Genomic DNA, 56,052 nt, shown 5'->3' with positions numbered 1-56,052 from the left:
CACAACCTGGGGCTGCTGCTGAAGCTGGCCAACGTGCGGCGGGCGCAGGAGCGTTGGCCCGCGGCGCGCTCGGTCCTGACATGGAACGCCAGCGAAAACCAGCATATGCTGGCGATAAATGGCGCGCTTGGATTCAAGCCTGCAGGCTATGAAGGCGAGTGGCAGAAACGGCTGGGGTGATGCGCCAATGGCACACGACGTGAAGATCGAACAGCTGTGGATTCCCGATTCACTGGACGCACCTGACGCGGCGGACTTCCTTGCTGCCGTTGAGGTGGGCCGCAAGGTGCGGATGCAGACGTGGGGCAGCGACGACCTCGCCTACGGGCCGCTGGAGAAGCTGCTGGAGTTCGAGGACCCGTATGAGCGGCAGCTGATCCTGGTGGCCAAGGTGGACGGCAAAATCGTCGGGACCGTGGACATCGCCCTGCCGCTCACGGACAACCTTGACCTGGCGGAGTTCACGCTGGACATCCTGCCGGAATTCCAGCGCCAGGGGGTGGGCCGGCGGCTGCTGTTGGCCGCAGAGCAACTGGCACGCGGTGAGGGCCGCAGCATGATCCTGGTGGACACAAACCATCCCGGCGCCTCGCTGCACGAGTTTGAGCAGGCCCAGCTGGTTCCCGGCTCGGGCCAGGGGTTTGTGCCGCTGGACAGTCGCGAGGTCGAATTCGCCCAGAAGACCGGCTACACCCTCCAGCACATCGAGCAGTTCAGTTCCTGCGCGCTGCCGCTGGACACAAAACTCGTCGCGGACCTGCAGGCCGAGGCGGACGCCGCCAACAACGGCCGGTACCGGCTGCACCACTGGACGGACCGTTGCCCTGACCGCTGGTTGGAGGCCGTGGCCACCCTCGAAAACCAGGCGGGCGCCGACGTCGACCCTGCCCTGGAAGCGCCTGTCGAGCAGGACATGGTGTTCGACGGCGGCATCCTCCGTGAAGCCGAAGGGGTCGCCATCGCGCAGGGCCGGCGGACGGTGGTCACCGCCGTCGAGGACCTCGCCACCGGGGCCCTGGTGGGCCTGACCACCATCACGGTACTGGCCCACCGGGCTGACGTGGTGTTCCAGGACGACACCCTGGTGCTGCAGGAACACCGTGGCAACAAACTCGGCCTGCTGATCAAGGTGGCCAACATGGAGCGCCTCACGGAACAGTTTCCCGACGCCAGGGTCATTTACACCTGGAACGCCCCGGAGAACCGCTACCTCCTGACGGTGAACCAGCAGCTGGGCTTCCGCACCGCGGGGGTCACCGGGATCTGGCAGAAGGAACTCCCGAAGTCGCATACCAGCACCAGCTGATCCGGCCGATTTGGTGGACGGGTCAAGCGTCCCGTAAGCTGGGAGGACCAAAGACCGTCGGTTGTTGGAAATCCACTCTCCCGGGCATCGCTCACTTCTGCAGTTGTGTGCGGGGGATCCAAGTAGGTTTCCGGACGAAGGCCCCTCACGCAGGGCGGCCGGCGCAGGTGAACGAAGCAAAAGTTCCGCGGATTGATCCGCGTTGAGCCAAGCCCCGTGCATCTGCGCGGGGCGTTTTTTTGTTTCAGCGATCCTGAGGGGACCGTCGAATACCGGCACTATCCCCGGAAGGAGGGTTATGGCAACGCCTACAAAGGTTTCAGCAGTAGCTGAGATCACTAACGATTTCAAGGAATCGAACGCCGCTGTCCTGACCGAATACCGTGGGCTCACCGTTGCACAGCTCAAGCAGCTGCGTGTTTCTCTCGGCCAGGACACCAAGTTCGCGGTCGTCAAGAACACCCTGACCGCCATTGCAGCCAAGGAAGCAGGCGTCGCAGCATTCGACGGCCAGCTCGCCGGCCCCACTGCAATCGCGTTCATCAAGGGTGACGCAGTTGCCGCTGCCAAGAGCCTGACGGATTTTGCCAAGACCAACAAGCAGCTCGTTATCAAGACGGGTTACTTCGAGGGCAAGGCACTGAACGCCACCGAGGTCGCCGCACTGGCTGCCCTCGAATCCCGTGAGCTGCAGCTCGCAAAGGTTGCAGGCATCCTCAAGGCTCCTGCCGCTGCTGCTGCCCGCATCATCGATGCGCTGCGCCTCAAGCTTGAAGAAGAGAACGGTGCACCGGCAGCTGCCGAGGCCCCTGCCGCTGAAGAAGCCCCCGCCGCTGAAGCTGAAGCCCCGGCTGAAGCTCCCGCAGCCGAAGAGAACTGATTCTCTTCACCCCACCAGACTCCGGTGGTTCGGGCCCAGCGCCCGGTAACCACCACAACAGGAAGGACGCCTCCCATGGCGAAGCTCACCAACGAAGAGCTCATTGAAGCTTTCAAGGAACTGACCATCATCGAGCTCTCCGAGTTCGTCAAGCTCTTCGAAGAGACCTTCGAAGTAACCGCTGCCGCTGTTGCCGTTGCCGGCCCCGCTGCTGCTGCTGAAGAAGCCGAAGAGAAGACCGACTTCGATGTCGTCCTCGAATCCGCTGGCGAAAAGAAGATCGCAGTGATCAAGGAAGTACGTGCCATCACTTCCCTGGGTCTGAAGGAAGCCAAGGACCTGGTCGACAGCGCTCCCAAGGCCGTCCTCGAAGGCGCCACCAAGGAAGCTGCCGAGAAGGCAAAGGAGCAGCTCGAGGCTGCCGGCGCAACCGTTACCCTCAAGTAACAGCGTCTTTTCCCGGAAAACCCCGTCCACTGTTGTGGACGGGGTTTTCTATTTAACCCAACTGACTGGCAGTTGTTGTCGTTATGGGGCTCCAAAACGACAACAACTGCGACCTAGTTGGGATCGGAGATGTCCGCCACCACCGCGCGCAGGGCTGCCGTGAGCGCGTCGGCGTCCACGAATGCGCTGTAGCCGTGTGCCCCGGCGCCCATGGAGATCCGTTTTCCCGTGATGGCTGCATCGGCGTACACAGGCCACGGATGCGTGCTGCCCAGCGGAGTGATGGTGCCGCGCTCGTAGCCGGTGGCGTCCAGGGCCACGTCTGCCGGTGGCAGGGACAACTTGTTGACGCCCACCAGTGCCCTGAGCTTGGGCCAGGAGATCTGCCGGTCGCCGGGGATCAGGGCGAACAGGAATGTGCCGTCCTTGTGCTTGACCACCAGCGATTTAACGATGTCCGCCGGGCTGATGCCCAGCAGTGACGCTGCCTCGGCCAGGCTGCCGGCGGCGGCCCGGGCCACCACGTCCACTTGGAGGCCCACTTCCGCCGCGCCGGCCAGGAACCTTTCCCGGCCCGGCGCCGGTCCGGTCCCCATCAGTCGCGGTACAGCAGGAGCGCTTCGCCCTGCCCGCCGCCGCCGCACAGTGATACGGCTGCCTTGCCAGTACCCCGCCGCCGGAGTTCGTGGGCAGCGTGAACGGCAAGCCGGGCCCCGGAGGCCCCGATCGGGTGTCCCAAGGCAATCGCTCCGCCGTGGATGTTGCACCGGTCCAGCGGATAGTCCAGGTCCTTCAGGGACTGGACCGCCACGGACCCGAAGGCCTCGTTGATCTCGATGAAGTCAAGGTCGGCGGTGGTCCAACCGGCCCGCTGCAGCGCATCCAGGATGGCGTTTGACGGTTGGGAATGCAGCGAGTTGTCCGGCCCGGCCACCTGCCCGGGCTTGCCCACCACTGCCAGGTAGGCCAGGCCGTGGGCTTCCGCGTACCCCCTGCTGGACAGGACCAGCGCTGCCGCCCCATCGGACAGCGGCGAGGAGTTTCCGGCCGTGATGGTGCCGTCGGTGGCGAACGCAGCCCGCAGTCCCGCCAGGGACTCCACCGTGGTGGCGGGCCGGATGCCCTCATCGGCGTTGACCTGCAACGGGTCGCCTTTTCGCTGCTTGACGCTCAACGGCACCAGTTCGTCGTCGAAAATGCCGTTCTTTGCGGCAAGCGCGGCCCGCTGATGCGATTGCGCCGCCACGTTGTCCTGGGACTGCCGGTCAATGCCCAGGGCCAGGTTCCGCGTTTCCGTGGACAGGCCCATCGACTGGCCGTCAAAGGCGTCGGTCAGCCCGTCATGCGCTGCCGCGTCCAGGGCCGCGATGTTGCCGTAGGTCCAGCCCTGCCGGGACCCGGGGAGCAGGTGCGGCGCCCGGGTCATGGACTCCTGGCCGCCGGCAACCACCACGGTGGCATCGCCGGCCCGGATCAGCCGGGCGGCATCGATGACCGCCGTCAGGCCGGACAGGCACACCTTGTTGATAGTGACGGCCGGAACATTCCAGCCGATGCCTGCGCCAACACTGCTTTGCCGGGCCGGATTCTGGCCGGCCCCGGCCTGCAGCACCTGGCCCATGATGACGGCGTCCACGTCTGCCGCGTCCACGCCACCGGCGTCCAGCGCGGCCCTGATGGCACGGGCGCCCAGGTCCACGGCGGTGAAGCCCGCCAGCTGGCCGTTGATCCGGCCCTGCGGGGTCCGCACTGCTGCGAGGATGACAACGTCAGTGTTGTCCTGGGAATCGCCCATGGTTATCTCTTCCGATCGGATCCGGTGTAAGCCACCAAGGCTATCGTGACCCCTGTCACGCTGCTATTCAAACACCCGCACGCAAGGCACCGTCCGGAACGGCAGGGGAGAGGTCCCCATGCCTGGGACGTGCACGACGCCGGGAGCTTGCGTAGGGTTGAACGCGGAAACTTGCGGCGGGTCACCAAAGCCCGCACCATTCGGAACAAAGGTGCAGACGTGAAAAAGATCCTCTCCCTGGCGGCCATCGCCGCGCTGGCAGGCCTTACCGCGTGCTCCGTGCAGGCGCCCGAGCCCGCGCCGGCGGCCTCCGGATCCGCGCAGGGCCAGGACTCCGCCGGCAGCACCCCCGGCAACACCGCACCGGGACCCGCGTCATCGGCGCCGGCAGCGCCGGCAGCGCCGGCCGCCGGCGGGGCCAAGGAGGCCTGCGGGCTGTTCAACTCGCTCTACGCGGAGTACGCCGCGGTCCCGGCGGACGACGCCAACGGCTTCGAGGAGATCTACCTGAAAGCCCAGGACGCCCAGGCCGGTGCCGCCGGCGACCTCGAAGGGCTCTTCGCAGCGCTTGCCCTGCTCTCGATCGACCGTTCAGTCAAGGCGGAGACCGGTGGCCAGGCGGACCAGGAATCCAAGGACGCCGTCCGCGACGCGGTATTCGCCAATTCCGGCACCTGCACGGCGGAAGGCGTGACGCTCCGGCTGTGAAGACAGGGGAGCGGTGCCGGTCAAAATCCGGTGCTTGCAATCCGGCCGGATGTGGGGTAGACAGGTAGGCTGTTTTGCCGTATCGTAGATATTTGCGTCTTCCCTGTTTACCTTCAGCCTTCATATAGCGGTGGGCTTTGCCTGGCAGCTGACATTCAACGTGCCGTCGACAACGTCACGAAATGCCCAGCCCCGGCCCCGGGTCATATAGCGGAACCGGATGGTAGCACTGTGGATTCTATCTGCAGATGCACAGCGGGGGAGATCTGAAAACGCCTGAAGGTCTGTGGAAGGATCCCTCTTGGTCGCCTCGAGCACCTCTAATAACGAAACCGCTAACACCGCCGACAGCACTGATGGTGCCACTCGCCGGCTCTCATTCGCAAAGATTCACGAACCCCTTGATGTTCCGAATCTGCTTGCCCTGCAGACGGACAGCTTTGACTGGCTGGTCGGCAACGAGCGCTGGCAGGCACGCGTGGCAAAGGCTGTCGAAGAAAACGACCTCAGCGTCGCCACCACGTCCGGCCTGTCGGACATCTTCGAAGAAATCTCCCCGATCGAGGACTTCCAGGGCACCATGTCCCTGAGCTTCTCCGATCCGGAGTTCGCTGATCCCAAGTACACGATGGCCGAATGCAAGGACCGGGACGCCACGTACTCGGCTCCGCTGTACGTCAAGGCCGAGTTCATGAACAACAACACGGGCGAAATCAAGCAGCAGACCGTGTTCATGGGCGACTTCCCGCTGATGACCGAGAAGGGCACCTTCGTCGTCAACGGCACCGAGCGTGTTGTGGTCTCCCAGCTGGTCCGTTCCCCGGGCGCCTACTTCGAGCGTGCCGCTGACAAGACCAGCGACAAGGACATCTTCACCGCCAAGATCATCCCGTCCCGCGGTGCATGGTTCGAGCTGGAGATCGACAAGCGCGACCAGGTCGGCGTCCGCCTCGACCGGAAGCGCAAGCAGTCCGTCACGGTGCTGCTGAAGGCCCTCGGCTGGACTGAAGGCCAGATCCTTGAGGAATTCGGGCAGTACGACTCCATGCGGGCAACCCTGGAGAAGGACGCCACCGAAACCCGCGAAGACGCGTTGCTGGACATCTACCGGAAGCTGCGACCGGGCGAGCCGCCCACAGTCGAGGCTGCCCAGTCCCTGCTGGACAACCTGTACTTCAACTCCAAGCGCTACGATCTGGCCAAGGTTGGCCGCTACAAGATCAACCGCAAGCTTGGCATCGACCGCTCCCTTGGTGACAAGGAAGCTTCGGTCCTGCACGTTGAAGACATCGTCGCCATGATCAAGTTCCTCGTTGCGCTGCATGCCGGCGAGAAAACCCTCACGGGCAAGCGCGATGGCCAGGACCACGACCTCCGCGTCGAGATCGATGACATCGACCACTTCGGCAACCGCCGCATTCGCGCCGTCGGCGAGCTCATCGAGAACCAGGTCCGCACCGGCCTGTCCCGCATGGAGCGCGTTGTCCGCGAGCGTATGACCACGCAGGACGTCGAAGCCATCACGCCGCAGACGCTGATCAACATCCGCCCGGTTGTTGCAGCCATCAAGGAGTTCTTCGGAACGTCCCAGCTGTCGCAGTTCATGGACCAGAACAACCCGCTCTCCGGCCTGACCCACAAGCGCCGCCTGTCGGCGCTGGGCCCCGGCGGTCTGTCCCGTGACCGTGCCGGCATGGAAGTCCGTGACGTGCACCCGTCCCACTACGGCCGCATGTGCCCCATCGAAACCCCTGAAGGCCCGAACATTGGCCTGATCGGTTCGCTGGCTTCCTACGGCCGGATCAACCCGTTCGGTTTCATCGAGACCCCGTACCGCCTGGTCAAGGATGGCGTTGTTTCCGACGACGTCCAGTACCTGACGGCTGACGACGAGGCAGAGGTCCTGATCGCACAGGCCAACGCCCCGCTCGATGCAAACAAGAAGTTCTCCGAGGACACTGTCCTGGTCCGCGCCCGTGGTGGTGGAGGCGAGCCTGTCCTCGTTCCCGCCGGCGAGGTCGAGTTCATGGACGTTTCCCCGCGCCAGATGGTGTCCGTGGCAACGGCCCTGATTCCGTTCCTCGAGCATGACGATGCCAACCGTGCACTCATGGGTGCCAACATGCAGCGCCAGGCTGTGCCGCTGGTCCGTTCCGAGGCCCCGTTTGTGGGTACCGGCATGGAGCGCGCCGCCGCAGTCGACGCCGGTGACGTCACCATCGCCAAGAAGGCCGGTGTGGTCACCGAGGTTTCCGCCGAGCTCGTCATCATGCTTAACGACGACGGCACCGAAACCAACTACCGCATCAACAAGTTCGCACGCTCCAACCAGGGCAACTGCTACAACAACCGCGTCCTGGTAAGCGAAGGCCAGCGCCTCGAAGTCGGCGGCATCATCGCCGACGGTCCGGCAACGGACCAGGGCGAACTGGCACTGGGCAAGAACCTGCTCGTGGCATTCATGTCCTGGGAAGGCCACAACTTCGAGGACGCCATCATCCTCTCGCAGCGCATCGTTGCCGAGGACGTCCTTTCCTCCATCCACATCGAGGAGCACGAGATCGATGCCCGCGACACCAAGCTTGGTGCCGAGGAAATCACCCGTGACATCCCCAACGTGTCCGAGGAAGTCCTGGCAGGCCTGGACGAGCGCGGCATCATCCACATCGGTGCCGAGGTTGAAGCCGGCGACATCCTGGTAGGCAAGGTCACCCCCAAGGGCGAGACCGAGCTGACCCCGGAAGAGCGCCTGCTCCGTGCCATCTTCGGTGAGAAGTCCCGCGAAGTGCGCGACACCTCCCTGAAGGTTCCCCACGGCGAGTCCGGCACCGTCATCGGTGTCCGCGTCTTCGACCGCGACAACGACGATGAGCTGCCCCCGGGCGTCAACCAGCTGGTCCGTGTATACGTCGCTGCCAAGCGCAAGATCACCGACGGCGACAAGCTCGCCGGCCGCCACGGCAACAAGGGCGTTATCTCCAAGATCCTCCCGATCGAGGACATGCCCTTCCTGGCCGACGGCACCCCCGTTGATATCGTCCTGAACCCGCTGGGTGTTCCGGGCCGCATGAACGTGGGCCAGGTCCTGGAAACCCACCTCGGTTGGGTTGCCAAGACCGGTTGGAAGATCGAAGGCGAGCCCGAGTGGGTCAAGCAGCTGCCCAACCTGCCGCGCGAAAGTGGTTCCACCACTGTCGCCACGCCGGTGTTCGACGGCGCCCGTGAAGAAGAAATCACCGGCCTGCTCGACTCCACCAACGTGACCCGCGACGGTGAGCGCCTGATTGACTCCTCCGGCAAGACCCGGCTCTTCGACGGCCGCTCCGGCGAACCGTTCCCGGACCCGATCTCCGTGGGCTACATGTACATCCTGAAGCTCCACCACCTGGTGGACGACAAGATCCACGCCCGCTCCACCGGCCCGTACTCCATGATCACGCAGCAGCCGCTGGGTGGTAAGGCACAGTTCGGTGGCCAGCGCTTCGGTGAGATGGAAGTCTGGGCCCTCGAGGCCTACGGCGCCGCTTACACGCTTCAGGAACTCCTGACCATCAAGTCCGATGACATCCATGGCCGCGTGAAGGTCTACGAAGCCATCGTCAAGGGCGAGAACATCCCGGAGCCGGGCGTTCCCGAGTCCTTCAAGGTCCTGATCAAGGAAATGCAGTCGCTGTGCCTGAACGTGGAAGTTCTTTCCACCGACGGAACCACGATTGAAATGCGTGATTCTGATGACGCAGTCTTCACGGCTGCGGAAGAACTGGGCATCGACCTGTCCCGTGCAGAGCCCAGTTCCGTAGAAGAGGTTTAGCAGGGGAGGTACGACGGCGGGTGCGAACCCGCCGTCGTGCCCCTCCTCCCTCTTCGCGTAGCCCAAGACTTCAGAATTCAGAGAACAAGAGAGAACAGGGACCATATGTCCAGCGAATCCTCCTTCGGCCTCATGCAGATCGGCCTCGCCACCGCGGAAGACATCCGTGGTTGGTCATACGGCGAGGTTAAGAAGCCGGAAACCATCAACTACCGCACGCTCAAGCCTGAGAAGGACGGACTCTTCTGCGAGAAGATCTTCGGCCCGTCCCGGGACTGGGAGTGCTACTGCGGCAAGTACAAGCGCGTCCGCTTCAAGGGCATCATCTGCGAGCGGTGTGGCGTTGAAGTCACCCGCGCGAAGGTCCGCCGCGAGCGTATGGGCCACATTGAGCTCGCCGCGCCCGTCACGCACATCTGGTACTTCAAGGGTGTTCCGTCACGCCTTGGCTACCTCCTTGACCTGGCACCGAAGGACCTCGAAAAGGTCATCTACTTCGCCGCCTACATGATCACCAGCGTCGACGAGGCTGCCCGCCACGAGGAACTGCCCAACCTGCAGGTTGAGCACGACATCGAGAAGAAGCAGCTCATCGACAACCGCGACTCCGACATCGCGGCGATCGCCCGCGACCTCGAAGGCGAAATCGCCCGCCTTGAGGGCGAAGGCGCCAAGGCTGCCGACAAGAAGAAGGCCCGCGACTCCGCCGACCGCCAGATGGCGAACGTGCGTAAGCGTGCCGACGCCGACATCGAACGCCTCGAGCAGGTCTGGGACCGGTTCAAGAACCTCAAGGTCGCTGACCTCGAAGGTGACGAAGGCCTGTACCGCGAGCTGCGCGACCGCTACGGCATGTACTTCGAAGGCTCCATGGGTGCCGAAGCCATCAAGAAGCGTCTTGAGAACTTCGACATGCAGGCCGAGTCGGACCTGCTGCGCGACATCATTGCCAACGGCAAGGGCCAGCGCAAGACCCGTGCCCTCAAGCGCCTGAAGGTGGTCAACGCGTTCCTGACCACCAACAACAGCCCGCTTGGCATGGTCCTGGACGCCGTCCCGGTGATCCCGCCGGAACTGCGCCCCATGGTCCAGCTGGACGGTGGCCGCTTCGCGACCTCCGACCTCAACGACCTCTACCGACGTGTGATCAACCGCAACAACCGCCTCAAGCGCCTGCTCGACCTGGGTGCTCCGGAGATCATCGTCAACAACGAGAAGCGCATGCTTCAGGAAGCTGTTGACAGCCTCTTCGACAACGGCCGCCGCGGCCGTCCCGTCACGGGTCCGGGCAACCGTCCGCTGAAGTCCCTGAGCGACATGCTCAAGGGCAAGCAGGGCCGGTTCCGCCAGAACCTCCTCGGCAAGCGTGTTGACTACTCCGGCCGCTCGGTCATCGTGGTGGGCCCGCAGCTGAAGCTGCACCAGTGTGGCCTGCCCAAGCAGATGGCACTGGAGCTCTTCAAGCCGTTCGTGATGAAGCGCCTGGTTGACCTCAACCACGCCCAGAACATCAAGTCGGCCAAGCGGATGGTGGAGCGCTACCGCCCGCAGGTCTGGGACGTCCTGGAAGAGATCATCACCGAACACCCGGTGCTGCTCAACCGTGCACCCACCCTGCACCGCCTCGGCATCCAGGCGTTCGAGCCCCAGCTTGTTGAAGGTAAGGCAATCCAGCTGCACCCGCTGGTCTGTGGCGCCTTCAACGCCGACTTCGACGGCGACCAGATGGCAGTGCACCTGCCGCTGAGCCCCGAGGCGCAGGCTGAAGCCCGCATCCTGATGCTGTCCTCCAACAACATCCTCAAGCCCTCCGACGGCCGTCCCGTGACCCTGCCTTCGCAGGACATGATCATCGGTCTGTACCACCTGACCACCAAGCGTGTCGGTTCAGCCGGCGAAGGCCGGATCTTCGGTTCCGTGGCGGAAGCCATCATGGCCTACGACCTGCGTGACCTGCACCTGAACTCCAAGGTCAAGATCCGCCTCGAAGGCTTTGTGCCCTACGCAGGCTGGGAAGCTCCCGAAGGCTGGGAGCCGGGTCAGACCGCACTGGTGGAAACCTCACTGGGACAGGTCATCTTCAACGAGACCCTGCCCGAGGACTACCCGTGGGTTGAGGATGTTGCGGACAAGGGCGAACTGTCCCGGATCGTCAACGACCTCGCCGAGCGCTACCCCAAGGTCGTCACCGCGGCAACGCTGGACAACCTGAAGGATGCCGGTTTCTACTGGGCAACCCGCTCGGGCGTCACCGTGGCCATCTCCGACATTGAGGTGCCCAAGGACAAGCCGAAGATCCTTGCCGGCTACGAGGAGCGCGCCGCCAAGATCCAGGGCCAGTACGACAAGGGCCTGATCGACGACGACGAGCGCCGCCAGGAACTGATCGAAATCTGGAACAAGGCCACCAACGAAATCGCCCAGGCGATGCGTGACAGCCTGTCCCCGATGAACACGATCAACCGCATGGTGTCCTCCGGTGCACGTGGTAACTGGATGCAGGTCCGTCAGATCGCGGGTATCCGTGGCCTGGTGGCCAACCCTAAGGGTGAGATCATCCCGCGTCCCATCAAGTCCTCCTACCGTGAGGGCCTGTCGGTGCTGGAATACTTCATCGCCACCCACGGTGCACGTAAGGGCCTGGCTGACACCGCGCTGCGTACCGCCAACTCGGGTTACCTGACCCGGCGCCTGGTGGACGTCTCGCAGGACGTCATCGTCCGCGAAGAGGACTGCGGCACCGAGCGCGGCCTGGTCACGGCAATCGCCGTCGCCGACGCCAACGGTGAACTGGTCCTCGACGAGAACGTTGAGAACAGCGCCTACGCCCGGACCCTGGCCGTCGACGTCGTCGATGACAAGGGCACCGTCCTGGCAGCTGCCGGCACCGACTGCGGCGACGTTGTTATTGCCGAGCTCTTCGCAGCCGGCATCACCGAGGTCAAGGTCCGCTCCGTACTCACCTGTGAGTCCAGCGTCGGCACCTGCGCCCTGTGCTACGGCCGCTCGCTGGCCACGGGTAAGACCGTGGACATCGGCGAAGCCGTGGGCATCATCGCCGCACAGTCCATCGGTGAGCCCGGCACGCAGCTGACCATGCGTACGTTCCACACCGGTGGTGCTGTCTCCGCCGGTGGTGGCGACGACATCACCCAGGGCCTGCCCCGTATCCAGGAGCTGTTCGAAGCCCGCACTCCGAAGGGTGTCGCACCGATTGCAGAAGCAGCCGGCCGCATCACCATTGAAGAGTCCGAGCGCCAGATGCGCCTGGTCATCACGCCCGACGACGGAACCGAAGACATCGCTTACCCGGTGCTTCGCCGTTCACGGCTCCTGATCGAAGACGGCGACCATGTCACGGTTGGCCAGAAGCTGATCAACGGACCGGTTGACCCCAAGCAGGTCCTGCGCATCATGGGTCCGCGTGCCGCGCAGAAGTTCCTTGTGGACGAAGTGCAGGGCGTTTACCTCAGCCAGGGCATTGGCATCCACGACAAGCACGTGGAAGTCATTGTCCGGCAGATGCTGCGGCGCGTCACGGTCATCGAGTCCGGCGAATCGGATCTGCTGCCCGGCGAGCTCGCCGAGCGCAGCCGCTTCGAAGACGCCAACCGCCGTGTTGTGTCCGAGGGCAAGACACCGGCTTCCGGCCGTCCTGAGCTCATGGGCATCACCAAGGCCTCCCTGGCCACCGAGTCCTGGCTGTCCGCAGCTTCCTTCCAGGAAACCACCCGCGTCCTGACGCAGGCGGCCATGGAAGGCAAGAGCGACCCGCTGCTCGGCCTCAAGGAGAACGTCATCATCGGTAAGCTGATCCCGGCCGGCACGGGTCTCCCGCGCTACACCGAGGTCACCGTGGAGCCCACTGAAGAAGCAAAGGCCAACCTGTTCACCGGCCCCAGCGCATTCAGTGACTTCTCGTACGACACCCTGGGCGGCGACGGAGCTCCTGAGTTCCACGCCATCCCGCTGGATGACTACGACCTGGGCAGCGACTTCCGCTGACCACTGGTCCCTGAGTAGAAAGACCCCGTCCCCACACCGTGGGGGCGGGGTCTTCCCCGTATACACCGGATTAAGGCCCCAGGTCCATACGTGTTAGACTTTTCGTAATTGTTCTGTGTGGCAGTGGATGAAGGCCGCCGCAGCATCATTTTGGTTTTGTTCTCATGATGCTGGGTGGAGCTTGTTTCCGGGTTGCGGGCTAAGTGCGCAACGAATGCCACGCTTTTGCACGCCTACGCAAGTTTTCATGGGCGCAGCTGCAGGAACAACGCCAAAACCCCGACTTCCAGGCTGGCGCCTGGTCCCGGGGTAGAGATCAAACCAACGGAGAACACGAGAGTGCCTACGATTAACCAGCTGGTCCGCAAGGGCCGCACGCCGAAGGTCAAAAAGACCAAGGCCCCCGCGCTGAACGGCAGCCCGATGCGCCGCGGTGTCTGCACCCGCGTTTACACCACCACCCCGAAGAAGCCGAACTCGGCTCTCCGTAAGGTTGCACGTGTGCGCCTCAACGGTGGCGTGGAAGTAACCGCCTACATCCCCGGTGTTGGCCACAACCTGCAGGAGCACTCCATTGTGCTCGTTCGCGGTGGTCGCGTTAAGGACCTCCCCGGTGTCCGCTACAAGATCGTCCGTGGCGCCCTCGATACCCAGGGTGTGAAGAACCGTAAGCAGGCACGCAGCCGTTACGGCGCAAAGATGGAGAAGAAGTAATATGCCTCGCAAGGGTCCGGCCCCCAAGCGGCCGCTCGTACTAGATCCCGTTTACGGCTCCCCGCTGGTTACCCAGCTCATCAACAAGGTGCTCGTTGACGGCAAGAAGTCCACGGCAGAGCGCATCGTCTACGGTGCACTCGAAGGCGCACGCGCCAAGTCCGGTGGCGACCCCGTAGCAGCCCTCAAGAAGGCCATGGACAACGTCAAGCCTTCACTCGAGGTCCGCTCACGCCGCGTCGGTGGCGCAACGTACCAGGTTCCGGTTGAGGTCAAGCCGGGCCGCTCCACCGCACTCGCCCTGCGTTGGCTGGTTGGCTACTCCAAGGCCCGCCGCGAAAAGACGATGACCGAGCGCCTCCAGAACGAAATCCTGGATGCCTCGAACGGTCTCGGTGCCGCTGTGAAGCGCCGCGAAGATACCCACAAGATGGCCGAGTCCAACAAGGCCTTCGCCCACTACCGCTGGTAATACTTCCCGATCGCCGCCGGCTCAACCGAGCCGGCGGCGAACGTGCAGTCCATCCGAAAGGGAGACACCGTGGCACAGGACGTGCTTACCGACCTTAGTAAGGTCCGCAACATCGGCATCATGGCCCACATTGATGCCGGCAAGACCACCACCACCGAGCGCATCCTGTTTTACACGGGTGTGAACCACAAGATCGGCGAAACGCACGACGGCGCTTCGACGACTGACTGGATGGAACAGGAAAAGGAACGCGGCATCACCATCACGTCTGCCGCCGTGACCTGCTTCTGGGAAAACAACCAGATCAACATCATCGACACCCCCGGCCACGTTGACTTCACCGTTGAGGTTGAGCGCTCCTTGCGCGTCCTCGACGGCGCCGTTGCCGTCTTCGATGGCAAGGAAGGCGTGGAGCCGCAGTCCGAGACTGTTTGGCGCCAGGCCGACAAGTACAACGTCCCGCGTATCTGCTTCGTCAACAAGATGGACAAGCTGGGCGCTGACTTCTACTTCACCGTGGACACGATTGTTAACCGCCTCGGCGCCAAGCCGCTGGTTATGCAGCTGCCCATCGGTGCGGAGAACGACTTCATCGGCGTTGTTGACCTGCTCTACATGCGTGCCCTCGTATGGCCCGGCGACTCCAAGGGTGACGTCACCATGGGTGCCAAGTACGAGATCCAGGAGATCCCGGCTGACCTCCAGGCGAAGGCTGAAGAGTACCGCGCAGCACTCGTTGAAGCTGTTGCCGAGTCCTCCGAAGAACTCATGGAGAAGTACCTCGAAGGCGAAGAGATCTCGATTGACGAGCTCAAGGCCGGCATCCGCAAGATGACCATCAACTCCGAGCTGTACCCCGTGTTCTGTGGCTCCGCCTTCAAGAACCGTGGCGTCCAGCCGATGCTCGATGCTGTCATCGACTACCTGCCGAACCCGCTCGACGTCCCGCCGATGATCGGTCACGATCCCCGCGACGAAGAGAAGGAACTGACCCGCAAGCCGTCTTCCGAAGAGCCGTTCTCGGCCCTGGCGTTCAAGATTGCCGCGCACCCGTTCTTCGGCCAGCTCACCTTCGTCCGCGTGTACTCCGGTCACGTGGAAGCAGGCGCCCAGGTGGTCAACTCCACCAAGGGCAAGAAGGAGCGCATCGGCAAGCTGTTCCAGATGCACGCCAACAAGGAAATGCCCGTTGATGGCGCTACCGCCGGCCACATCTACGCAGCGATCGGCTTGAAGGACACCACCACGGGTGACACCCTGTGTGATTCCGCCAACCAGATCGTCCTCGAGTCCATGAGCTTCCCGGAGCCCGTGATCTCGGTTGCCATCGAGCCCAACACCAAGGGTGACCAGGAGAAGCTCTCCACGGCCATCCAGAAGCTCTCCGCTGAGGACCCCACCTTCCAGGTGTCCCTCAACGAAGACACGGGCCAGACCATCATCGCCGGCATGGGCGAGCTCCACCTGGACATCCTGGTGGACCGCATGCGCCGCGAATTCAAGGTCGAGGCAAACGTTGGCAAGCCGCAGGTTGCCTACCGCGAAACCATCAAGAATGTTGTTGCGCGTCACGACTACACGCACAAGAAGCAGACCGGTGGTTCGGGCCAGTTCGCAAAGATCCAGATCGCCATCGGGCCCCTGGATACTTCCGAAGGCGAGCTGTACGAGTTCGAGAACAAGGTGACCGGTGGACGTATTCCTCGCGAATACATTCCGTCCGTCGACGCCGGCATCCAGGATGCGCTGAACGACGGCGTCCTGGCCGGTTACCCGGTTGTTGGCATCAAGGCAACGCTGATTGACGGCGCTTACCACGATGTTGACTCCTCGGAAATGGCGTTCAAGATCGCCGGCCGGATGGCTTTCAAGGAAGCCGCCCGCAAGGCGAACCCTGTCCTGCTCGAACCGCTGATGGATGTCGAGGTCCGCACCCCTGAGGAATACATGGGTGAAGTTATCGGTGACCTCAACTCCCGCCGTGGCCAGATGCAGTCCATGGAAGATGCACAGGGTGTCAAGGTCATCCGTGCGCACGTCCCGCTGTCCGGCATGTTCGGCTACATCGGTGACCTGCGTTCAAAGACCCAGGGCCGCGCTGTGTACTCCATGACGTTCCACAGCTACGCCGAGGTCCCGAAGGCATTCGCCGACGAGATCATCCAGAAGAACCGCGGCGAATAGTCCTCCGGGACAAGACGCAGCAAACAAACTCGGATGTGCTTCCGCCAGCGGAAAGTACAGCCGGTGCAGGTGGCCGGAAGGTCCCGGCCGCTCCGGCCATCTGCACGAACAGGCTCTAGGGACTAGTATTAGTTCCTGAATCTGCAATTTCACCAATCCAAAGCCCCCCAAGTAGACTTACCTGAGTTTCTGCCGCGATCAGCGCGGTTGAAGGGTAAGTCATTTGAAAACGTTCTAGGAGGAACCTGTGGCAAAGGCAAAGTTCGAGCGGACTAAGCCGCACGTTAACATCGGCACCATTGGTCACGTTGACCACGGTAAGACGACGTTGACGGCCGCCATTTCCAAGGTGCTGTACGACAAGTACCCGACTCTCAACGAGCAGCGCGACTTCGCGTCGATTGACTCTGCTCCCGAAGAGCGTCAGCGCGGCATTACCATCAACATCTCCCACGTTGAATACCAGACCGAAAAGCGCCACTACGCACACGTAGACGCTCCGGGTCACGCTGACTACATCAAGAACATGATCACCGGTGCTGCACAGATGGACGGTGCAATCCTCGTGGTTGCCGCCACTGACGGCCCGATGGCTCAGACCCGCGAGCACGTCCTGCTCGCCCGCCAGGTTGGCGTTCCCTACCTGCTGGTTGCTCTGAACAAGTCGGACATGGTTGACGACGAAGAACTGCTGGACCTCGTTGAAATGGAAGTTCGTGAGCTGCTTTCCGCTCAGGGCTTCGATGGCGACGACGCTCCCGTTGTTCGCGTTTCCGGCCTGAAGGCACTCGAAGGCGACCCCGTTTGGGTCAAGTCCGTCGAGGACCTCATGGAAGCCGTTGACGAGTCCGTTCCGGACCCCGTACGTGACCGTGACAAGCCGTTCCTCATGCCTATCGAGGACGTCTTCACCATCACCGGCCGTGGCACCGTTGTTACGGGCCGCGCCGAGCGTGGCACCCTCGCCATCAACTCCGAGGTCGAGATCGTCGGCATCCGTCCGGTCCAGAAGACCACGGTTACCGGTATCGAGATGTTCCACAAGCAGCTCGACGAAGCATGGGCCGGCGAGAACTGTGGCCTCCTGCTCCGCGGTCTGAAGCGCGACGATGTCGAGCGTGGCCAGGTTGTCGTCAAGCCGGGTTCCATCACCCCGCACACCGACTTCGAAGCCAACGTCTACATCCTCTCCAAGGACGAAGGCGGGCGTCACAACCCGTTCTACTCCAACTACCGCCCGCAGTTCTACTTCCGCACCACGGACGTAACCGGCGTTATCACCCTGCCCGAGGGCACGGAAATGGTTATGCCCGGCGATAACACTGAGATGACCGTTGCGCTCATCCAGCCCATCGCCATGGAAGAGGGCCTCGGCTTCGCTATCCGCGAAGGCGGCCGCACCGTTGGTTCAGGACGCGTTACCAAGATCAACAAGTAGTCTTTGCTGATTACTGGCCGGAAGGGCTTAGGGCCCGGATGACCGCTGGGAAACCCCGCTGCTGTGCAGCGGGGTTTTCCTTTGCTACTATTTATCCAGTCATTGGATAAATAGTGGCGCCACAACGCTGCCCGGAAAGGCCATGGACATGACGGACGAATCCTACGAGGCCGGATACCGGGCCGGACACCTGCAGGGCTGGCTCGATGCCATGGCCAGGGTGGCCGCGGAACCACCGGCGCCAGCATCGTCAACAGCCAGGTCGACGCCGGTGGCCCCGCATGCTGAGCCACTGGGACCGCCCGCCGTCCCTACTCCGCCGCTGGCACCTGTGCAGGAAGTGTTTGGGGCGGCGCAGGAACCGTGGGCGCCCACCCGGCAGCCCCTGCTGCAACCGGCACTGTTTCAGCCGGCCCGGCAGCAGCTGGCCGAACCCGCCCACGCCACACCCGCGCAGCCGCTTGCCGTTCCGCCGTCGGTCCCTATGCATGGAACTGCCGTGCCCGTAGAAACCGAAGCCGAGCGCCAGGCGCGGCGGGCCCGCCGCGACCGGCAGAACATCAACATCACGCTTTACGTGGCCAGCCTGCTCCTGGTAGCTGCGGCTGCCCTCTTTATTGGTACCGGCCTGCCGCCCATGCTCCGGTTCGCCGGAGTCTGCGCCGTGGCCGCAGCCTTCTACGTCGCGGGATTTGTCCTGCATGCCAAAGTGGCACGGCTCAAACCTGCGGCGGTCGCCTTTACCGGCACGGGGCTGGCGCTGGTGCCGGTGACCGGGCTGGCGATGTACAACTTCGTCTGGAGCGACGGCCCGGCGGCCTGGCTCGTCACCTCCCTGGTGGGAACGGCCGCCTACGTTGCGGCGTCGGTGCGGCTGGAGAGCAGGGTTCTGGCCTACCTTTCGCTGACGTTCCTGATCTCGACGGCCTGGTCCGGCACCGCTGTGCTCGGCGCAGCCCTGGTCTGGTACTTCGTGGTCCTCATCGCGGTGTCCATTGGCTTTACCGTGCTCTCCCTGGGCAGGCCCGGCTGGCTCCCGCCGCTGTATGTGCAGCCCCTGGCCGTCCTGCATCCGGTGCTGGTTCCGGCCGTGGCACTGGTTGTCACCTGCCTCCCGGGCCTGATCTCCGCGTCCGAATACGCGGGGGTCATCGGACTGTGCGGTGTGTACTTCGCCGGCATTGCAGCCGTCCGCAGCAGCACGCAACGGGTCCTGCACTACTTCGCCGCTCGGGCAGCCCTGACAGCGGGGTTGTCCGTGGGCGTCGCGGAGCTGACCGGGCACGGCCGTGACGGTCTGCTGGCGGCGGTTGTCCTTCTGGCGGCCCAGTCCATCGCGGTGGCGTACGGCATGCCGGTCCTCGCGAAGTGGTTCCCCTCCGCCCCTGTGACGGACGAAGAACGACAGGTCCAGCCACAGATCCAGGCCCAACCGCAGGTTCCGCCCCGGGTCCGGGGCAGGTGGCGCTTTGATGCACTGGGAACATTTGCCGTCCAGGTACTGGCCACAGGCACCTTTGCCGCGGCCGTGGAGTTTTCCCGGCAGGGCCAGGGCGGCGTCCCGCTTTGGGTCCCGGTGCTTATCCTCCTCGCCACCAGCATGGTAATCGCCGCCAGGCTGGGCGGCAGGGCCGAATATGCCCCCTATGCCGCCCTGCTGCTGGCAGGACTGGCCGCGCCCGTTATGGGGGCGTGGCCGCTGGCCTTGATGCTGCTCCTGGCCGGCGCCGGCTGGCTGGCCAGGATGCGCCCGGGAATTGCGACGCCGGCAACTGTCCCGTTGCTGCTGTTCAACGCCAGGTTGGCACTCACCGCCGCCGCACCCGCTGTTGCAGCCGCCGTCACGGATGGCAGCGCGCAACGGCCTGCCATCCTGGCGGCACTCCTCGTTGCCGTGGTCCTCCAGCAGCTGCTGTCGATATGGGTGATGGTCCGGAGCCGGCCCGCGCTGGCCCCGGAGGCAACGTTGATGGGCTTTGTACTCGCCGGACTTGCCTGCAGTGTTGTGCTGGCCTGGACGGAGCCGGCGCCGCTGGCCACCGCGGGCCTGTTCCTGCAGCTGGCGGCAGCGCTGGCCGTGGGCCTGGTCTTGCTGCCGCGGAACCCATCGGCCGGCCGGTGGAGCGCAAGCGTGGGGGAGGTGCTGCCCCCGGCGGCAGCCGCCGTGCTGGTTTTGACCGCCTTCAGTGAACTCCCCGACGCCGCGGCCAACGCTGCGTTGCTCCTGCTGACCGCCTACTTCCTGGTCGCCGCACGCCGGCTGCCGGGACGTGGGCACCGCTGGACCTATTGGTGGCTGGCGCGTGCCGCCGGTACCGTCCTGGTCCTGACGGGCCTGGCCCAGTATGCGCCCGGCGCGGTCCAGCCGGCCGTTGTCCTGGTCCTCGTCCTGGCGGCGCAGCTGGTGTTCCCGCTGGGTGCCGCCATCCTCGGCCGGGCGCCCCGTGGCGTCCTTGCAGACACTGGAGCGGTGGTGTTCCTGCAGTTGGCAGCCAGTGCCATGCTGGCGCCGGCGCTGTCCACTGGAACCTGGCACAACACGGCGGTCCTTGCCGCCGCTGCGCTGTCTGCTGCCGCCGCCGGGTACGTGCTCCGCGAGCGCCGGGCCGCCGTCGTTATTGCCCCTGCCGCGGTTGTGGTCCTTGCCGTGCTTTCCGCCGGGAATCCCGCCTACGCGGAAATCCTCCTCGCCGTCTTTGGCGTGTTCGCTGCGGCCATGGTGGTGGCAGCGCCCCAGCCTGTCCGCAAGGGCTGGTACTTTGTTGCCGCCAGGGTGTCTGCTGCGGCGCTGGCCGTGGTGTTCAGTTACGACGCCGGCGCCTCGCCCACCGCAGTCTCCCTCACGTTCGCGGGGGTCCTGGCAGCCCAGCACGGGGTGCGCTGGGCGATGCGGCACCGCCTGGCGGCCGTTCCGTTCCAGCAGGCCGCGGTGTGGATCACCCTGGCCGGGCAGGCCATCCTGCCTGTGGTTTTCGCGCTGCGGAACGTTTCCGGTCCCGGGGCGGCCGACGCCGGACGGTGGGTTGTGCTCCTGGAACTGGCACTGCTGCTGGTTTCCGCGGTGGTGGCCAGCCGGCTGTTCGCGGCCCGCGGCGCACTCTACTTCGGGGTCTTCGCGCTGCTGGCCCTGGCCCTTTCGCTGGGACCGGTTGTCCGCCTGACGCCGCCGCCGTTCCTGACGTATACGGGCACGCTGCTGGTCCTGATGGGCCTGGCGGTTGCGGCGTGCGCCGCAGGGGTGTGGCGGCGCGGGCGCCCGCAGGAGTCCGCGGCCGATCGCTGGCTTTGGGTTGCAGCTGCCGGCGCCTTCGCGGTGACGGCCCTGTCCCTGTCGCTCCTGGCCATGGACTGGGCGCCCGGCGCCGCTGTGCTGGTGGTCGCGGCAACCTGTTTCACTGTCTCCCACGTGGAGCGGATCCCAGTCCTGTATCCGGTGGCTGCGGCAGCGGTGCTGGCCGGAGCCGGCCTGCTGTCGCTGGCCGTTTTCCCGCCCCCGGTTGGCGTGTGGGGAAGCTACTGGCCGTGGCTTGCCGGAACGGGCCTGGCTGCTGTGGGCCTTTACGGGGCCCGCTGGCTCCCGGGTGTGCTTTCGGCGCTGGACCCGGTCCGCCGTTGGTCCCTCGTGGGCGGCGCCCTGGTGGGCCTCGCCGGCGCTGCGGCCCAGGGGCTGCGTGCCGACGCGACATCCTGGACCGGCGCAGCTGTCCTGGCGGCAGGCGTCGGCATCACTGTGGTGGAGGTGCCGGCCAGATGGCGGCGGGCCACGGCGGAGCTGGGCGCGGTGGCAGTGCTGGCAGGCATCCAGCGGGCCTCGATCTTCAGCCTTGACACCCGCAGCTTCGCCGGGCTGCCCGACCTTTTCTGGGTGGTGCAGTGGTACGTGCTGTTGGGCGCCGCGGTGGCGGTGCTGCGGTACCTGGCGGGGCAGGCCGCCGTGGGCCGGACTGTTTTGTCAGTGGCGGCCGGGCTGCTGACATTGAGCGGGCTGGGCATAGTCTTCGGCGGCAACGGCGGCCAGCAGCTTTGGGTTTTGGTGCTCCTGGCGGGGCTGCTGCTGGCCGGGCTGGCTTTTGGTGAACGGCTGTTCGTGTGGTGGGGTGCCGCCGGGGTTGCCGCGTGCGTCCTGTGGGCCATGCGCCAGTACACGTTCGCGCTGCTGGCGCTGATCGCCGTCGGACTCATTGCCTTCGCTGTATGGCGCCTGAACCGCAGCACCGGCGCCGGGCCTGAAGAAGGGGACGGAGCGTCGGGCACCGCCCCCTGATACTGTTGCAGCATCGAAGGGAGTTCATCATGGGATGGCTTATTTTCCTCATTGTCGCCGTTGCCGTAGTGGCAGGCGTGTTTTGGGCCAAAAAGCATTTCCGCCAGGAAATCGACCGGGCAAAGCGGATCAACCGGGCCAACAAAAACCAGTAACTGCCCCGCTGGAAGGCCGATTCAGGCCTGCCGGGCCCGCGCCAGGGCCTGGTACCAGTAGAACGACTGTTTGGGCGTCCGTTCCTGGGTGTCGAAGTCCACGTGGACCAGGCCGAAACGCTGCGAATAACCGGCAGCCCATTCGAAGTTGTCCATCAGCGTCCAGACGTAGTAGCCGCGGAGGTCCACCCCCTCCGCGGATCCGCCCGGGGCCACGGCCGCCAGCGCCGCGCCCAGGTGATCGGCCAGATAGCGGACCCGCTCGGTATCCTGCAGTGTGCCGGTCACGTTGGCGGGCTCCGGGAAGCTGGCACCGCCCTCCGTGATGAACACCGGGGGGAGCGAGGCGCCGTAGCGGTCACGGAAGTCCCGCAGCAGGATGCCCAGGTGCTGCGGCGCCACCGGCCAGCCAAAGCCGGTGCTCTTGTATTCGGGGTAGCCCACATCGTGGAAGGGCATCCTGGCCACCGCTTCCGGCAGGTCCGGCGGCCCGGCGGGCCCCCGCCCCAGGGCCACCCTGACCGGGAAATAGTAGTTCAGGCCGTAGAAGTCCAAGGGCTGATGGATGGTGCGCAGGTCGGCGTCGGAGACCCTGCCGAGGGACCGCAGCCACGGCCTGGCGTAGAACGGCAGGCGGGGATAGCGGCCCAACAGCACCGGGTCGGCGTACATCCTGTTCATCAGCAGGTCATACATGTGGGCCACCAACCGGTCGCCGGGCTTGCCGCTGGCGGGCCGCACGGGAGCGTGGAGGTTGGTGATCCCCACACCGCCTGCGACGCCGGCGGCGCGGAGGGCCTGCACCCCCAGCCCGTGGGCCAGGAGTTGATGGTGGATGGCGGGCAGCGCATCAAAGAGGAGTGCGCGGCCCGGAGCATGGACGCCCAGGGCGTATCCGTTAAGCGTCACTGACAACGGTTCGTTCAGGGTGACCCATTGCGCCACGCGGTCGCCGAACCGGGCGGCGGCCGCCGCGGCATAATCGGCGAAACGGCCGGCGGTGTCTCGGTTGAGCCAGCCGCCGCTGTGCTCAAGCGGCAGGGGAGTGTCCCAGTGGTAGAGGGTGGCCATGGGCGAGATACCTGCCGCGAGGAGGCTGTCGATCAGGCGGTCGTAGAAATCCAGGCCTTCAGCGTTGAAGCCGCCACGGCCATCAGGCTGGATCCGGGGCCAGGACAGCGAAAACCGGTACGAGTCCACGCCGAGGTCCTGGAGCAGGGCAACGTCCTGGGGGAGGCGGTTGTAGTGGTCGCAGGCCACTGCCGGGGAATCGCCCGCAACGATGGCGCCGGGCTTCTCCGCGAACGCATCCCAGCCGGACGGGCCACGGCCGTCAGCACTCAGGGAGCCCTCGATCTGGAACGCCGCCGCCGCCACTCCCAACGTGAACGACGGCGGGATGCGGCCTGCGAGCTCCGTCGCCGATTCCGTGCTTTCGAGCGTCATGGACCAATCATCCACACGGACCCAGTGCAGGGCAATGGGCCGCGCAGGGGGCCGGTAAGGCCCGATTCGCATCTGGCGCCCGTTTCCGGCATACTAGATGAGTTGTTCAAGCGCTTCTTCGTGTCCCGATCCGGATAATGCCGGGTGCCAGGGTCCAGGTGGAAGCCCAAACATAACCCACCCCCATGGAATTGCGGATTTGTATGCGTCCAAAGCGCGACACGCCCGACCGCGGGGGTCGGTTACGCCGGCAAGGTGAGGAACCCGGATTCGTCCGGATTCAGTTTGTGCGGCGGGTGGTGGTTACGACTTTGAATGCTTCGGCAGCCACACAACGGGTAAGTGAACAGAGCAGCCCCAATCAGGGGAAGCACAGACTGAAAGAGAGTCAGGCGACATGGCGGGACAAAAAATCCGCATCCGGCTGAAGTCATACGACCACGAGGTCATTGACGTTTCAGCACGGAAGATCGTTGAGACGGTCACGCGCGCAGGCGCAACGGTTGTTGGCCCCGTGCCGCTTCCGACGGAGAAGAACGTGTACTGCGTTATCCGCTCTCCGCACAAGTACAAAGACAGCCGCGAGCACTTTGAAATGCGCACGCACAAGCGTCTTATCGACATCATCGATCCCACGCCCAAGGCTGTCGACTCGCTTATGCGCCTCGACCTGCCGGCCGACGTGAACATCGAAATCAAGCTGTAGGGAGGTGCTGAGAGACTATGACCGCAACCCGTAACGTAAAGGGCCTGCTGGGCACGAAGCTCGGCATGACCCAGGTCTGGGACGAGAACAACAAGCTCATCCCCGTCACTGTGGTCCAGGCAGACTCAAACGTCATCACCCAGCTGCGCAACGCAGAAGTTGATGGCTACGTCGCCGTTCAGATCGGCTACGGCCAGATCGATCCCCGCAAGGTCACCAAGCCGCTGGCTGGTCACTTTGAAAAGGCAGGCGTCACGCCTCGCCGCCACGTCGTCGAACTCCGTACCGCAGATGCTGCTGAGTACGCGCTTGGCCAGGAGCTCTCAGTAGAGGTCTTCGAAGCCGGACAGAAGATCGACGTCATCGGCACCACCAAGGGTAAGGGCTTCGCCGGTGTTATGAAGCGTCACGGCTTCCACGGCGTTGGAGCTTCCCACGGTGCCCACAAGAACCACCGTAAGCCCGGTTCAATCGGTGGCGCATCCACCCCGAGCCGCGTCTTCAAGGGCATGAAAATGGCCGGCCGCATGGGCGCCGTGCGTCACACCACTCTGAACCTCACGGTTCACGGTGTTGACGCCGAGAAGTCGCTGCTCCTGATCAAGGGCGCCGTTCCCGGCGCCCGCGGCCAGGTCGTCTTCGTACGCACCGCCGTGAAGGGAGCCTAGTTCAATGGCTAACACTGTCCAGGTTGACCTGCCTGCAGAGATCTTCGACGTACAGACCAACGTGCCGCTGCTGCACCAGGTCGTCGTCGCACAGCTCGCTGCTGCTCGCCAGGGTACCCACAAGACCAAGACCCGCGCTGAAGTTTCCGGTGCAGGACGCAAGCCGTTCAAGCAGAAGGGCACCGGCCGCGCCCGTCAGGGTTCAATCCGTGCTCCGCACATGACCGGCGGTGGCGTTGTCCACGGTCCCACACCGCGTGACTACAGCCAGCGCACCCCCAAGAAGATGATTGCTGCTGCACTGCGCGGCGCACTCTCCGACCGGGCACGCAACAGCCGTATCCACGTTGTCGCTGAACTGGTTGAAGGCACCAAGCCTTCCGCCAAGTCCGCTTTGGCAGCACTGCGCGGCGTTTCCGAGCGCAAAAACCTGCTGGTTGTCATCGAGCGCGCCAACGACGTTGCTGCACTTTCCGTGCGCAACCTCGAAGGTGTTCACGTTCTGTACGCAGACCAGCTGAACACCTACGACGTTCTCGTCTCCGATGACGTTGTCTTCACCAAGGCTGCTTACGACGCATTCGTTGCCGACAAGGCAGTGGCAAAGAACGAGGAGGATGCCAAGTGAGTGCAGCCACCATCAAGGATCCCCGCGACGTAGTGCTTGCACCCGTCGTGTCGGAAAAGAGCTACGGCCTGATCGATGAGGGAAAGTACACCTTCCTGGTGGACCCCCGCTCGAACAAGACCGAGATCAAGCTGGCCGTGGAGAAAATCTTCTCCGTCAAGGTCGAATCGATCAACACCATCAACCGTGCCGGTAAGCGCAAGCGCACCAAATTCGGATGGGGTACCCGCAAGAACACCAAGCGTGCAATTGTGAGCCTCAAAGAAGGCACTATCGACATCTTCGGCGGTCCGCTTTCGTAGCGGAGACCACTTTAACGAGGAAATAAATTATGGGAATCCGTAAATACAAGCCGACTACTCCGGGCCGTCGTGGCTCGAGCGTAGCGGACTTCACCGAAATCACGCGGTCAACGCCGGAAAAGTCGTTGGTACGTCCCCTCCCGAAAAAGGGCGGCCGTAACAACACCGGTAAGATCACCACCCGTCACAAGGGTGGTGGCCACAAGCGCCAGTACCGTCTGATCGACTTCCGTCGCCACGACAAGGACGGCGTCAACGCCCGCGTTGCCGAAATCGAGTACGATCCGAACCGCACGGCTCGCATCGCCCTCCTGCACTACGTTGATGGCACCAAGCGTTACATCATCGCCCCCAACAAGCTCTCCCAGGGTGACGTTGTTGAGGCAGGTGCCGGTGCTGACATCAAGCCCGGTAACAACCTGCCCCTCCTCAACATCCCGGTGGGTACCGTAATCCACGCAGTTGAACTGCGTCCGGGTGGCGGCGCCAAGATGGGCCGCTCCGCTGGCGCATCGATCCAGCTTGTTGCAAAGGAAGGCCGTTTCGCCCAGCTGCGTCTGCCTTCCGGCGAAATCCGCAACGTTGACGTGCGCTGCCGCGCAACCGTCGGCGAGGTCGGCAACGCTGAGCAGTCGAACATCAACTGGGGCAAGGCCGGCCGCATGCGCTGGAAGGGCGTCCGCCCGACCGTCCGTGGTGTCGCCATGAACCCGGTTGACCACCCGCACGGTGGTGGCGAGGGCAAGACGTCCGGTGGACGTAACCCCGTCAACCCGAACGGTAAGCGTGAAGGCCGCACCCGCCGCCCCAACAAAGAGAGCGACAAGCTTATTGTTCGTCGCCGTCGTACTGGCAAGAACAAGCGATAGGAGCCTGGACACATGCCACGCAGCCTGAAAAAAGGTCCTTTCGTTGACCAGCACCTCTTTGTGAAGGTAGCCAGGGAAAACGAAAAGGGCACCAAGAACGTCATCAAGACCTGGTCCCGCCGTTCGATGATCATCCCCGACATGCTCGGGCACACGATCGCCGTACACGACGGACGCAAGCACATCCCCGTGTTTGTCACTGAGTCGATGGTCGGGCACAAGCTCGGCGAATTCGCTCCCACGCGGACATTCCGCGGCCATGTCAAGGACGACCGTAAGGGCAAGCGCCGCTAGGCGCCTGCACTTACGTCAAAGACGAGAGAAGGAAAGCAATGGAAGCCAAGGCAATTGCGCGCCACATCCGCGTAACGCCTATGAAGGCCCGGCGCGTCGTCAACCTTGTTCGTGGTTTGCAAGCGAATGAGGCTCTGGCAATTCTGAAGTTTGCCCCCCAGGCAGCTTCGGAGCCGGTATTCAAGGTAGTACAGTCGGCAATCTCCAACGCCCGGGTCCTCGCGGACCGCGACGGCGTTGCGTTTGACGAAGGCGACCTCATCATCAGCGAGGCGTTTGTTGATGAAGGCCCGACCATGAAGCGGTTCCAGCCGCGTGCCCAGGGTCGTGCATTTCAGATCAAGAAGCGCACCAGCCACATCACCGTGGTTGTCGCTACCCCTGAGAAAGAGGAGGCTCGCTAAGTGGGACAGAAAGTAAACCCGCATGGGTTCCGACTCGGCATCACCACCGATCACGTATCGCACTGGTTCGCTGACAGCACCAAGGCCGGCCAGCGGTACAAGGACTTCGTTCGCGAAGACATCCGCATCCGCCAGCTGATGTCCACGGGCATGGAGCGCGCCGGTATCGCCAAGGTTGAGATCGAGCGCACCCGTGACCGTGTCCGCGTGGATATCCACACGGCACGTCCCGGCATCGTCATCGGCCGCCGTGGAGCAGAAGCAGACCGCATCCGCGGCGAGCTCGAGAAGCTCACCGGCAAGCAGGTCCAGCTGAACATCCTCGAGGTCAAGAACCCCGAGATGGAAGCCCAGCTTGTTGCCCAGGGTGTTGCAGAGCAGCTGACCTCACGTGTGGCTTTCCGCCGCGCGATGAAGAAGGCCATGCAGTCCGCACAGCGTGCCGGTGCCAAGGGCATCCGGATCGCCTGCTCGGGCCGCCTGGGTGGCGCTGAAATGTCCCGCTCGGAGTTCTACCGCGAAGGCCGTGTGCCCCTGCACACCCTCCGCGCGAACATCGACTATGGCTTCTACGAAGCCAAGACCACCTTCGGCCGCATTGGCGTGAAGGTCTGGATCTACAAGGGCGACGTCACTGCCAAGGAACTGGCCCAGCAGGCCGCTTCCGCACCGTCCCGCGGCCGCTCCGGCGACCGTCCGGGCCGTCCCGGTGGCGCTGACCGTGGTGACCGCCGCCGTCGTAACGACCGTCCGGCCGCCGACGCAGCTCCTGCTGCAGAGGCACCGGCAGTTGAGGCTGCACCCGCTGCAGTAGAAGGAGGACAGGCTTAAATGCTTATCCCACGTCGAGTCAAGCACCGTAAGCAGCACCACCCGGGTCGTTCCGGCGCTGCTACGGGCGGCACCAAGGTCTCCTTCGGTGAGTACGGCATCCAGGCACTGAGCCCGGCATACGTCACCAACCGTCAGATCGAGTCTGCACGTATCGCGATGACCCGCCACATCAAGCGTGGCGGCAAGGTCTGGATCAACATCTACCCGGACCGTCCCCTCACCAAGAAGCCCGCCGAAACCCGTATGGGTTCCGGTAAGGGTTCACCGGAATGGTGGGTCGCAAACGTCAAGCCGGGCCGGGTTCTCTTTGAGATCTCCGGCGTCGAAGAATCGGTAGCACGCGAGGCCCTGCGCCTGGCAATCCACAAGCTCCCGTTGAAGGCACGCATTCTGCGTCGCGAAGGTGGTGAATAGAAATGTCAGTAGGATCCAAGGAACTGGCTCCCGCACAGCTGGACGGTTTCGACAACGAGCGTCTCGTCGAGGAACTCCGTAAGGCCAAGGAAGAGCTGTTCAACCTGCGTTTCCAGTCCGCCACCGGACAGCTCGAGAGCCACGGCCGGCTGCGCGCGGTAAAGAAGGACATCGCCCGCATCTACACCGTTCTCCGTGAGCGCGAGCTGGGCATCCGTGCCGAGGTTGCCGCACCGGTTGTGGAAGCCAAGGAAGAGAAGAAGTCCAAGAAGGCTGCAACCAAGAAGGCCGAGCCGGCTGAAACGGTTGAGACCGAGGAGGATGCCAAGTGAGTGAAAAGGACGAGAACGTGACCGAAACTGCTACTGCAGCCACGGCTGAGCAGCGCGGTCAGCGCAAGACGCGTCGCGGCTACGTGGTCTCTGACAAGATGGAAAAGACCATCGTTGTTCAGGTTGAAGACCGCGTGAAGCACGCTCTGTACGGCAAGGTCATCCGCCGTACCTCGAAGGTCAAGGCCCACGACGAAGAGAACACCGCCGGCATCGGCGACCTCGTAGTCATCGCCGAGACCCGCCCGCTGTCCGCCACGAAGAACTGGCGGCTCGTGGAGATCCTCGAGAAGGCCAAGTAGCTTCTGCTGCTTCGCTGGAAGCCCCCGCACCCTCCTGGGTGCGGGGGCTTTCCCGTTAACCCGCCGTACGCCCTGGCGGCCACGCACCCGGCCGCACGGGGCGGCCTGGCCGGCTGCCGCCGTCGTCCATCCGTGTTGCCGGGGCAGCGCGGCAGGTGATATGGGGATCTGAACGAAACGTGCTAAGATTTTGAGTTTGTATGGCGCTTTCTCGCGCCTTCATCAAACCTCGTAAACAAGCGTGCCACGGCATAGTGCCCCCTGACGCCCGGATCCGGTCCGGAACGGATGGGAGCAACTGCTTCAGGCACGGGCGTTTAGGCCTGGTCTGGCAAAATCCAGGCAGGTCAAGAGACACCCCGATCAACCGTTCCGCAAGGCTCATTCCGTAGGAAGATTTTCGGTCTGAGAACCGGCGCGACGCAAGGAGTAAATAGTGATTCAGCAGGAGTCGCGACTCAAGGTCGCCGACAACACGGGTGCTAAGGAAATCCTTACCATTCGCGTTCTCGGTGGATCTGGCCGTCGCTACGCAGGCATTGGCGACGTCATCGTCGCTACCGTCAAGGACGCAATTCCGGGCGGCAACGTAAAGAAGGGCGATGTTGTCAAGGCAGTCATCGTCCGTACCAAGAAGGAACGCCGCCGTGCGGATGGTTCCTACATCAAGTTTGACGAGAACGCAGCTGTGATCCTGAAGGCTGACGGTGACCCCCGCGGTACCCGTATCTTCGGACCGGTTGGTCGTGAACTTCGCGACAAGAAGTTCATGAAGATCGTTTCTCTGGCTCCGGAGGTGCTCTAGTCCATGGCTGCAAAGATCAAGAAGGGTGACCTGGTTCAGGTCATCACTGGCGCCAAGGCAGAGCGTGGCGGCGACCGCGGCAAGCAGGGCAAAGTCCTGCGCGTGTTCACCGACACCAACCGCGTGCTGGTTGAAGGCGTCAACCGCGTAACCAAGCACACCAAGGTCGGTCAGTCGCAGCGCGGCACCAAGACCGGTGGCATCGAGGTTGTTGAAGCCCCGATCCACATCTCCAACGTGGCTCTGGTTGACCCGTCCACCAAGAAGCCCACCCGCGTCGGCTTCCGCATCGACACCGTTGAACGTGACGGTAAGCAGCGCGAAGTACGCATCCGCGTGGCCAAGAGCTCAGGGAAGGACATCTAATGACTGAGACTCTCGAGACTCCGGCAACGAAGATCGTTCCTCGTCTGAAGACCAAGTACGCCGATTCCATCAAGAGCACGCTCGTTGAGGAATTCAAGTACGAAAACGTCAACCAGGTTCCCCGCCTGGTGAAGGTCGTTGTGAACATGGGTGTTGGAGATGCCGCCAAGGACTCCAAGCTGATCGACGGCGCTGTCCGCGATCTGACCCTCATCACCGGCCAGAAGCCGCAGGTAACCAAGGCCCGCAAGTCGATCGCACAGTTCAAGCTGCGCGAAGGCATGCCCATCGGTGCACACGCTACCCTGCGTGGCGACCGCATGTGGGAATTCCTGGACCGCCTGGTCACCCTCGCACTGCCCCGTATCCGCGACTTCCGCGGCCTGAGCGGCAAGCAGTTCGACGGAAACGGTAACTACACCTTCGGTCTGACCGAACAGGTTATGTTCCACGAAATCGACCAGGACTCCATCGACCGCGTCCGCGGTATGGACATCACGGTTGTTACCACTGCCAAGACCGATGACGAAGGCCGCGCGCTGCTTAAGGCGCTTGGTTTCCCGTTCAAGGCCGAAGACTAATCTAACTACGTAAAAGGTCCGGCGGCACGGCCCCTGAATCCGTTCAGGGCAGCGCCGCGGAAACCGTTATGAGGAAGGGCACGAGCCCACCATGACAATGACAGATCCTGTCGCAGACATGCTCACGCGTCTGCGCAATGCAAACTCGGCATACCACGATTCCGTGACCATGCCGTACAGCAAGCTCAAGGCACGCGTTGCCGACATCCTGAAGGCAGAAGGCTTCATCGCCGGCTGGAAGGAAGAGGAAGCTGAGGTCGGCAAAAAGCTGACCATCGATCTGAAATTCGGTCCGAACCGCGAGCGTTCAATCGCTGGCGTCCGCCGTATTTCCAAGCCGGGCCTGCGTGTTTACGCAAAGTCCACCAACCTGCCGCACGTGCTGGGTGGCCTGGGTGTCGCAATCCTGTCCACCTCTTCCGGCCTCCTGACTGACAAGCAGGCCGGCAAGAAGGGCGTGGGCGGCGAAGTCCTCGCGTACGTCTGGTAACGGGAAAGGAAGAGAATAATGTCACGTATTGGACGTCTCCCCATCACCGTTCCTGCCGGCGTTGAGGTCAAGGTTGACGGCTCTGTCGTCAGCGTCAAGGGCACCAAAGGCGAGCTGAACCACACTGTGGCCAGCCCGATCGAGGTCACCCTGGATGCAGACACCCTGACCGTCGCCCGCCCGAACGACGAGCGCGCCTCCCGTTCACTCCACGGCCTCACACGCACCCTGATCTCCAACATGATCGAGGGCGTTACGAAGGGCTACGAGAAGAAGCTTGAAATCGTCGGTACCGGTTACCGCGTTCAGGCCAAGGGATCCGACCTTGAGTTCGCTCTTGGTTACAGCCACCCGGTCAGCGTTGCTGCCCCGGCCGGCATCACCTTTGCAGTAGAGACCCCGACCAAGCTCTCTGTTTCAGGTATCAACAAGCAGCAGGTCGGCGAGGTTGCTGCCAATATTCGCAAGCTGCGGAAGCCGGACCCCTATAAGGGCAAGGGCATCCGTTACGCCGGCGAAGTCATCCGCCGCAAGGTCGGAAAGGCTGGTAAGTAACCATGGCCATCGCAATTAACAAGAAGCGTACGAACAAGAGCAAGTCTGCTTCGCGCAGCCGCCGCCAGCTTCGTATCCGTAAGCGCATCTCCGGTACGGCTGTACGTCCTCGTCTGGTCGTCAACCGTTCCGCACGCCACGTATTCGTCCAGGTTGTCGATGACACCAAGGGCCTGACCGTAGCGAGCGCCTCCACTCTGGAAGCCGACCTCCGTGCATTCGACGGTGACAAGACTGCCAAGGCCAAGCGCGTTGGCGAGCTCGTTGCCGAGCGTGCGAAGGCTGCCGGTATCGAAGCTGTTGTCTTCGACCGCGGTGGTAACAAGTACCACGGCCGGATCGCCGCTGTCGCTGACGGCGCACGTGAAGGTGGGCTGTCACTGTGACGGAAGCAAACAAGGAAAAGGACACTGTGTCTGCAGATCAGAAGGCAACTGCTGCCGTAGCTGCTCCGGCCACTGACGCGACCGCTCCCGCAGCTGCCGACGACCGCCGTGGTGGCGCCCGTCGCGGCGAGCGTGGCGACCGCGGCCAGGGCCGTGGCGACCGTGGTGGCCGTGGTGGCCGCGACGGCGGCCGCGAAGCTGAGAAGAGCCAGTTCGTAGAGCGCGTTGTTACCATCAACCGCGTTTCCAAGGTGGTCAAGGGTGGTCGTCGCTTCAGCTTCACCGCACTGGTCGTCGTTGGTGACGGTAACGGCATGGTCGGCGTTGGCTACGGCAAGGCTAAAGAAGTTCCTGCCGCTATCGCAAAGGGCGTCGAAGAGGCCAAGAAGTCCTTCTTCCGCGTTCCCCGCGTTGGCAACACCATCCCGCACCGCGTTCAGGGTGAAGCCGCTGCCGGCGTCGTAATGCTGCGTCCGGCTTCCGCCGGTACCGGTGTTATCGCCGGTGGTCCGGTCCGTGCAGTACTGGAGTGCGTGGGCATCCACGACATCCTCTCCAAGTCGCTCGGTTCCTCAAACGCCATCAACATCGTTCACGCGACCGTTGATGCCCTGAAGCGCCTCGAAGAGCCGGCAGCAGTGGCAGCACGCCGCGGCCTGCCGCTGGACGAGGTTGCTCCGGCTGCGCTGGTGAAGGCCCTCCTGAACTCAAAGGCTGGTGTCTAAGTTATGGCTAAGAACCTGGTCCCCTCCGACTCCAAGTTGGAGATCACTCAGATCAAGTCCGCCATTGGCGGCAAGCAGAACCAGCGCGACACCCTGCGGTCACTCGGCCTGAAGCGGATCGGACAGACTGTTGTCCGCACCGCCGATGCCGTCACCGTCGGAATGCTGAACACGGTTCCGCACCTGGTAAAGGTAGAGGAGGCGAAGTAAATGGCAGACAAGACTGCTGAAAAGGCACAGGGCACCGCTGAGAAGCAGAACGCCCTGAAGGTTCACCACCTGCGTCCCGCCCCGGGTGCCAAGACCGCCAAGACCCGTGTTGGTCGTGGTGAAGGCTCCAAGGGTAAGACCGCTGGTCGCGGTACCAAGGGTACAAAGGCCCGCTACCAGATCAAGGCTGGCTTTGCCGGCGGCCAGCTGCCGCTGCACATGCGCCTGCCGAAGCTGCGCGGTTTCAAGAACCCGTTCCGCGTTGAGTTCCAGGTTGTAAACCTGGACAAGCTCAACGAACTGTTCCCCGAAGGTGGCACTGTCACCGTGGAGAACTTGGTTGAAAAGGGCGCCGTTCGCAAGAACCAGCCCGTCAAGGTGCTGGGCACCGGCGACATCACCGTCAAGGTTGACGTCACCGTCCACGCATTCTCGGCCAGCGCTGCTGAAAAGATCGCTGCAGCAGGCGGATCCACCACCGCCCTCTAAGGCGCGGCGGGCGGAAGCCTTCTGTTGAACTCCCGGTATCCGGGGCCCCAGGCCCTGGCTACCGGGAGTTTTTCACATGCACCGGGCGATATTCCGCCACCGCCGGGCGCAGCCGGGCCCGCCCGGATTGTTCGCATCGCGCAATCAACCGTTAGACTCGGTTGTTGGGATTTATAGATCCCCATCACACCACTCTCTTTGACACCACAGGAGGACGCTTGCTTAGCGCATTTGGCCGGGCCTTTCGCACGCCTGATCTGCGACGCAAGTTGTTGTTCACGCTGGGAATCATCACCATCTTCCGCTTGGGTGCGTACATTCCCTCGCCCGGTGTGAGCTACCAGAATGTCCAGCAATGCTTGCAGAACGGTCAGACCGCAGGCGGGCTCTACCAGCTCGTCAACCTGTTCAGCGGCGGTGCGTTGCTCCAGGTGTCCATCTTCGCCCTGGGCATCATGCCGTACATCACGGCCAGCATCATCGTCCAGCTGCTCCGGGTGGTTATTCCCCGGTTCCAGCAGCTGTACGAGGAGGGCGCGTCGGGCCAGTCCAAACTGACCCAGTACACGCGCTACCTCACCATCGCCCTCGGTTTGCTGAACGCCACCACGCTGATTTCGCTGGCGCGTTCCGGTCAGCTGCTTCCCGGCTGTAACCTCCCGATCATCCCCGACGACAGCATCATCACCACGATCCTGCTGATCATCACCCTGACGGCCGGCACCGGCCTGATCATGTGGATGGGCGAGCTGGTCACCGAGAAGGGCGTGGGCAACGGCATGTCGCTGCTCATCTTCACGTCCATTGCGGCGACCTTCCCGTCCTCGCTCGGCGCCATCTGGACCTCGCAGGGCCCCGGAACGTTCTTTATCGTCCTGGCCGTGGGCCTGCTCACCGTGGCCCTGGTGGTGTTCGTTGAACAGTCCCAGCGCCGCGTCCCCGTGCAGTACGCCAAGCGGATGATCGGCCGCCGCACCGTCGGCGGCACCAGCACGTACATCCCCATCAAGGTCAACATGGCCGGAGTTATCCCGGTCATCTTTGCCTCCTCGATGCTGTACCTGCCCGGCCTGATCTCCCAGTTCAACCAGCCCAAGGCCGGCGAGCCGATCCAGCCGTGGGTTGAGTGGATCAACAACAACCTCACCCGAGGCGACCACCCGATCTACATGGTGCTGTACTTCGCCATGATTGTGTTCTTCACCTACTTCTACGTCGCGATCACCTTCAACCCTGAAGAGGTCTCGGACAACATGAAGAAGTACGGCGGCTTTATCCCCGGCATCCGTGCCGGCAAACCTACCGCTGATTACCTGCAGTACGTCCTCTCCCGGATCACGCTCCCCGGTGCCATGTACCTCGGCTTCGTTGCGCTGATCCCGTTGGTTGCCCTGGTGCTGATCAACGCCAACCAGAACTTCCCGTTCGGTGGCACCTCGATCTTGATCATGGTGGGTGTTGGCCTGGAGACCGTCAAGCAGATTGATGCGCAGCTACAACAACGTCACTACGAAGGGCTTTTGCGATGACGAGAATGCTGATTATTGGACCTCCCGGGTCCGGCAAGGGAACGCAGGCAGAGCGGATTTCGGAACGCCTCGGCGTTGTTGCAATCTCCACCGGCGACATCTTCCGTGCCAACGTCAAGGGCGAAACGCCGCTGGGCCTCGAAGCCAAGCAGTACATGGACAACGGTGACTTTGTCCCGGACAGCGTCACCAACAAGATGGTCCGCGACCGGCTCAGCGAGTCCGACGTCGTCAACGGCTTCCTCCTGGACGGCTACCCCCGCACGACGGCCCAGGTTGACTACCTCGACGAAATCCTCGCCACCGGCGACGAGAAGCTTGACGTTGTTCTCCAGCTGACCGCCGACGACGAGGAACTGGTCCACCGGCTTTTGGGCCGGGCCAAGGAAACGGGCCGGAGCGATGACAACGAAGCCGTCATCCGGCACCGCCTGGACCTCTACCACGAGCAGACCGAAGCTGTGGTGGCCAAGTATGCCGAGCGCGGCATCCTCACCCAGGTGGACGGCATCGGCGCCATCGATGAAGTCACCGATCGCGTGATGCAGGCTATCAAGGCGGCACAGGCAGCCTGATTCAGGCGAACGTTTGCGAGGCTCCTCCCGGTCCAGGGAGGAGCCTTCGCCATTTGAAAGGACACACCATGGCCTTCGGCCAGCCCCGCATTGAATACAAAAACAACGCCCAGATGCGCACCATGCAGGAGGCCGGACTGGTCCTCAGCCGCGCGCTTGACGCCGCAGTGGCCGCCGCGGTGCCGGGAGTCACCACCAAGCACCTGGACGACGTGTTCGCGGCCGTCCTCAACGAGGCGGGCGCCAAGTCCAACTTCCTCGGCTATCACGGCTTCCCGGCCACCATCTGCACCTCCGTGAATGAGGAAGTGGTCCACGGCATTCCCGGCAGCCGCGTCCTGGCCAACGGCGACATCATCTCGATCGACGGCGGGGCAATCGTCAACGGCTGGCACTCCGACTCGGCCCGGACCGTTATTGTGGGTGACGCGGATCCCGAGGACCAGCGGCTCTCCGACGTGACCCAGGCCGCCATGTGGCGGGGGATCGCGGCCCTTGCGTCAGGCACCCACGTGGGTGATATCGGCGCGGCAATCGACGACTACGTTTCCGGTGTCAGCGGCAAGCCGCTTGGCATCCTCGAGGACTACGTGGGCCACGGCATCGGCTCCGAGATGCATATGGCCCCGGACGTGCTCAACTACCGCACCAGCCACCGCGGACCCAAGATCCGCGCGGGCCTCTGCCTGGCCATCGAGCCCATGTTGGTCCGCGGCAGCATCGACACGGCCGTGCTGGCGGACGACTGGACAGTGGTGACCACTGACGGCAAGCGCTCCTGCCAGTGGGAACACTCTGTGGCAGTTCACGAAAAAGGCATCTGGGTGCTCTCAGCGCCCGACGGCGGCGCGGAGCACCTGGTGCCCCTCGGCGTCACGCCCGTACCGATCCCGTAGCGCCCCCTCCCAACTGACTCGCACTTGTTGTCGTTTTGAGCGCTGAAAACGACAACTACTGCGAGTCAGTTGGGTCCGGCTCCCAGCGCAGGAGGTCGCCCGGCTGGCAGTCCAGCACCCCGCACAGGGCTTCGAGGGTGGTGAACCGGACAGCCTTGGCCCGGCCGTTCTTCAACACGGCCAGGTTGGCCGGGGTGATCCCGATCTTTTCGGCCAGCAGCCCCACCGGCATCTTCCGCTTGGCCAGCATTACGTCGATGTCCACGATGATGGGCATCAGATGACCTCGTCCAGTTCCGAACGCAGGGTGGTGGCTTCCGCGTCCCGGGCCACGGCCTGGGCCAGGAGCGTGCGCAGGACCAGGACAATTAATGCCACGCCGGCCACCAGCAACGCGGCGCCGCACACCAGCAGGACCACACCGGGGGCGATGTCGCCGGGTGCCAGCAGGACAGCCACGCCAAACACCAGCAGGGATGCCGCGGTCATGGCGCCGAAGATGATGTCCACGTAGCGGAAAGCCGCCAGCGAGAAGACGGTGCCGCGCCGGACCATGGTCAGCAGCCGCCAGACGCAGACCGCAGTGATTTCGACGCACAGGATTCCCAGCACCACGATAACCAGCGCCGCGACCCGGGGCCCTGCTGGTGCGCCCGCCTCTTCCAGGTCCACGGCCAGCAGCGGCACCATGCGCACCTGGACAAACAGCGAGCCTGCGAGGACCAGAGCCAGCACAATGCGGAGGGCGAAGACGGACAGTTTTCCCACGGACAGCTCCTAGTATCGAACAACAATGGCAATCTATCGTTAATCAATAGATTGAACAAGCTGTCCACAGCACAAAAGGCCAGGTGCAGCTTTGGCAGCCGCACCTGGCCTTCAGCGGAAGGTTATGCCTTCAGCTTGGGCTTCACATCGGTGTTGTACAGGCCCTCAAGGGTAGCCTTCAGCTCGGTCATGGTGGTTTTGACGTCCGCTTCCTGGGTGAGGATCTTCGCCGCCGCCTTGGCCATCTCCTGGTCCGCGCCGGGCAGGAACGCCCGGGCGTTGTCCTGGACGCGGGTCACGGCCAGCTGGTCCATTGCGGTCTTGATCTGCGGGGTCTTGGCCAGCACGGCGGTCATGTCGGCCGACTTCCTGGTGGGCATGTAGCCCGTGGCGGCCGAGAACGCCGCGGTGTTTTCCGGCTCGGTGACGAACTGCAGGAACATGGCTGCGGCCAGCTGCTCCTCAGGGGTGACTCCGCTGGGGATGCCCAGGCCCGCGCCGCCGGTGGGGCACACCTCGGTCTTGGCCTTGGAACCGCCGGGAAGGAAACCAACGCCCACGTTGAAGGTGGCGGACTTGAGGATGCCGATCAGCGAGCCCGTGGAGGACACCGTAGCCGAGGCCAGTCCGGCAGCGAAGTCATCAGCCGATTCCTTCGAAGACACCCCGGCCCAGGCGTCCTTGTACACAGAGTCCTGGGCTGCCTGGAGTGCCGCCACCGACTCGGCCGAATCGCAGGTGACCTCCCAGTCCCTGGACCATGAGCCACCTTCGCCCCAGAGGTTGTTCTGCAGGGTCCAGCCCGCGTAGCCGGCCAGGGCCGGGTGCATAAACGCGTACTGGGCCCCGGTGGTTGCCTTCAGCTTCGGTGCCCATTCGGCGAATTCCTGCCAGGTGGCGGGCGCCCGGTCCGGCAGCCCGGCAGCAGCGAAGTGGTCCTTGTTGTAGTAGAACAGCGGAGTGGAACGGCCGTAGGGCAAGGCCCACTGCTGGCCGTCGTACTTGTAGTCGTCCACCAGGGAGGTGCGGAAGTCGTCCAGCTTGACGTCCAGCTGGCTGATGAGGGAGTCCAGCGGGATGATGTTCCCGTTGAGGTAGTAGCGGAACCACCAGACGTCAGACAACACCACCAGCGCGGGCAAACCGGACTTCGCGGCCTGCGCCGTCTGGAACTTCTGGGCGATTTCCTCATAGTTGGCGCCGGCAGTGACCAGGTTGACCTTGATCCCGGGATTCTTTGCCTCGAAGCGCGCGATCATGTCCTTTTCCACATCCTGGGACTTGCCCGGGTGGTTGGACCAGAAATCGATGGACGCGGCGGGGGTGACGCCGTCGAAATTCAGGGCCGTCTCGCTGGGACCCGTGCCGGCAGCGGTGGAGGGGCCGCCGCAGGCGCTGAGCGCGGCGGCGCCGGCCCCCATTCCGGCCAGGGAAAGGAAGAGCCTGCGATCCAGTGCCAGCTTCAGTGGTTTCGGTGCCATGGGTGGTGCCTTTCGTTGGTGCCGGGGCAGGCTGCGGCGCAGCCCGGAGGTCCGGCTGGATGCGGTGGGAGGAGAGGTATTGGTTGAAGGAACGGCCGACGGCGGGTGGCCGGGGGATCAGCCCGTGACGCTGCCCTGGGTCAGGCCGGCCACGATGTAGCGCTGCAGCATGGCGAAAACCACCAGGATGGGCAGGATCACCAGGACGGCACCGGCCATCATGATGCCCCAGCCGGCGCCGTTGCCTTCGGAGTTCTGGAGCAGGGTCAGGCCTACGGGCAGCGTCATGCTTTCGGGCTTGTCGGTGATGATCAGCGGCCAGATGTATTCGTTCCACTCGCTGACCACGGTCACCAGGGCCACGGTGGCGATGGAGGGCAGGGATACCGGGGCCGCCACCTGCCAGAGCCGGCGCCAGTGCCCGGCGCCGTCAATCTCCGCGGCCTCCATGATGGAAGCCGGCAGGGTGAGGAAGTGCTGGCGCAGCAGGAACGTGCCGAACGCTGTTCCCAGGCCGGGGAGGATGATGCCCCACAGGGTGTTTTTGCCGCCCATCCCGGCGATCAGGATGTAGTTGGGCAGGATGGACACCTGTGCCGGGACCATCAGCGCCACCAGGATGAGCACAAAGATCAGCTTCTTGCCCGGGAAGCGGACAAAGACCAACGCGTAGGCGGTGAGGATGGCCAGCAGCACCTTGATGCCGGAGCCCACCACCGTCACCACGGTGCTGTTGAGGAAAAACTGGCCGAACGGCACGGTGGTGGTGGCGATCCGGTAGTTTTCCGGGTCCAGGCTTTTCGGCAGCACCTGGAGGTCAAGGGTGACGATCTCGCCCGGCTGCTTGAACGAGCTCAACACCATCCAGAGCAGCGGCAGGAACACCACCAGTACGGCCACCACCAGCGGAACGTAGCCGGCCAGGAGGGTCTGGACCAGATTGGTCCGGCTGAAGGGGCGCACCCGCGGTGCGGGGCCGTCGTCGTCAAGGCTGTCGGCGCGGGGGACTGCGGGGGCGGTGGGCGCGCTCATGAGTAGTGGACTTTCCGCTCGACGAACCGCAGCTGCAGCACCGTGATGACCAAAAGGATGGCAAAGAGCACCACGGAGATGGCGGCGGAGTAGCCCGCGCGGTTGTAGGCGCCGAAGGCCTGCAGGTAGGCCTCGTAGATCAGGGTGCTGGTGCCGGAACCCAGCGGGGTCATGATCCGGATCAGGTCAAAGGCCTGCAGCGAGCTGAGCATGGTGGTGATCAGCAGGAAGAACGTAGTGGGGGAGAGCAGCGGCACGGAGATGCTGAGGAAACGGCGGAAACTTCCCGCCCCGTCCAGGGCAGCGGCCTCCATTACATCTTTAGGCAGCGACTGCAGTCCGGCCAGGAACACCACGGCGCAGTAGCCCAGGTTCTTCCAGACGTACACGATGATCACCATGACCAGCGACAGTTCCGGATTGTTGATCCACTGCGGGCTCTGCTGGCCCAGTCCGCGGAGGAGCCAGGACAGTACGCCGTACCCGGGGTCGAAGATGAACAGCCACACGAGTCCTACGCCAACGCCGGAAAGTACGTAGGGGGCGAACACGGCGGCGCGGGCGAACGTGGTGCCGCGGACCCTGCTGTTCAGGGCCACAGCCACCAGCAGCCCAAGGACCATGGAGCCGCCCACGGTGGTCACGGTGAAGATGGCGGTGGTGCCCAGGACCTTGGGGGCGTCCGCGCTGGTGAAGAACCTGACGTAGTTTTCGAGTCCGACGACGGTGGCCGAGGCGGAGCCCAGCGTCCAGTTCAGCGTGGAGTAGTAGATGTTGTTCAGCAGCGGGAGGTAGGTGAACGTCCCGATCAGCACCAGGTTGGGCAGGGCGAGGGCCAGGAAGACAATGAAGTCCCGGCGGGACCTGGCGGACCAGCGCGGCCGGGCCGCAGGTGGGGTCGGGGCGGGCGGCGGTGCCGGTTGCATGGCAGGCCTGGCCCCGGAAAGGGAAGTGGTCATGGGTCTCTTACGAAGAAGGCCCTGGTCAGGGCGCTGCGGAGGGGGGAGCTGACTCTCACTCCACCACACCGGTCAGTGGCTAAAGCGACGGTTTCCGGCTTCCCGGGAATTGTTGGCCAACCCTTTCCTGGCTGTTTACGGACCGTTGAAGTCCGGGTGGCGCAAAGTTCGTTTCCGCCGCCGGGGGTGGTCACCTTCCCCGCCTTTGGGACCCAACTGACTCGCAGTTGTTGTCGTTTTGGGGCCCCAAAACGACAACAACTGCGACCTAGTTGGGGGAGGGGGAGGAGAATGGTGGGATGGGAGCGATCACTGATGTGCCCGGTATCCGGGTGGGGCAGGTCCAGGAAGTCGGCGGCGGCTGGCTGACCGGGGTGACAGTGGTCCTGCCCCCGCCGGGCACTGTGGGCTCCGTGGACGTCCAGGGCGGCGGCCCGGCTACCCATGAAACGGATGCCCTGGATCCCACCACCCTCGTTTCCACCGTGGACGCCGTGGTCCTGACCGGCGGCAGCGCGTACGGACTTGCCTCGGCGGCCGGGGCGCAGCGCTGGTGTGAGGAGAACGGCCGCGGGTTCGCCGTTCCGGGCGGCGTGGTCCCCATCGTGCCGGCCGCGGCCATCTTCGACCTGGGCCGGGGCGGTGACTTTTCCGCCCGGCCCACCCCGGACATGGGATACGCGGCAGCTGCCGCAGCCGGGCGCCAGGTTGAAGGGCACGGCGTCGACCGCGGGAACGTGGGGGCAGGTACCGGGGCCGTGATTGGCAGGACCTATAAGGGCGGTGTCGGCACCGCCTCCGCCACCCTTCCCGGCGGTGTGGTGGTGGGCGCGCTCGCTGTGGTCAACGCCCTGGGCCTGCCGTTTGAACCTGCCCGGCAAGCGGCGGCGCCGGAAGGCGGCCCACTGCTTAACACCACGTTGGTGGTAGTAGCCACCAACGCTGTCCTTGACCCTGCGGAGTGCAAACGGACGGCAGCGGCCGCCCATGCCGGGCTGGCGCGGGCCTTGAACCCGTCCCACACGCTGGCGGACGGGGACACGGTCTTCTGCCTGGCGACCGGCGCCGTGGCCCTGGACCGGAGCACCGGAACGGCCCGGCAGATCAGCCTGGTGGCGCTGCAAAGCGCGGCAGCCGACGTCGTGCATGCCGCCATCCTGGACGGCATCGCCTGCGCCGAACCGGTGCGCACGCCCGCCGGGGATTATGGTGCATTCGGCACCACGTAGGTTAGTATGGCCGATTTAACTTTTACCGGCGAACAGGGTAGTGTTGCTTGTTGGTTGTCTGGACTGCCGCGCCCTTTTGGGCTCAGGAGAAGATGATCGATCCAACAAAAACGTTCGTGGTCTTTCCCGGTGCAATCCGGCAGGGCTGCGGCAACAACAGTTAGCGGAGGGTATGGCCAAGAAGGACGGGGTCATTGAGATCGAAGGCGTTGTGACCGAGGCGCTGCCTAACGCGATGTTTCGCGTTGAGCTCACCAACAAGCACATCGTTCTGGCACACATCTCTGGAAAGATGCGCCAGCACTACATCCGGATCCTCCCCGAGGACCGCGTAGTGGTGGAGCTGAGCCCGTACGACCTCACCCGTGGTCGTATCGTCTACCGCTACAAGTAAATTGCTGGGCAGTTGCGGCATCCGCTGCCGCTGCTCCAGTTGACCAACTGTTACACGCAAAGGAACGCCATGAAGGTCAAGCCGAGCGTCAAGCAGATCTGCGAAAAGTGCAAAGTGATCCGCCGTAATGGCCGGGTCATGGTGATCTGCGAGAACCCGCGCCACAAGCAGCGCCAGGGCTAATTTCCTTCCCTGAAGGAAAACCCTGGGTTGCTAACCCACGCAAGTAAATAAAAGGCAGCACAAGCTGAACTGGGACGTATTGAGCCCGGACAGCTAACCCCCGGTCGGAGGCTGGGGCCGCACGGAACGTGCGGGTGTACTGCCTAGGACCTCCGGTTTATCAAGGAGTACTGCCACTATGGCTCGTCTCGCTGGCGTAGACATTCCCCGCGAAAAGCGGCTGGAAATTGCGCTTACTTACATCTACGGCGTGGGCAAGACCCGTGCACACGAAACCCTGGCTGCCACTGGCATCAGCTCTGACGTCCGCGTTAAGGACCTCACGGATGCCCAGCTGGTTGAGCTGCGTGACTACATTGAAGGCAACTACAAGGTTGAGGGTGACCTTCGCCGCGAAGTAGCAGCAGATATCCGCCGCAAGGTTGAAATCGGCAGCTACGAAGGCCTGCGCCACCGCAAGGGCCTGCCTGTACGCGGACAGCGTACGAAGACCAACGCACGTACCCGCAAGGGCCCGAAGCGTACCGTCGCCGGCAAGAAGAAGGCTCGCTAAACCGCACCTGCCTCCTGAGGCCACTTCGGTGAGCCCGGGAACCCGGCAAGTGTGGGTCCAAGCGCCAGCTTTCCCCCAATAAACTTTCTGTAGGAGAAAAAATGCCCCCGAAGACTCGTGGCGCGGTTCGCAAGCCGCGTAAGAAGGACAAGAAGAATATCGCGCTTGGCCAGGCGCACATCAAGAGCACGTTCAACAACACCATCGTTTCCATCACGGATCCGAACGGTGCTGTCATCTCCTGGGCTTCCTCAGGTGAGGTTGGCTTCAAGGGTTCGCGTAAGTCCACCCCGTTCGCTGCCCAGATGGCTGCCGAAGCCGCTGCAAAGCGTGCGCAGGAGCACGGCATGCGCAAGGTCGACGTTTTCGTCAAGGGCCCGGGCTCCGGACGCGAAACCGCAATCCGCTCGCTGCAGGCCGCTGGCCTGGAGGTTGGCTCCATCCAGGACGTCACCCCCGCAGCGCACAACGGTTGCCGCCCGCCGAAGCGCCGCCGCGTCTAAGCCTTTCGACGTTGCATAAGCTTGCCCGGACCACTGATGGTCCGGGCAGGCCCAGCGCGTTAAGTCTTCAGACCGCATTTCCACCACCTGTGTTGCGTCATATAGCGGATGCTCGCCGAAAGGAAACCTAAGTGCTCATTGCACAGCGCCCCACCCTCTCCGAAGAGGTAGTCTCCGAAAACCGTTCGCGTTTCATCATTGAACCGCTGGAACCGGGCTTCGGCTACACCCTCGGAAACTCCCTCCGCCGTACCCTGCTTTCCTCCATCCCCGGCGCTGCTGTCACCAGCATCCGGATCGATGGCGTGCTGCACGAGTTCACCACGGTTCCGGGTGTCAAGGAAGATGTCACCGAGATCATCCTGAACATCAAGAGCCTCTCGGTTTCCTCCGAGCACGATGAGCCGGTTGTTGCCTACCTGCGCAAGCAGGGCCCCGGAGTCGTCACCGCCGCGGACATTGCTCCGCCGGCCGGCGTCGAATTCCACAACCCGGATCTGCACATTGCCACGCTGAACTCGAAGGGCAAGTTCGAACTCGAACTGACCATCGAGCGCGGCCGCGGCTACGTTTCGGCAGCTCAGAACAAGTCCGGCGATGCAGAGATCGGCCGTATCCCGGTCGACTCCATCTACTCGCCGGTCCTGAAGGTCACCTTCCGCGTGGAAGCAACCCGTGTTGAGCAGCGCACCGACTTCGACAAGCTCATTGTCGACGTCGAGACCAAGCAGGCCATCGCCCCGCGCGATGCGGTTGCTTCCGCAGGCACCACCCTGGTGGAACTGTTCGGTCTGGCCCGCGAGCTGAACACCGCAGCTGAAGGTATCGAGATTGGCCCGTCGCCCACCGACGCTGCACTTGCAGCTGACATGGCACTGCCGATCGAGGATCTGGACCTCACCGTCCGTTCCTACAACTGCCTCAAGCGTGAGGGCATCCACAGCGTGGGTGAACTCGTTGCACGCTCCGAGGCCGACCTGATGGACATCCGCAACTTTGGTGCGAAGTCCATTGACGAGGTCAAGGCAAAGCTGGTTGAACTGGGCCTGTCCCTCAAGGACTCGCCTCCCGGTTTTGACCTCGCAGCACGCGCCGCAGCAATTGAAGAGGACGACGCCGCTTTCGGCGACGACGAACTCTAACAAACAGATCTTGGCCGGCTGGCTGGATGCACCACGGTGTGCGCAGCCCACTGGCTTCCATATGAGGAGAAACTATTATGCCTACCCCCGCTAAGGGTCCGCGCCTCGGAGGCGGAGCGGCTCACGAGCGTCTTATGCTCGCGAACCTGTCCGCCGCACTGTTCGAGCACAAGCGGATCACCACCACGGTGACCAAGGCCAAGCGCCTGAAGCCCTACGCAGAGCGTCTGGTGACCTTCGCCAAGCGTGGCGACCTGGCTTCACGCCGCCGCGTACTCGGCCTGATCAGCAACAAGGGCATTGTCCACGAGCTGTTCACCGACATCGCCCAGGCAGTGGAGAACCGCGACGGCGGCTACACCCGCATCACCAAGATCGGCAACCGCAAGGGCGACAACGCTCCCATGGCTGTTATCGAACTGGTTCTCGAGCCGGTTTCCGCCAAGCAGGCTGTTGTCGCCGAAGCCACCCAGGCTGCCGCCAAGGCCGCCCCGGTTGCTGAGGAAGCACCCGCCGAAGAGGCTCCCGTTGCAGAAGAGGCTTCGGCCACCGAAGCTCCCGCCGCTGACGAAGCTGCTGCTGACGAGGCTCCGGCCGCTGACGCCGAAGCTCCGGCCGCCGAGGAGAAGGACGCGAAGTAATTCGCTGACTTCCTTCGCATAGACTTGAGTCTATGAACGACCAAAAACCCGCGGCCCCCGTTTTGGGGGGCGGCGGGTTTTTGCGTATCCGGCTTGATCTTTCGTACGACGGCGGCCCCTTCAGCGGGTGGGCCCTCCAGCCGGGACGGCGGACCGTCCAGGGGGTCCTGGAAGAGTCGCTCGCGCTGTTGCTCCGGCGCCCGGTCCGGGTCACGGTGGCGGGCCGCACGGATGCCGGCGTGCACGCCCGCGGGCAGGTGGTCCACCTTGACCTTCGCGAAGAGGAATGGCGCGGACTGCCGCGCGGGCACGAACTGGATCCCGCCGTCGCGCTCCTTCGCAGGATCCGCGGTGCGCTGAGCCGGATCCTGGGTGACTTGTCCGGCGCCGTCGAAGTGCATTCGGTGGATCTGGCGCTGCCCGGGTTCGACGCCCGGTTCTCGGCGCTCTGGCGCCGCTACACCTACCGGATCGCGGACGGGCAGGCACTCTGGGATCCGCTGGGCCGGTCTTACACCCTCTGGCACCGGAACCCGCTGGATGTTTCGGCGCTGAACCAGGGAGCATCCCGGCTCCTGGGGCTGCAGGATTTCCGGTCCTACTGCAAGCCGCGGGAAGGCGCCACGACCATCCGCGAGCTGCAACGGTTTGAATTTTCCCGGGGCGGGGACGGGGTCCTGGTTGCAACAGTCCAGGCGGACGCGTTTTGCCACAACATGGTGCGGGCCCTGATTGGCTCAGCACTCTATGTGGGGGAGGGCCAACACCAGCCGGGATGGCTTTACGAGCGGCTGATGGAGCGGAAGCGGGACGCCAAGTCGGTGCTGGCCGCACCACACCCCCTGGTCCTCGCCGAAGTCGCCTATCCGTCAGGCCCTGAGCTGCTGGCGCGGGCGGAACTGACGCGGGCACGGCGGGAGTAGTTCTTCACCACCGGCAGGCAAACTCCATAAAGGACCCCCTCGGTTCTGGGTTCCGAGGGGGTCCGGTCTATGGATGGTGAAGGCTCAGCTGAACGCTTCGATGATGTTGATGACCGCAGGACCCAGGATGACGATGAAGATCACCGGGAAGATGAACAGCAGCAGCGGGAAAAGCACCAGGACCGGAAGCTTCATGGCTTTGTACTCAGCGCGCTGCCGGCGCTTGACGCGCATTTCATGCGCCTGGGACTTCAGGACCTTGGCGATGGCGATGCCGTAGGTGTCGGCCTGCACGATGGCCCGGACAAAAGACCGAAGGTCCTGCACGCTGCTGCGGTCGGCCATTGCCAGATACGATTCGCGCCGGCTGCGGCCCACCTGCATGTCCTGCAGGGTCCGGATGAGTTCCACTGCAAGGGGCCCTTTGCCATTCTGGCCTGCCTTGGCCATGGCCGACTCGAAACCGAGCCCGGCCTCAACTGAAATGAGCATCTGGTCCAGGGTGTTGGGCAGCTCGAGTTGGATCTTCTTCTGCCGCTCCGCACCCCGGCTGTGGACCAGCAGATCCGGGACGAAGTAGGCAAGGGCGGTCACGAAAACGGCAAGCAGGAGCAGCTGCGGCGTGGCGCCACGGCTGAGCAGCAGCATCATCAGGACGGCCGCGATGAGCGCCAGCGCCGGTTTTGCGACGAGGAGCCGGGACAACGGCATGGACGCCGGCCTGCCGGCCAGGGCCAGGAGCCTGTCCAGCTTTCCGATGTAGCCTTTGGGCGTTAGCCGTTGCGCCATCCGCTCCAGGTTCATGTTCTGGGCTTTCGGCCCGGAGTCGCCGGCACTGAGACCGCGGGCAAGGTTGCCCTGGATCACTGTGTGGGACTTCCTGTCGACAGCGACGACCGACCACAGCAGGATGGATGCGGGCACCATGGTTACGGCGATGATGCCCCAGACAATTGGCTGCATAACAAATCCCCTAGAATTTCAGATCGCTGATTTTATGGACCCAGAAACCGCCGATTGCCATCATGACGGTGGCAATTCCCAGCAGCATCCAGCCGACCGGGTGGCCGAAGAGGTTGCCCATATATTTGGGGTTGACCAGGCTGAGGAAGACCAGCAGGAGAATCGGCAGGGCCATCAGGATGATGGCCGACAGTTTGCCTTCAGCGCTCAGCGCCTTGACGGTGCCTTTGATTTGGGCCCGCTCGCTGATGGTTTCGCCCACCTGGTCAAAGACCTCGGCGAGGTCGCCACCCACCTCGCGGTTGATCTCGATGGCCTCGGCCATCCACCGGAAGTCATCGCTTTTCATCCGGACCGCCACATCACCCAGGGATTCCTGCAGGTCCCGGCCTAGCCGGGTCTCGTTCACTACGCGGGAGAACTCCGTAGCAGTGGGTTCGTTGGCTTCCTGGGCCACCGCATCGATGGCCCGGAGCACGCTGTGGCCAGCCCGCAGCCCACCGGAGATCATGGTCAGGGTGTCCGTGAGCTGTTCGCCGAACCGGCTCCTGCGACGCGAGACCAGCACCGACAGGTAGACCCTTGCCAGGACGGGAACCAGGATGGCGAACAGGAGGGCCATGCCGGCCCCCTGCAGGATGAACCCCACCACGGCACTGACCAGGGTTCCCGCCGCTGCAAGCACCAGGAAGTCGGCCCGTGGCAGGGTCAATCCTGCCTGGACCAGCAACGAGGTGGACTGCGATGTTGCGGGCGTCCGCCGGGAAAGGCTCTGTTCCACGAACTTCACCGTGGCTTCGGTGATCCGGGTTAGCAGGCCCTGGTCCGGGTTGCCGAACGGACGTCGCCGCTCCATCGGTACGGAGCCGCCCGCCGGTTTGAAAACGACCACCATTGCGATGAGCACCGCAGCGGTAATGGCAACTATTCCGAAGACGAATACCAGTTGGCCGGGCACGGTCATCGCCTCCCCATCTGCATGGGCCGGGGTGCGAAGATCTCGGGGTTGATATTAATCCCCAGCTCCGCGAAATGATCGGCAAACCGGGGCCGGATACCGGTGGAGACGGGCTGGCCGAGGAACCTGCCGAGGCTGTCCACGCCGGCGGAGTAGTCGAAGACAAAGGCGTCCTGCAGTGTGACCACTTCCCCTTCCATGCCCTGGACTTCGGTGATGTGCGTGACCCGGCGGGTGCCGTCCCGGAGCCTCGAAAGGTGGACGATGAGGTTGACGGCGGAAGAAACCTGCTCGCGGATTGCCCGCAGGGGCAAGTCCATGCCCGCCATCAGCACCAGGGTTTCCAAGCGGGCAACAGCGTCCCTGGGGGAGTTGGCGTGAACGGTGGAGATGGAGCCGTCGTGGCCGGTGTTCATCGCCTGGAGCATGTCCAGGGACTCGCCGCCGCGTACCTCACCCACCACGATCCGGTCCGGCCGCATGCGGAGGGAGTTCCTGACCAGCTCGCGGATGGTCACGGCGCCCTTCCCCTCAATATTGGCCGGCCGGCTCTCCAGCCGGACAACGTGGCTCTGCTGGAGTTGCAGCTCCACGGCGTCCTCGATGGTGACGATGCGTTCCTCCGGGGGAATGAAGGAGGAGAGCACGTTCAGCAGGGTGGTTTTCCCTGTACCCGTACCGCCGGAGACGATGATGTTCAGTTTCGCCCGGACGCAGGCATCCAACAGTTCAGCCATCTGGGGGGTGAGGGTGCCGAAACTGATCAGGTCCGGCACGGTCAGGGGCACCTTGCTGAACTTCCTGATGGTCAGCGACGAGCCGTTGACCGCCAGGGGCGGGATGATGGCGTTGACGCGGGAACCATCTTCGAGCCGGGCGTCAACCAGCGGGGAAGATTCGTCGATCCTCCGCCCTACTTTGGCCACGATTCGTTCGATCACTTTGCGAAGGTGCTCTTCGCTGCTGAACCGGCCATCCGTTTGAAGCAGTTTGCCGTTCCGTTCCACATAGATCTGGTCCGGCCGGTTGACCATGATCTCCGTGATGGAGGGATCGTCCAGGTACCTTTGCAGCGGACCGTACCCCAGCACATCATCACCCACGTCGCGGATCAGCCGTCGACGCTCCTCCGGCGTCAGGGGAACCTGCTCTTCATCGATGACGGTGCTGAGCTCGTCGCGGGCGATCTGCCGCAGATCCTCGTCGCTCAGGGTGGTGTCCGTGAGCCTCGCCCCCAGCCGCTCAAAGAGGGCCTTCCCGGCGCGTTGCTTGATGGCCGCCAAAGCGTCCACCGGCGCGGATCCGGTGTCCGGGCTGTCCACAAAAGGAACAACATGTTCACCTGCTCCGCTGGGAGTGGGCATGGCCGGGCCGCCGCGTGCTGCCTGCAACCGTTCTGCGAGACTCATGAGATCACCATCCGTCGATGTACTTTCTTCTGTGGTGCAGCTGAATGCTTGGGGTCGAACCGTTCCACAAGCTTGGCCAGGGCTTTTGCAGCTCCGTCGCGGGAATTCTCCTGCAGGATGGGGATGCCCTTGTTTGTTGTGAAGGGGACCGCCCTGGACCGCGGAATGACGGTGTCCACGGGGACGCCGATGGTGGCTTCCACGTCCTGGACCGTCAGCCCGCTGCGCCGGTCCGCGAAGTTGAGCACAACATGCCGGCCCTGGGGCAGGAGCTGCAGCTCGCGGAGGATGGAGAAGCTTGTGTGCAGGCCGCGGATGCTGGGAACATCCATGCCGCAGACCCATACCGCATCCGTTGCCTGTTCCAGTGCCGCCAGGACGTGTTCCCCCAGGCCGGGGGTGGTGTCCACAACGACATACTGGAATTCGGCAGCCATCTGGCTCAACAAGTGGCTGACAGCCTGGCCGCTGATGTGGTCGGCTTCGCTGGGGGTGTTCGGTGCGCAGAGGGCATAGATGCCGCTGGGGTGCACGGTGAGGAAAGCCTTCAGGACCATCGAGTCCTGGTAGGCAGCCGCGCCTACTGCCTCCCGCAGGGTGTGCTCGGGTTCCAGCAGCAGGCCGCTGGCCACGTCGCCAAACTGCACGTCGAGATCAACGATCACCACACCCATGGGTGCGATCCTGCCGAGGCCGATGGCCAGGTTGGTTGCGACGGTGGTTTTGCCTACGCCCCCTTTGGGCGACATAACGGTGATGACGCGTCCGGGCTCCCGCTCCGGTCCGGCCGCGGAAACCAAACCCCGCCGGCGGCCGGCCGACGCCAGGCACGCCCGCTCCAGGAGGATCCTCAGCTGGTCCACATCGGCGCTGGGGCTGATGATGTCCCGGATACCGGCCCGCATGGCCAGGATGACCTGGTCAGGGGCGGTGTCTTCAACCAGGACCAGGCTGACTTCCGGGAACTGGAGGTCGAAGACGGTGGCGAGCTTGAGGGAGTCGCTCTCCGGCAGGCCCGGTCCCAACACCAGGACTTCCGGTGGTTCGCCGGTGAGGCGGTCAAAGAGTTCCTGGGGTCCACCCAGGATTACCGAGGGTGGGAGCACCTGGACTGAACCGTGCAGGGCGCCTTTGACGGCGAGTTGGACCTTGCGCTGGAAGTCCTGGGCGGCGGTGACGACCACAAAGCGGCTCATCGGGATGCCTTGCCCACTGTGACCGGACCGGTTGCCGTGTCCTTCGAATCGGCCGATTCCTTGGAAAGCCAGATCTTGCCGAACTCGGCAGCGAAGACGATTTCGGCAGCATCCGCATCGTTCCGGGCCAGCGTGACGTAGACCGATCCCGAGGGCAATGCCGGCCCGTCCGTGGCGGCGTCTGAGCCGGCTTCCGCCGGCGCCTGCTGGACGCTGGTGACCAGGACCTGCTGGAATGCCAGCCGGGTGAACTCCTTGAAGCCCTTGATGTCGGCGTTGACCGGTGCATCGGCGCCGGCCGCTTCATCCAGTTTGTAGGAGACGTAGATACCCACGGTATCGCCGGCCTTCAGCTGGCCGCCCATCACGCGCTGGGGTTCCAGCAGGACCGAGACTTCCTCGAGGCCCTTCGGGACAGCTACCGTCCCGGGAGCAGCGAGTGAGTTGGGGTCAACGAGCCTGGCCCCCAGCAGCTGCTCACCGGGCTGGAGATCCACGGTGGTGACCTTGTTTGCGTATTCAGAGAGATCCCGGACGGCGTCTGCGGAAACGGCAGCACCTGGCAGGGACGTGGACTTGGTGGATTTGGCCAGCTCAGCCACCGGCGTCCCGGCCGGAACGGCATTTTGCAGCACGAGTACTTGAACGGGATCCAGGCCTTGCTGTGCGCGGTTGTCGGCTGCCTGTGCGTAATTAAACATCAGTACAGATCCGACAACTGCCAACAGCAATGCTGCCAGGCCCCCCAGCAGCCTTGTTTTCACGGTGTTCTCCTTTGTTCCTTATTTGGTGAGTTCCACGACATTGCCGCCGTAGATGGTGGGACCGCCGACCTCAAAGGATTCGTCCAAGGCCACATAGCGGATGAATTTGCCGACAATGCCCAAGTCGCTGTTTTTCCAGCCCCCGGCATCCTTGAAGGCCTGCGCTGCCGCGGGCATGTAGCTGAAGGGGTCCTGATTGGCCAGGTCCCAGCCCATAAGGTCAATGGCTGCAAAAGCCTTGAGGTGGAACTCGCCGTTGGAGCCGGTTCCCCTGGTGTCATCGAAAACCGGGAACAGGGCAACGACCTTCCCGCCAGCCTGCAACTTGGTCTTCCAACCCTGAAGCGTGGCGGCACAGTCCGCCTCGGGACTGTTGCCGGTGTTGCTGACTACCCATGGGGAGGCCAGGTCCACTTTGACCTTGCACGTGCTTGAAGTCAGCAGCCAGCCAAAGCCGCCGGGAATCTCGAGGCCTGATCCGGTGTCGTGGCAGGTATCCTTCTTCCCCGCACCGGTTCCGTGGGACAGCAGGAACTGCGTGGTGCCATCAGCAGTGATGGACGAATCCACCTCGCATGACGAGAAGGCGATGGGCATGGCAGCCGTGCCGGCCTGCGCCCCGCCCCACCGGGCCTGGGCTTCGGCGTTGATACTGGCGGTGTTGGTGCCGAAGATACGGGCGAAGAAGGTGGAGAAGTGCACCCCCGAGGACTCCTCGGCGTTGGTGATAACCGTCACCTTGCCTGCAGCCTTGTCCACAATGGTTGACTGCACGTTAGTGAGATTGTCCTTGGCGTTTGCCTTCGCGAGCACACCCGAAAGGCTTGACCCGCTGGCGCAGGTGGGCAGGGTGGAGTTCTTGGCGCAGGTCTGCGCCACCGCAAGCGAAGCGGCATCGGCGCCGTTCTGGACAACGGACTTCTCGGCATACATGCCACCCACGTCCACGGCGATGGCAGCGAAGCCCAACATCATCACCATGGTCAAGGCCACCGCGATGGCTGTGGCCCCGCGTTCATTTTCCGGATCTTTGGTCAGCCGCCGCATAGCATGGTGCCCTTCCCCGTCATGACGATCGGTCCCGTGAAGCCATCGATGAAACCTGTCGCCGTGGTGAGCGTATAAGTGGTGGTGGCCGTGACCTGCTGTCCGCTGGAACACGTGGAACCACCTCCCGTGACACTGAAGGTGGTGGAGACTGATGCCGGTGCCAGCCGGCCGGCTGCGTTGCCGGCGGCCGTAGCGGCGCCGGCCGCGTTGTTGCTGATCGCCATGGACCGTGCGCCCTCACGGGCTGCCTGGTTGAGTGACAGCTGGGCGTTGAAGGCCAGGGAAAATTCGATGATGCCGATCAGGATGAGAAGCAGCAGCGGCAGGACAAGCGCAAATTCCACTGCCGCCGCGCCACGCTCGTCTTTACTGTTCATGTCCTGATTCCTTGCTCGATAGTGCTATGGCGGCCCCCAGGTGACTGGGGGCCGCCGGGGCGTGGGGTGTGATCCCTAGACGAGCTTGGGTGCGATGGTGGAGTTGAACAGCGTCTGCAGGTTGGTGCCGACGAGCGTGATGCCAACGATGGCTGCGATGACGATCAGGGCGACCATCAGGCCGTACTCAACGGCCGTTGCGCCCTTTTCGGAAGCGAAGCGATCCTTGATGCCGGCGATGAAAGCAGTCATTGAGACCATGAGAGAAGTCATTGTATTGTCCTTTGATTCGGTGAAATGGATTTTTTGTATTTCAACGAATTTCCAGCTGCCCCCATATTTCCTAGCGGCTGGATTTCGCTAAGACGAGATTGCCATTTCCGCTACCGCAGCAACAACGCGTAGTGGTACCCGACTTTTTACGCAGGCACGGAAAAAGGCCTACCCGGATGGGGTGGCGGGTACTCAGTAGGGTGTGGACAGTTAGGCAGTACTGGGTGCCGGAAAGCGGCAGATGGCAGGGCCGGCCGGCTGAGCTGCGGCCGCTGCGGTCAGCGCAAAAGCAGTGCCACGGCGGCCAGCGCGCCCAGCATTGACGGGCCGTGGGCCACTTCTTTGGTGGTATTCCGGGGCTTCGTGCTGATGACCACCAGGGTCACCATGCCGTTCACCACAAACCCGAACAGCCCGCCATATAGCAACTGGCTCCAGCCTAAGTACCCCAGGTACAGGCCCACCGGCGCGGCAAGCTTGACGTCGCCCATTCCTATTCCGCCGGGCGAAATAAGGGCCAGAATAAGGTAGCCGGCGAACAAGATACCTGCGCCAAGCAGCGCATTCAGGACATTGCCAGCTTGCTTATCAAATAATGCGGCCACTAATAGCAGTAATAGGCCGCCGGAAAACAGTAAAAGCACAAGGGGATTAGGCAGGAGATGCCGGCTGATGTCGATCCGCGCCAGCTGCGTACCCAAAATGGCCAGGAAAAGGAACGCCGGCAGTGCCGCGGTATCACCCAGCCGCGCCGCGAAGGCGGCGCATATGACGGCGGTAAGGACCGCCGTCATAATCCGCACTGACGTCCGCGGCGGGGGGCCGAGCCGGGGCATAAAACGGAAGATCAGCACCCCGGCCGCCGGGGAGGCGGCCAGGCCGGCCAGAAAGGCGGCCAGGATCAGCAGCCAGGCGCCCGTGCCATCAGTTCCCCACTCAGCCACCGCTACCCCCTGTATTGGCCCTGCCGGACGTGCTGTTTTAGGCGCCCCGACACCCCATTTTGACCCCGAACCCCCTAACGCGCTAATCTTGGTAGTCGTTGTGCGTGTCCTATTCCGATGGTGCGTGCCCGAGTGGGAATCCGGTTGCAGGATGACTACCCAACGGGCGCATTCGGAGCCCCAGGATCACTGGTTACATAGAGTCCTCACCTCTGTTCCGGTAGCGCATAGATAGTAGGTGTCCACCCCTGAGTGGAGCCTAAAAAAGAACGCCAGAACAAGAACGAGGCAAACACCGTGCGTACGTACACCCCGAAGCCCGGCGATATCAACCGCCAGTGGCACGTCATTGACGCCACAGACGTTGTCCTTGGTCGTCTTGCCAGCCAGACCGCAATCCTGCTGCGCGGCAAGCACAAGGCCACTTTCGCATCCCACATGGACATGGGCGATTTCGTCATCATCATCAACGCTGAGAAGGTTGCCCTGACCGGCGCCAAGCTGGAGCAGAAGCGCGCATACCGCCACTCCGGCTACCCGGGCGGCCTGACCTCCGTCAACTACGCGGAGCTGCTGGAATCCAACCCGGTCCGCGCCGTTGAGAAGGCCATCCGTGGCATGCTCCCCAAGAACTCCCTCGCTGCCCAGCAGCTGGGCAAGCTGAAGGTTTACCGCGGTGCTGAGCACCCCCACGCCGCCCAGCAGCCCAAGACTTTCGAAATCACCCAGGTCGCCCAGTAGTCCTGGCCACCAAACAACTTACTTAATACAAGGAGAACCGTGGCTCAGAACGAAGAGACCACCGAAGCCGTTGAGGCTGAGGAAACCCTGACCAGCTACACCTCTGAGAGCTCCGCAGCAGACGCTGCAGCTCCCAAGAAGGAGCGTCCGGCCCTGACTGTTGCCGGTGCAGCAGTTGGCCGCCGCAAGGAAGCCGTTGCACGCGTCCGCGTTGTGCCCGGCTCCGGCAAGTGGACCATCAATGGCCGCGCGCTGGACAACTACTTCCCGAACAAGCTGCACCAGCAGGACGTCAACGAGCCCTTCAAGATCCTTGATCTCGAAGGCGCCTACGACGTTATCGCCCGCATCCACGGCGGCGGCATCTCCGGCCAGGCCGGTGCACTGCGTCTCGGCATCGCCCGTTCACTGAACGAGATCGACGTCGAGAACAACCGCGCCACCCTGAAGAAGGCCGGTTACCTGTCCCGCGACGCCCGCGTGATCGAGCGTAAGAAGGCCGGTCTCAAGAAGGCCCGTAAGGCACAGCAGTACTCCAAGCGCTAAACCGCTTGTCCGGACAGCCCGTCCCGCCATTGGCGGGG

General features: G+C 63.6%; 63 protein-coding genes (1 of these 63 only partly in view). 46 read left to right on the top strand and 17 right to left on the bottom strand.

From position 1 onward, the window contains the following. The 4 genes from ACU18_RS04870 to rplL all read left to right on the top strand — a co-directional run. Positions 1-180, top strand: the end of a protein-coding gene (locus ACU18_RS04870) for a GNAT family N-acetyltransferase (RefSeq protein WP_050684407.1). It extends 972 nt beyond the left edge of the window; 180 of the gene's 1,152 nt are visible here — the last part of the coding sequence; its start codon lies beyond the left edge, outside the window; its stop codon occupies positions 178-180. Positions 181-187: 7 nt separating this feature from the next. Continuing rightward, a complete protein-coding gene (locus tag ACU18_RS04865) occupies positions 188-1,306 on the top strand; it encodes a GNAT family N-acetyltransferase (protein ID WP_050684406.1) in 1,119 nt (372 codons plus the stop codon). Between the two features lie 298 nt (positions 1,307-1,604). Continuing rightward, the gene (gene rplJ / locus ACU18_RS04860; protein WP_050684405.1) at positions 1,605-2,186 is read left to right on the top strand and encodes a 50S ribosomal protein L10; all 582 of its coding nucleotides are present in this window, start codon (positions 1,605-1,607) and stop codon (positions 2,184-2,186) included. 75 nt (positions 2,187-2,261) lie between these two features. Then, entirely contained in the window at positions 2,262-2,633 is a 372-nt protein-coding gene (gene rplL / locus ACU18_RS04855) for a 50S ribosomal protein L7/L12 (RefSeq protein ID WP_050684404.1), read from the top strand. A gap of 113 nt (positions 2,634-2,746) precedes the next feature. Here the strand turns inward: rplL and ACU18_RS04850 are convergent, their stop codons facing one another. Next, positions 2,747-3,229, bottom strand: a complete 483-nt coding sequence (locus ACU18_RS04850) for an aminoacyl-tRNA deacylase (RefSeq protein ID WP_050684403.1) — start codon at positions 3,227-3,229, stop codon at positions 2,747-2,749. Further along, positions 3,229-4,428, bottom strand: a complete 1,200-nt coding sequence (locus ACU18_RS04845) for an acetyl-CoA C-acetyltransferase (protein WP_050684402.1) — start codon at positions 4,426-4,428, stop codon at positions 3,229-3,231. Before ACU18_RS04845 ends, ACU18_RS04850 begins: the two co-directional genes overlap by 1 nt. Before the next feature lie 219 nt (positions 4,429-4,647). Between ACU18_RS04845 and ACU18_RS04840 the strand changes: the two genes are divergently transcribed. From ACU18_RS04840 to ACU18_RS20345, 9 genes are all read left to right on the top strand, one after another. Continuing rightward, the gene (locus ACU18_RS04840; protein ID WP_050684420.1) at positions 4,648-5,136 is read left to right on the top strand and encodes a hypothetical protein; all 489 of its coding nucleotides are present in this window, start codon (positions 4,648-4,650) and stop codon (positions 5,134-5,136) included. Positions 5,137-5,437: 301 nt separating this feature from the next. Then, positions 5,438-8,947 (top strand): DNA-directed RNA polymerase subunit beta, encoded by a 3,510-nt coding sequence (gene rpoB / locus ACU18_RS04835; protein ID WP_050684401.1) that lies wholly within the window; start codon positions 5,438-5,440, stop codon positions 8,945-8,947. Between the two features lie 105 nt (positions 8,948-9,052). Continuing rightward, entirely contained in the window at positions 9,053-12,952 is a 3,900-nt protein-coding gene (locus tag ACU18_RS04830; RefSeq protein ID WP_050684400.1) for a DNA-directed RNA polymerase subunit beta', read from the top strand. A 339-nt stretch (positions 12,953-13,291) separates the two neighbouring features. Beyond that, positions 13,292-13,666, top strand: a complete 375-nt coding sequence (rpsL, locus tag ACU18_RS04825) for a 30S ribosomal protein S12 (RefSeq protein WP_011692814.1) — start codon at positions 13,292-13,294, stop codon at positions 13,664-13,666. 1 nt (position 13,667) lies between these two features. Next, positions 13,668-14,138 (top strand): 30S ribosomal protein S7, encoded by a 471-nt coding sequence (gene rpsG / locus ACU18_RS04820; protein ID WP_026531948.1) that lies wholly within the window; start codon positions 13,668-13,670, stop codon positions 14,136-14,138. A 69-nt stretch (positions 14,139-14,207) separates the two neighbouring features. Then, a complete protein-coding gene (gene fusA / locus ACU18_RS04815; protein ID WP_050684399.1) occupies positions 14,208-16,322 on the top strand; it encodes an elongation factor G in 2,115 nt (704 codons plus the stop codon). Positions 16,323-16,569: 247 nt separating this feature from the next. Further along, the gene (tuf, locus tag ACU18_RS04810) at positions 16,570-17,760 is read left to right on the top strand and encodes an elongation factor Tu (protein ID WP_050684398.1); all 1,191 of its coding nucleotides are present in this window, start codon (positions 16,570-16,572) and stop codon (positions 17,758-17,760) included. Positions 17,761-17,908: 148 nt separating this feature from the next. Continuing rightward, entirely contained in the window at positions 17,909-22,024 is a 4,116-nt protein-coding gene (locus ACU18_RS04805; RefSeq protein ID WP_050684419.1) for a hypothetical protein, read from the top strand. A 29-nt stretch (positions 22,025-22,053) separates the two neighbouring features. Continuing rightward, complete coding sequence (locus ACU18_RS20345) at positions 22,054-22,179, top strand: hypothetical protein (protein ID WP_268760258.1); 126 nt, start codon at positions 22,054-22,056, stop codon at positions 22,177-22,179. Positions 22,180-22,200: 21 nt separating this feature from the next. Here the strand turns inward: ACU18_RS20345 and ACU18_RS04800 are convergent, their stop codons facing one another. After that, on the bottom strand, positions 22,201-23,625 hold the full coding sequence (locus ACU18_RS04800; protein ID WP_050684397.1) for a GH1 family beta-glucosidase: 1,425 nt from the start codon (positions 23,623-23,625) through the stop codon (positions 22,201-22,203). A gap of 397 nt (positions 23,626-24,022) precedes the next feature. Between ACU18_RS04800 and rpsJ the strand changes: the two genes are divergently transcribed. From rpsJ to map, 23 genes are all read left to right on the top strand, one after another. Then, positions 24,023-24,331 carry a 30S ribosomal protein S10 gene (gene rpsJ, locus ACU18_RS04795; protein WP_003803825.1) on the top strand — a complete coding sequence of 103 codons (309 nt, stop codon included), beginning with the start codon at positions 24,023-24,025 and terminating at the stop codon, positions 24,329-24,331. Positions 24,332-24,348: 17 nt separating this feature from the next. Beyond that, positions 24,349-24,999, top strand: coding sequence for a 50S ribosomal protein L3 (gene rplC / locus ACU18_RS04790; protein ID WP_050684396.1), 651 nt, complete (start codon positions 24,349-24,351; stop codon positions 24,997-24,999). A gap of 4 nt (positions 25,000-25,003) precedes the next feature. Beyond that, positions 25,004-25,627, top strand: a complete 624-nt coding sequence (gene rplD, locus ACU18_RS04785) for a 50S ribosomal protein L4 (protein WP_050684395.1) — start codon at positions 25,004-25,006, stop codon at positions 25,625-25,627. Then, a complete protein-coding gene (rplW, locus tag ACU18_RS04780) occupies positions 25,624-25,929 on the top strand; it encodes a 50S ribosomal protein L23 (RefSeq protein WP_018773664.1) in 306 nt (101 codons plus the stop codon). The genes rplD and rplW overlap by 4 nt, the downstream gene beginning before the upstream one ends. 29 nt (positions 25,930-25,958) lie before the next feature. Then, entirely contained in the window at positions 25,959-26,798 is an 840-nt protein-coding gene (gene rplB, locus ACU18_RS04775) for a 50S ribosomal protein L2 (RefSeq protein WP_050684394.1), read from the top strand. Between the two features lie 12 nt (positions 26,799-26,810). Further along, the gene (rpsS, locus tag ACU18_RS04770) at positions 26,811-27,092 is read left to right on the top strand and encodes a 30S ribosomal protein S19 (RefSeq protein ID WP_003803803.1); all 282 of its coding nucleotides are present in this window, start codon (positions 26,811-26,813) and stop codon (positions 27,090-27,092) included. Between the two features lie 38 nt (positions 27,093-27,130). Next, on the top strand, positions 27,131-27,496 hold the full coding sequence (rplV, locus tag ACU18_RS04765) for a 50S ribosomal protein L22 (RefSeq protein ID WP_009358304.1): 366 nt from the start codon (positions 27,131-27,133) through the stop codon (positions 27,494-27,496). Further along, a complete protein-coding gene (gene rpsC / locus ACU18_RS04760) occupies positions 27,497-28,327 on the top strand; it encodes a 30S ribosomal protein S3 (protein WP_050684393.1) in 831 nt (276 codons plus the stop codon). It abuts the gene before it with no gap. After that, entirely contained in the window at positions 28,328-28,744 is a 417-nt protein-coding gene (gene rplP / locus ACU18_RS04755) for a 50S ribosomal protein L16 (protein ID WP_013601829.1), read from the top strand. It abuts the gene before it with no gap. A 2-nt stretch (positions 28,745-28,746) separates the two neighbouring features. Then, the gene (rpmC, locus tag ACU18_RS20340; RefSeq protein WP_050684392.1) at positions 28,747-29,076 is read left to right on the top strand and encodes a 50S ribosomal protein L29; all 330 of its coding nucleotides are present in this window, start codon (positions 28,747-28,749) and stop codon (positions 29,074-29,076) included. Continuing rightward, the gene (rpsQ, locus tag ACU18_RS04745) at positions 29,073-29,378 is read left to right on the top strand and encodes a 30S ribosomal protein S17 (RefSeq protein ID WP_050684391.1); all 306 of its coding nucleotides are present in this window, start codon (positions 29,073-29,075) and stop codon (positions 29,376-29,378) included. The genes rpmC and rpsQ overlap by 4 nt, the downstream gene beginning before the upstream one ends. A gap of 436 nt (positions 29,379-29,814) precedes the next feature. Further along, entirely contained in the window at positions 29,815-30,183 is a 369-nt protein-coding gene (gene rplN / locus ACU18_RS04740) for a 50S ribosomal protein L14 (RefSeq protein WP_024366126.1), read from the top strand. Positions 30,184-30,186: 3 nt separating this feature from the next. Beyond that, the gene (gene rplX / locus ACU18_RS04735) at positions 30,187-30,549 is read left to right on the top strand and encodes a 50S ribosomal protein L24 (RefSeq protein ID WP_050684390.1); all 363 of its coding nucleotides are present in this window, start codon (positions 30,187-30,189) and stop codon (positions 30,547-30,549) included. Further along, a complete protein-coding gene (rplE, locus tag ACU18_RS04730) occupies positions 30,549-31,130 on the top strand; it encodes a 50S ribosomal protein L5 (RefSeq protein WP_050684389.1) in 582 nt (193 codons plus the stop codon). Before rplX ends, rplE begins: the two co-directional genes overlap by 1 nt. A gap of 91 nt (positions 31,131-31,221) precedes the next feature. Continuing rightward, positions 31,222-31,620: a 30S ribosomal protein S8 gene (gene rpsH, locus ACU18_RS04725; protein ID WP_050684388.1), complete on the top strand. Its 399-nt coding sequence runs from the start codon at positions 31,222-31,224 to the stop codon at positions 31,618-31,620. Positions 31,621-31,638: 18 nt separating this feature from the next. Continuing rightward, complete coding sequence (gene rplF / locus ACU18_RS04720) at positions 31,639-32,175, top strand: 50S ribosomal protein L6 (protein WP_050684387.1); 537 nt, start codon at positions 31,639-31,641, stop codon at positions 32,173-32,175. A gap of 2 nt (positions 32,176-32,177) precedes the next feature. Continuing rightward, positions 32,178-32,561: a 50S ribosomal protein L18 gene (gene rplR, locus ACU18_RS04715; protein ID WP_011692796.1), complete on the top strand. Its 384-nt coding sequence runs from the start codon at positions 32,178-32,180 to the stop codon at positions 32,559-32,561. Continuing rightward, the gene (gene rpsE / locus ACU18_RS04710; RefSeq protein WP_050684386.1) at positions 32,558-33,286 is read left to right on the top strand and encodes a 30S ribosomal protein S5; all 729 of its coding nucleotides are present in this window, start codon (positions 32,558-32,560) and stop codon (positions 33,284-33,286) included. Before rplR ends, rpsE begins: the two co-directional genes overlap by 4 nt. Before the next feature lie 3 nt (positions 33,287-33,289). Further along, entirely contained in the window at positions 33,290-33,496 is a 207-nt protein-coding gene (gene rpmD / locus ACU18_RS04705; RefSeq protein ID WP_050684385.1) for a 50S ribosomal protein L30, read from the top strand. Then, positions 33,497-33,985, top strand: coding sequence for a 50S ribosomal protein L15 (rplO, locus tag ACU18_RS04700; RefSeq protein WP_050684384.1), 489 nt, complete (start codon positions 33,497-33,499; stop codon positions 33,983-33,985). Positions 33,986-34,203: 218 nt separating this feature from the next. Further along, positions 34,204-35,514: a preprotein translocase subunit SecY gene (secY, locus tag ACU18_RS04695; RefSeq protein WP_050684383.1), complete on the top strand. Its 1,311-nt coding sequence runs from the start codon at positions 34,204-34,206 to the stop codon at positions 35,512-35,514. 5 nt (positions 35,515-35,519) lie between these two features. After that, positions 35,520-36,089, top strand: a complete 570-nt coding sequence (locus ACU18_RS04690) for an adenylate kinase (protein WP_197273515.1) — start codon at positions 35,520-35,522, stop codon at positions 36,087-36,089. A 68-nt stretch (positions 36,090-36,157) separates the two neighbouring features. Beyond that, positions 36,158-36,985, top strand: coding sequence for a type I methionyl aminopeptidase (gene map, locus ACU18_RS04685; protein WP_050684381.1), 828 nt, complete (start codon positions 36,158-36,160; stop codon positions 36,983-36,985). Between the two features lie 55 nt (positions 36,986-37,040). Here the strand turns inward: map and ACU18_RS04680 are convergent, their stop codons facing one another. The 5 genes from ACU18_RS04680 to ACU18_RS04660 form a co-directional block, all read right to left on the bottom strand. After that, the gene (locus tag ACU18_RS04680) at positions 37,041-37,262 is read right to left on the bottom strand and encodes a helix-turn-helix domain-containing protein (RefSeq protein WP_050684380.1); all 222 of its coding nucleotides are present in this window, start codon (positions 37,260-37,262) and stop codon (positions 37,041-37,043) included. Continuing rightward, entirely contained in the window at positions 37,262-37,753 is a 492-nt protein-coding gene (locus ACU18_RS04675; RefSeq protein WP_050684379.1) for a DUF2975 domain-containing protein, read from the bottom strand. Before ACU18_RS04675 ends, ACU18_RS04680 begins: the two co-directional genes overlap by 1 nt. Positions 37,754-37,875: 122 nt before the next feature. Then, positions 37,876-39,219, bottom strand: coding sequence for an ABC transporter substrate-binding protein (locus ACU18_RS04670; RefSeq protein ID WP_050684418.1), 1,344 nt, complete (start codon positions 39,217-39,219; stop codon positions 37,876-37,878). A gap of 132 nt (positions 39,220-39,351) precedes the next feature. Next, positions 39,352-40,266, bottom strand: coding sequence for a carbohydrate ABC transporter permease (locus tag ACU18_RS04665; RefSeq protein WP_050684378.1), 915 nt, complete (start codon positions 40,264-40,266; stop codon positions 39,352-39,354). Continuing rightward, positions 40,263-41,225: a carbohydrate ABC transporter permease gene (locus ACU18_RS04660; protein ID WP_050684377.1), complete on the bottom strand. Its 963-nt coding sequence runs from the start codon at positions 41,223-41,225 to the stop codon at positions 40,263-40,265. Before ACU18_RS04660 ends, ACU18_RS04665 begins: the two co-directional genes overlap by 4 nt. Before the next feature lie 299 nt (positions 41,226-41,524). Between ACU18_RS04660 and ACU18_RS04655 the strand changes: the two genes are divergently transcribed. From ACU18_RS04655 to ACU18_RS04620, 8 genes are all read left to right on the top strand, one after another. Beyond that, positions 41,525-42,454: a P1 family peptidase gene (locus ACU18_RS04655; RefSeq protein ID WP_050684376.1), complete on the top strand. Its 930-nt coding sequence runs from the start codon at positions 41,525-41,527 to the stop codon at positions 42,452-42,454. Between the two features lie 172 nt (positions 42,455-42,626). Continuing rightward, positions 42,627-42,848, top strand: coding sequence for a translation initiation factor IF-1 (gene infA, locus ACU18_RS04650; RefSeq protein WP_009358723.1), 222 nt, complete (start codon positions 42,627-42,629; stop codon positions 42,846-42,848). A gap of 69 nt (positions 42,849-42,917) precedes the next feature. After that, positions 42,918-43,031, top strand: a complete 114-nt coding sequence (gene rpmJ, locus ACU18_RS04645) for a 50S ribosomal protein L36 (protein ID WP_009358722.1) — start codon at positions 42,918-42,920, stop codon at positions 43,029-43,031. Between the two features lie 178 nt (positions 43,032-43,209). Then, positions 43,210-43,584, top strand: a complete 375-nt coding sequence (gene rpsM, locus ACU18_RS04640) for a 30S ribosomal protein S13 (protein ID WP_050684375.1) — start codon at positions 43,210-43,212, stop codon at positions 43,582-43,584. 101 nt (positions 43,585-43,685) lie between these two features. Next, positions 43,686-44,087, top strand: coding sequence for a 30S ribosomal protein S11 (gene rpsK / locus ACU18_RS04635; protein WP_018769149.1), 402 nt, complete (start codon positions 43,686-43,688; stop codon positions 44,085-44,087). Positions 44,088-44,218: 131 nt separating this feature from the next. Then, entirely contained in the window at positions 44,219-45,229 is a 1,011-nt protein-coding gene (locus ACU18_RS04630; protein ID WP_050684374.1) for a DNA-directed RNA polymerase subunit alpha, read from the top strand. Between the two features lie 77 nt (positions 45,230-45,306). Then, the gene (rplQ, locus tag ACU18_RS04625; protein WP_050684373.1) at positions 45,307-45,870 is read left to right on the top strand and encodes a 50S ribosomal protein L17; all 564 of its coding nucleotides are present in this window, start codon (positions 45,307-45,309) and stop codon (positions 45,868-45,870) included. Between the two features lie 32 nt (positions 45,871-45,902). Next, a complete protein-coding gene (locus ACU18_RS04620) occupies positions 45,903-46,793 on the top strand; it encodes a tRNA pseudouridine synthase A (RefSeq protein ID WP_197273514.1) in 891 nt (296 codons plus the stop codon). 84 nt (positions 46,794-46,877) lie between these two features. Here ACU18_RS04620 and ACU18_RS04615 read toward each other — a convergent pair whose 3' ends face one another. The 9 genes from ACU18_RS04615 to ACU18_RS04575 form a co-directional block, all read right to left on the bottom strand. Further along, positions 46,878-47,756 (bottom strand): type II secretion system F family protein, encoded by an 879-nt coding sequence (locus ACU18_RS04615; protein WP_050684372.1) that lies wholly within the window; start codon positions 47,754-47,756, stop codon positions 46,878-46,880. 10 nt (positions 47,757-47,766) lie between these two features. Then, positions 47,767-48,714, bottom strand: a complete 948-nt coding sequence (locus ACU18_RS04610) for a type II secretion system F family protein (protein WP_231686003.1) — start codon at positions 48,712-48,714, stop codon at positions 47,767-47,769. A gap of 2 nt (positions 48,715-48,716) precedes the next feature. Further along, entirely contained in the window at positions 48,717-50,123 is a 1,407-nt protein-coding gene (locus ACU18_RS04605) for a CpaF family protein (protein ID WP_050684370.1), read from the bottom strand. Beyond that, entirely contained in the window at positions 50,120-51,319 is a 1,200-nt protein-coding gene (locus ACU18_RS04600) for an AAA family ATPase (RefSeq protein WP_050684369.1), read from the bottom strand. The genes ACU18_RS04605 and ACU18_RS04600 overlap by 4 nt, the downstream gene beginning before the upstream one ends. Further along, positions 51,316-52,083 (bottom strand): Flp pilus assembly protein CpaB, encoded by a 768-nt coding sequence (gene cpaB, locus ACU18_RS04595; protein WP_050684368.1) that lies wholly within the window; start codon positions 52,081-52,083, stop codon positions 51,316-51,318. The genes ACU18_RS04600 and cpaB overlap by 4 nt, the downstream gene beginning before the upstream one ends. Positions 52,084-52,101: 18 nt before the next feature. Next, positions 52,102-53,130, bottom strand: a complete 1,029-nt coding sequence (locus ACU18_RS04590) for a TadE/TadG family type IV pilus assembly protein (RefSeq protein WP_050684367.1) — start codon at positions 53,128-53,130, stop codon at positions 52,102-52,104. Beyond that, positions 53,118-53,510 (bottom strand): TadE/TadG family type IV pilus assembly protein, encoded by a 393-nt coding sequence (locus tag ACU18_RS04585; RefSeq protein WP_050684366.1) that lies wholly within the window; start codon positions 53,508-53,510, stop codon positions 53,118-53,120. The genes ACU18_RS04590 and ACU18_RS04585 overlap by 13 nt, the downstream gene beginning before the upstream one ends. Positions 53,511-53,585: 75 nt before the next feature. After that, positions 53,586-53,783, bottom strand: a complete 198-nt coding sequence (locus tag ACU18_RS04580) for a Flp family type IVb pilin (RefSeq protein ID WP_050684365.1) — start codon at positions 53,781-53,783, stop codon at positions 53,586-53,588. A 278-nt stretch (positions 53,784-54,061) separates the two neighbouring features. After that, positions 54,062-54,727: a prepilin peptidase gene (locus ACU18_RS04575; protein ID WP_050684364.1), complete on the bottom strand. Its 666-nt coding sequence runs from the start codon at positions 54,725-54,727 to the stop codon at positions 54,062-54,064. 297 nt (positions 54,728-55,024) lie between these two features. Between ACU18_RS04575 and rplM the strand changes: the two genes are divergently transcribed. Both rplM and rpsI read left to right on the top strand, forming a co-directional pair. After that, positions 55,025-55,468: a 50S ribosomal protein L13 gene (rplM, locus tag ACU18_RS04570; RefSeq protein ID WP_050684363.1), complete on the top strand. Its 444-nt coding sequence runs from the start codon at positions 55,025-55,027 to the stop codon at positions 55,466-55,468. 39 nt (positions 55,469-55,507) lie between these two features. Further along, positions 55,508-56,014 (top strand): 30S ribosomal protein S9, encoded by a 507-nt coding sequence (rpsI, locus tag ACU18_RS04565; RefSeq protein WP_050684362.1) that lies wholly within the window; start codon positions 55,508-55,510, stop codon positions 56,012-56,014. Positions 56,015-56,052 lie beyond the last annotated feature (38 nt).

Origin of the sequence: Arthrobacter sp. ZBG10 (assembly GCF_001238605.1) — a bacterium.
Classification (GTDB): Bacteria; Actinomycetota; Actinomycetes; order Actinomycetales; family Micrococcaceae; genus Arthrobacter.
Note: the sequence above shows the minus strand (reverse complement) of the source record. Positions and strands in the feature narration are given on the sequence as shown.

Bases quoted from the DNA above. Each gene is read 5' to 3' on its own strand.
- ACU18_RS04865 (WP_050684406.1), top strand. From the start codon at position 188: ATGGCACACGACGTGAAGATCGAACAGCTGTGGATTCCCGATTCACTG.
- rplJ (WP_050684405.1), top strand. From the start codon at position 1,605: ATGGCAACGCCTACAAAGGTTTCAGCAGTAGCTGAGATCACTAACGAT.
- rplL (WP_050684404.1), top strand. From the start codon at position 2,262: ATGGCGAAGCTCACCAACGAAGAGCTCATTGAAGCTTTCAAGGAACTG.
- ACU18_RS04850 (WP_050684403.1), bottom strand. From the start codon at position 3,229: ATGGGGACCGGACCGGCGCCGGGCCGGGAAAGGTTCCTGGCCGGCGCG.
- ACU18_RS04845 (WP_050684402.1), bottom strand. From the start codon at position 4,428: ATGGGCGATTCCCAGGACAACACTGACGTTGTCATCCTCGCAGCAGTG.
- ACU18_RS04830 (WP_050684400.1), top strand. From the start codon at position 9,053: ATGTCCAGCGAATCCTCCTTCGGCCTCATGCAGATCGGCCTCGCCACC.
- rpsG (WP_026531948.1), top strand. From the start codon at position 13,668: ATGCCTCGCAAGGGTCCGGCCCCCAAGCGGCCGCTCGTACTAGATCCC.
- ACU18_RS04805 (WP_050684419.1), top strand. From the start codon at position 17,909: ATGACGGACGAATCCTACGAGGCCGGATACCGGGCCGGACACCTGCAG.
- ACU18_RS20345 (WP_268760258.1), top strand. From the start codon at position 22,054: ATGGGATGGCTTATTTTCCTCATTGTCGCCGTTGCCGTAGTGGCAGGC.
- ACU18_RS04800 (WP_050684397.1), bottom strand. From the start codon at position 23,625: ATGACGCTCGAAAGCACGGAATCGGCGACGGAGCTCGCAGGCCGCATC.
- rpsJ (WP_003803825.1), top strand. From the start codon at position 24,023: ATGGCGGGACAAAAAATCCGCATCCGGCTGAAGTCATACGACCACGAG.
- rplC (WP_050684396.1), top strand. From the start codon at position 24,349: ATGACCGCAACCCGTAACGTAAAGGGCCTGCTGGGCACGAAGCTCGGC.
- rplD (WP_050684395.1), top strand. From the start codon at position 25,004: ATGGCTAACACTGTCCAGGTTGACCTGCCTGCAGAGATCTTCGACGTA.
- rplB (WP_050684394.1), top strand. From the start codon at position 25,959: ATGGGAATCCGTAAATACAAGCCGACTACTCCGGGCCGTCGTGGCTCG.
- rpsS (WP_003803803.1), top strand. From the start codon at position 26,811: ATGCCACGCAGCCTGAAAAAAGGTCCTTTCGTTGACCAGCACCTCTTT.
- rplV (WP_009358304.1), top strand. From the start codon at position 27,131: ATGGAAGCCAAGGCAATTGCGCGCCACATCCGCGTAACGCCTATGAAG.
- rplP (WP_013601829.1), top strand. From the start codon at position 28,328: ATGCTTATCCCACGTCGAGTCAAGCACCGTAAGCAGCACCACCCGGGT.
- rpmC (WP_050684392.1), top strand. From the start codon at position 28,747: ATGTCAGTAGGATCCAAGGAACTGGCTCCCGCACAGCTGGACGGTTTC.
- rplX (WP_050684390.1), top strand. From the start codon at position 30,187: ATGGCTGCAAAGATCAAGAAGGGTGACCTGGTTCAGGTCATCACTGGC.
- rplE (WP_050684389.1), top strand. From the start codon at position 30,549: ATGACTGAGACTCTCGAGACTCCGGCAACGAAGATCGTTCCTCGTCTG.
- rpsH (WP_050684388.1), top strand. From the start codon at position 31,222: ATGACAATGACAGATCCTGTCGCAGACATGCTCACGCGTCTGCGCAAT.
- rplF (WP_050684387.1), top strand. From the start codon at position 31,639: ATGTCACGTATTGGACGTCTCCCCATCACCGTTCCTGCCGGCGTTGAG.
- rplR (WP_011692796.1), top strand. From the start codon at position 32,178: ATGGCCATCGCAATTAACAAGAAGCGTACGAACAAGAGCAAGTCTGCT.
- rpmD (WP_050684385.1), top strand. From the start codon at position 33,290: ATGGCTAAGAACCTGGTCCCCTCCGACTCCAAGTTGGAGATCACTCAG.
- rplO (WP_050684384.1), top strand. From the start codon at position 33,497: ATGGCAGACAAGACTGCTGAAAAGGCACAGGGCACCGCTGAGAAGCAG.
- ACU18_RS04690 (WP_197273515.1), top strand. From the start codon at position 35,520: ATGCTGATTATTGGACCTCCCGGGTCCGGCAAGGGAACGCAGGCAGAG.
- map (WP_050684381.1), top strand. From the start codon at position 36,158: ATGGCCTTCGGCCAGCCCCGCATTGAATACAAAAACAACGCCCAGATG.
- ACU18_RS04680 (WP_050684380.1), bottom strand. From the start codon at position 37,262: ATGCCCATCATCGTGGACATCGACGTAATGCTGGCCAAGCGGAAGATG.
- ACU18_RS04665 (WP_050684378.1), bottom strand. From the start codon at position 40,266: ATGAGCGCGCCCACCGCCCCCGCAGTCCCCCGCGCCGACAGCCTTGAC.
- ACU18_RS04660 (WP_050684377.1), bottom strand. From the start codon at position 41,225: ATGACCACTTCCCTTTCCGGGGCCAGGCCTGCCATGCAACCGGCACCG.
- ACU18_RS04655 (WP_050684376.1), top strand. From the start codon at position 41,525: ATGGGAGCGATCACTGATGTGCCCGGTATCCGGGTGGGGCAGGTCCAG.
- infA (WP_009358723.1), top strand. From the start codon at position 42,627: ATGGCCAAGAAGGACGGGGTCATTGAGATCGAAGGCGTTGTGACCGAG.
- rpmJ (WP_009358722.1), top strand. From the start codon at position 42,918: ATGAAGGTCAAGCCGAGCGTCAAGCAGATCTGCGAAAAGTGCAAAGTG.
- rpsM (WP_050684375.1), top strand. From the start codon at position 43,210: ATGGCTCGTCTCGCTGGCGTAGACATTCCCCGCGAAAAGCGGCTGGAA.
- rpsK (WP_018769149.1), top strand. From the start codon at position 43,686: ATGCCCCCGAAGACTCGTGGCGCGGTTCGCAAGCCGCGTAAGAAGGAC.
- rplQ (WP_050684373.1), top strand. From the start codon at position 45,307: ATGCCTACCCCCGCTAAGGGTCCGCGCCTCGGAGGCGGAGCGGCTCAC.
- ACU18_RS04620 (WP_197273514.1), top strand. From the start codon at position 45,903: ATGAACGACCAAAAACCCGCGGCCCCCGTTTTGGGGGGCGGCGGGTTT.
- ACU18_RS04615 (WP_050684372.1), bottom strand. From the start codon at position 47,756: ATGCAGCCAATTGTCTGGGGCATCATCGCCGTAACCATGGTGCCCGCA.
- ACU18_RS04605 (WP_050684370.1), bottom strand. From the start codon at position 50,123: ATGAGTCTCGCAGAACGGTTGCAGGCAGCACGCGGCGGCCCGGCCATG.
- ACU18_RS04600 (WP_050684369.1), bottom strand. From the start codon at position 51,319: ATGAGCCGCTTTGTGGTCGTCACCGCCGCCCAGGACTTCCAGCGCAAG.
- ACU18_RS04590 (WP_050684367.1), bottom strand. From the start codon at position 53,130: ATGCGGCGGCTGACCAAAGATCCGGAAAATGAACGCGGGGCCACAGCC.
- ACU18_RS04585 (WP_050684366.1), bottom strand. From the start codon at position 53,510: ATGAACAGTAAAGACGAGCGTGGCGCGGCGGCAGTGGAATTTGCGCTT.
- ACU18_RS04580 (WP_050684365.1), bottom strand. From the start codon at position 53,783: ATGACTTCTCTCATGGTCTCAATGACTGCTTTCATCGCCGGCATCAAG.